The sequence below is a fragment of the Streptomyces sp. NRRL S-495 genome (genome assembly GCF_000966955.1).
Classification (GTDB): Bacteria; Actinomycetota; Actinomycetes; order Streptomycetales; family Streptomycetaceae; genus Kitasatospora; species Kitasatospora purpeofusca.
Genome location: NZ_JZWY01000063.1, coordinates 1 through 54405 on the forward strand (window position 1 = coordinate 1; position 54405 = coordinate 54405).

Sequence of the window (54405 nt, forward strand, 5' to 3'; positions counted from 1 at the left end):
CTGCTGGACACCCGTGAGGGCATCGGCACCGGCGGCGTGCGGGCCCAGGTGGGGGAGGACGCGAGCATCGGGCTGAAGGTCTCGGGTGTCGCGGGTGTTCCGGCCCGGAACGTCACCGCCGTGGTCCTCAACGTCACGGTCACCGGGCCTACCGGCGAGAGCTTCCTGACGGTCTACCCGAGCGGCAACGCCGTCCCCTCGGCTTCCAACCTGAACTTCTCGCCCGGTCAGACGGTGCCGAACCTGGTCACGGTGCCGGTCGGTGCGGACGGCAAGGTGGCGTTCTACAACCACGTCGGCTCCACCGACGTCGTCGCCGACCTCGCCGGCTACTACGTCTCCGGCGAGCCCCGGACCGGCGGCGTGTTCCGGACGCTGGGGACGCCGAAGCGACTGCTGGACACCCGTGACGGCACCGGCACCGGCGGGGTGAAGGCCCAGGTGGGTGACAACGCCAGCATCGGACTGCAGGTCGCCGGGGTCTCGGAGATCCCGTCCCGGAGCGTCACCGCCGTCGTTCTCAACGTCACGGTCACCGAGCCGACCGCCGAGAGCTTCGTCTCCGTCTACCCGAGCGGCAGGAACGTTCCTTCCGCGTCGAACCTGAACTTCTCGGCGGGTCAGACGGTGCCGAACCTGGTCACGGTGCCGGTCGGTGCGGACGGCAAGGTGGCGTTCTACAACCACGTCGGCTCCACCGACGTCGTCGCGGACGTCTTCGGCTACTTCAGCGCCGGCGACCGGCTGGGTCTGTCCGCCCTGAGCTTCTCCCAGCCGACCGTCGACGCCTCCACCGGGACGGCCGCGGTCACCCTCACCTGGACCGTGACCGCCTCCGACCCGGACGCCCGCCAGAACGGCGGCACGATCATCATCCGCCAGCAGGGCGACGCGCCCGACACCTACGTCGGCCAGAGCCGCGTGGTCTCCTTCCTCCAGGGAAGCAGCGGCTACGGGGCCGACTTCGTCTCCGGCGACGCGGCGAGCGCCACCTACTCGTACCGCTTCGCCGTACCGCGGTACGCGGGCGCCGCCACCGCGAAGTGGGCGGTCTCGCTGGTGACGATCCACGACCAGACCCAGCAGCGCCAGGTGCTGGCCGGATCCGCCCTCGGCGGCTTCGGTAACGTCCTCACCGCTGCCTCGCAGGTCTCGACGACGACGGCGCTCCAGCCGACCGTGTCGACCGTCTACACCGGGCGCCCCGCCTACGTGTTCACGGGAAACAACGCCTACGTGCGCTACGACATCGGCATCCAGGAGCAGCAGTCTGGCTTCTGGAAGGGCACGCTGCAGCTGGTCGGACCCGGCGGGGCCACGCTCACCGGGTCGTTCGAGAACTCCACCTACAACGGGCAGCTCTACTCGACCTGCCAGCACGACGCCAACTACCCGACGTGCTCGGTCTCGGTGCTGATCCCCTCCACGGCACCGGCCGGGACGTGGAGCGTCTCCGCGGTGACGCTCACCAACAACGCGGGCCAGTCCAAGTCCTTCCACGGGCTCAACGCCCCGCTGATCACCGTCACGTCCAACGGGACCGTCCAGGCCGGCGGGTTCACCGCGACGCCGAACGAGCTCAACACCTGGAAGGGACCCGCCTCGTTCAAGGTGTCGATGAACGTCTGGGGCGCACATGGGGGCGTCCGCTCGATCCAGTTGTTCTGGACCGGCCCGTGCGGCGCCTCGTCGACGATCCCGACCGTGGAGCCGGACGGCAGTTACTCCGTCCCGGCCGCGCTCGGCCAGTCCAACAACGGTTCGCCGTCCGGCTGTGCCCTCACCGGGGCGGCCATCACGGACGGCGCCGGGAACGTGGCCCTCTACGGTTCGGACTTCTCCGCGCCGGGCATCGGCGTGCAGGTCCGGGCCGTCGCGAACACCACGCCGCCGACGGTGACTTCGGCGGCGCTGAACGTCACCAGCATCCCGCAGAGCCAGGCGTTCAACCGTTCCGTCGTGGTGTACGCGCAGGTGGTCGCTCCCGTCGCCCCGGTCAACGGGTACTGGTGCTACCTGTACGACAGCACGGGCAAGGTCGTGGGTCAGAATTTCAGTGGCACGACCGTCGGCCCGGACGGGAAGGCCATGCTTTTCGTCCCCGTCCCGTACGGGATCGCGGTGGGCACCTATACCGTCGGTTTCGAGGTCAGCGACGCCAGCTGGCTGAGCACCGGCTACGGCACCCCGGGCGGGCAGCCCGTCCCGGGCGGACCGCTCACGCTGGAGATCACCGAGGGGTGATTCCCGCCGAAAGATAAGTCCCGCTGCCCGCTACGACGCGTCGTAGCGGGCAGCGAGCTTTTGGACGGTGGCGGCGATGCGTTCCCGCAGCTCCGTCGGCGCCAGCACCTCGACATCCGCGCCCAGGCGGAGGAACTCCCCGTGCGCGTGCTCGACCGACTCGATCGGCACCCGGGCCTCCGTCCATTCATCACCACCCGAAAGTGTGAGGCCGAGGCGTCGCGCGCCCTCCGCCGTCACCCGGACGAGTGCCTCCCCGGTGTGCAGCCGGGCGCGGAAGTCGGCCACGTACGCGCGCCAGTGGGCGGCGAGGTCGAACCCGGCGGGCGGCGTGGTGACTGGTTCCTCCTCCAGCAGGCGCAGGCCGAGGATCTGGTCGACGCGGTACGTCCGCAGCCCCGACGCCCCGCCCGCGACCAGGTACCAGCGCCCGGCCTTCAGCACCAGCCCGTACGGTTCGACCCGCCGCTCGATCTCCTCCGGCGCCCGCCAGCGCCGGTAGCGCAGCAGCACCGCCCGCCGCTCCCACACGGCGGTGGCGACGGCCCCGAGGTGCGGGTGCGGCGCGCGGTCGGCGTCGCCGTACCAGCCGGGCGCGTCGAGCAGGAAGCGCTGCCGGATCCGCCCGGCGTGTTCGCGGAGGGCTGCGGGGAGCGCCGCGTCCAGCTTCAGCCGAGCGGTCGCGAGGGCCTCCCCGAGCCCGAGTTGGGCGGCGGCCTCGGGCAGCGCGGTGAGGAAGGCCGCCTGCGCCTCGTCCCCGGTGAGCCCGGTGAGGCGGGTCCGGTAGCCGTCGAGCAGCCGGTAGCCGCCCGCGTGCCCGGCGTCCCCGTACAGCGGGATCCCGGCGGCGGCGAGGGCGTCGACGTCCCGGTAGACGGTCCGGACGGAGACCTCCAGCTCCTCGGCGAGCTGCCGGGCGGTCATCCGGCCCCGGTTCTGGAGCAGGAGCAGCAGGGTGACGAGTCGGCTCGCGCGCATGGCGTCGAGTATCCGCGACTCGGCACGTTTCCACTGACAGAGGATGTCAGTGGAATGTCCATAACCTGCGGCGCATGAACGATTTCGACTTCTTCCACGGCAGCTGGGACGTGGCCAACCGCCGTCTCACCACCCCGCTCGACCCCGCCTCGGGGGAGTGGGCCGAGTTCCCGGGGCGCACGGTGGTCCGTTCGCTGTTCGGGGGAGCGGGGAACATCGAGGAGCTCACCTTCCCCACGCTGGGCCGCAGCGGCGCGACCCTGCGGCTGTTCGACCGCGAGCGCGAGCAGTGGTCGATCTACTGGTCCGACAGCCGCACGGGTCGGCTCGACCCGCCCGTGGTCGGCGGCTTCGCCGGGGACCGGGGCGACTTCTACGGCGAGGACACGTACGAGGGCCGGCCGATCCGGGTGCACTTCACCTGGCACCGGCTCGGCCCGGACGCGGCGCGGTGGGAGCAGGAGTTCTCGCTGGACGGAGGGACGACGTGGGAGCTCAACTGGGTCATGGACTTCACCCGCACCGGCCCGGCGGTGGGCGGCCTGTGAGCGCGCCGCTCGTTTTGTCGCAGATCGTTGAACTCCGCCGCTACACCCTGCACCCGGGCGCGCGGGACACCCTGATCGAGCTGTTCGAGCGGGAGTTCGTGACCGGGCAGGAGGCGGCCGGGATCGCGGTGGGCGGCCGGTTCCGCGACCTGGACGACCCGGACCGCTTCGTCTGGCTGCGCTCGTTCCCCGACATGGCGAGCCGCCGGCGCTCCCTGGAGGCGTTCTACGGCGGCCCGGTGTGGCGGCGGCACCGCGAGGCGGCGAACGCGACCATGCTCGACAGCGACGACGTGTTCCTGCTGCGCGGCCCGGGCTTTGTTCCTACGGATGTGGAAGTGCTCGCCACCGTTTGCCACCCCCCGGACGCGGCCGCTTTCGATGCGTACGCCGCCCGGCATCTGGGGCCGTCCCACGCCGTCCACCGCACCGAGCACGCGCCGAACGACTTCCCGGCCCTCCCCGTCCGCGAGGGCGAGGACGTCCGGGTGTGGTTCAACGGGCCTGCGGAGCCGCCTCCGTGGCGGTCGGAGCAGTTGCGCCTGGCGCGGGTATGAGACGACGGAGTGAGAAGTCGGTGGATCCGACTTCTCACTCCGTCGTGTGTCGCTTCGTCAGACCGTGAAGTTGGGGGCCTGCGCCTCGATCGCCTTGACGAAGGCGGCCCACTCGGCACGGTCGAACGCGAGGTGCGGGCGATCGGGGTTCTTGTCGTCGCCGACCCAGACGTCCCCGTTGGGGAAGCGAGCGACGATCACGCAGTCGCCGTTGCCGTCGCCGGAGAACGGGGACTTCACCCAGCGTGCATCAGCGGGATCGTGGTCGTAGGGGTTGTGCTTCTCGCTCACGTCAGCTCTTCCAACTTACGTTCAAGGGCGGCGATGGTGTCCTCCGGGGACAACGAGTTCTGCTTGACACGGCTGATGGCGCGCTCGGCCCGGCGTACGTCGCGTCCCGTCCTACGCGGGAGCATACCGCCGACGGCCTCGATGAATACGAAGCCATTTTCGGTATCGTCGGGGAACCGCAGGAGCGTGAGACCGGAGGACAGGATGCCAGGTCGTCCGGCACTCAAAGGCACCATGCGCAGAGTCACATTGGGGAATTGGGCGACCTTGATGGCGTGCCGGAGCTGTTCGACCATGATGCTCTCGTCCCCGGCGATCAGCAGTGCGACCTCACCGAAGTAGGCCTCAAGGGTGAGTGTGGGCCTCTCGGTGAGACGACGCTGGCGAAGGATCCGGACCTCGGCCCCGGCCTCGACGCGCTCCTCGTTGGGGGAGTCGAGCCCGGCGGCGATCATCTCCTTGGCGTACCCCTCGGTCTGTACCAGGCCCGGGAATCCCGCAGGGAAGTAGTTCAGCATGTGCGACGCCTCGGCTTCGAGGGCCAAGTACTCCGCGAAGGCCGGCGTGATCGCCTCGGCGTAGTCGAGGTTCCGCCACCACTGCCGCGTCGGGCCACTGCCCAGCAGGTTTTCGAAGTACTCCCGGTCCGCGCCGGTCACTCCGTAGTAGTCGAGGAGCGTCGCGAGGTCCTTGGGGCCGACGGGTTGCTCGGCACGCTCCATCTTGCTCAGGCGGGCGGCGCTCCAACCCTCCAGACCGCTCGTGACCTCCAGGAGTTTCTTGTTCTGCTCCAGCCGCAGGGCTCGCAGTTCGTCGCCGAGTCTGATCTGCCGGATCGTGGAGAGGTCGGTGGTCAAGTGGGTCCCTCCCATCGGATGTTGAGGCCCAGTCTTGCCCCAGGCGCGGTCGGTGCTCAAGCTGCTTTCAAGATCCACCGATTTTCTACGGCGTTCTGTTGCGCTTTCGATTCGCGAGGATCCACACTCAAAGTGACCGACTGGACACGCTCCTGAAGGCGGCCTCGCCATGTCCACTTTGAGTAGACCCGTCCTCCGTACTTGGGAGGCCCAACTTGTCGATCACAGCACCTCGGTGCGAACCGCCCGGCGCCAGATCCGTGACCAACTGACCGCCTGGGGGTGGTCCGGCGAACGGGTCGACGACCTCGTCCTCATCGCCTCCGAACTGGTCACCAACGCCGTCGTCCACGCCTGTTCCGGCCAGGGCGAAGTCCGGCTCCACCTCCAGGAGTTCGACGGCGACTGCCGGCTCGAAGTATGGGACCCCCGGCACGACCTCCCGCTCCACCCCCGCGCACCGCGCCGCTTCAGCGAATGCGGGCGGGGCATCGACCTCGTCCGCCAACTCGCCTTCGACTTCGGGGTCGTCACCCGCAAGGGGGCCGGAAAACGGGTCTGGGTCCGGATGTTGCTCGACCCCGCCGCCACCCCACCACCACCGCTCGCCGGTTGAACTCCCAAGGATCCGACCCCATGCACCCCGCCGCCATCGCCTTCCAGGACCCCGCCCGCCTGCACGCGCGCTGCGAGATCGCGGGCGTCCGCCGCCGCACCCTCCAGCCGGGGTACGAGACCACCGTCGCCGTCCCGGACGAGGTCTGGGAACCGCTCCCGGACGGGCATCCGGAGCGGTTCGCGCCGAGCATCTTCACCCGGGACAGCGGGCTCGTCGAACTCTTCCGCGTACCGGACACCGTCTTCGACGTCCCCACCGCCACCGCCCTGGTCGAGATGCTCGGCGACGCCTTCCCGGTCACCCTCGGTGAGACCACCGACCGACCCGGCCTCGCCTCGACCCACACCGACCCAGCCACCGGACTCCACCTGGGGCTGCATGTCGACAACCACCAGGCGCTCCCGTACCCGTACCGCGAAACCGCGCGCCGCAGGCTCTGCGTGAACCTCGGGCCGGGCAGCCGGTACCTCCTCCTCGCCGACACCGACATCAAGTCCATCTGCCGAACCGTCCACCACAACTACGAGACCCACACCCCGACCACGGCCGACCTGCGCATGTTCGTCACTCTCCGCCGTCCCGTCCACGTCCTCCGGATCCGCATCGACCCGGGCGAGGGGTGGCTCGCACCGACCGCCGTCCTCCCGTACGACGAGTCGACCGCCGACCTGCCGCTCCCCTCCGTGACCGCCTCCTGGCTCGGTCACTGGGACCGCGGCCTCTTCCCACCCCTGATCTGATCCCCCTCCCTCCCCTTCTGTGTCAGGCTGGAGGGTGCACGACCGAGGTCGGGAGGCTCTCGATGGCCGAGATCAGGGTGAACGGCGTGTCGCTGTACTACGAGACCCGGGGCGCCGGACCGGGGGTGGTGCTGGTGCACGGCTCCTGGACGGATGCCGACAGCTGGGTGCGGGTACTGCCGGGGCTCGCGGAGGAGACCACCGTCGTCTCCTACGACCGGCGCGGGCACAGCCGCAGCGAGGACCTGCTCACCCAGGGTTCCGTCTACGAGGACGCCGCCGACCTCGCCGGCCTGATCATCGGACTCGGCCTGGCACCCGCCTACGTCTGCGGCGACTCCTACGGCGGCCTGATCGCCCTCCGCCTCGCCGCAGCCCGCCCGGACCTGCTGCGCGGCGTGACCGTCCACGAACCACCCGCGACCGGCACCCTCCTCGCCGACCCGGAACTCCGCCCCCTCGGCGTCGCCTTCGCCGAACGCATCTCGGCGGTCCGCGAACTCCTCGAACAGGCCGAATCAGCGGCCGCGGCCGAGCTCTACGCCAACACCATCGCCTTCGGCCCGGGCGCCTGGGAACAACTCCCCGCCCCCGTCCGCCACACCTACATCCGCAACGCCCCGACCTACCTCGACGAACTCCGCGACCCGGACGCCCTCGACCTCGACCTCACCGCCCTCAACCGCTTCACCGAACGCGTCCTCCTCACCCAGAGCGACGACAGCGCCCCCATGTACGGCGAAATCCTCGACCTGATCGACCTCTCCCTCCCCAAACCCGAACGCCACGTCTACCCTCACGCCGGCCACACCCCCCACCTCTCCGAACCCGAACGCTGGGTCCGCACCACCCTGCCGCATGCCCTGAACTGAAACACCCCACCCGGATAGGCTTCACAGGCCGACCGGAGGGGGGAAGCATGGCGGTGCGGTCTGTCCTGTCCATACGTTCTTCCTGCGCACTCGCGATCTCGGCACTGCTGGCGAGCGGCTGCTCGGCCGGAGGCCCGTCCTTCGAAGCCTCCCAGAACGACATCGTCGGGACATGGAGCAACCCGAAGGGCGCGCGACTCGTGATCGAGCCGGGAGACACCTTTCGCGCGGAGAAACTCCCAGAGGTCGTCGCGGTCCAGGATGGATGCGACCAAGCCCTCTCCGGCGGCAAGTGGCTCCTGTTGGGCGACCACACCAGCGTGGCGCGGACGAGCGACCCACAGGGCTCGGCCATCGACCTGCGCCCCAGCAGCAGAGCCGAAGCGCTCGCCTGCTCCGTCCTGGCGAAGATCGCGAAGGACACCGCCGGCATCAATCTCTGCCTGGTCGAGGACGAGGACCAATCCTGCGCCGGGGGAGACCTGCTACGGAAGGTTCCACCTGCCCGAGGTTGACCCTCCCGAACTCCTCTCCCGATGGATCCGACATGAAATTGACTGCGCCGAAATCCCGCCGAGGTCGGATCGCCGCCATCGGGTCGCTCCTGATCGTCCTGCTGGGACTGTCGATCTGGAACCTTCCCCTCGCCGCACAATGGCGAGCGATCGACGTCGGCGAGAGCCTGCTGCTCCAATCCCCGCCGATGGCGGCGACCTGGGAGCGGAAGGCGGACGAGGACCCCGGCGCGCCCTACATGCGCGGGCTGGACAGGCGCGTGGAGCGCCTGTTCGTGCAGGACAGTGCGGACCCCCTGGCCGGCACCTTCATCCAGACGGTCATGGAGTTCGACTCTCCCACCTGGGCCTGGCTCGTCTTCCGGGACGGCTCCCCGGACAAGCGCTACGCCCGGTACGGGGAGGTCGAACGCATCGATGCTGACGGCGGCTCGGGAGCGGAGGAGCAGCGTGTCGCCGCTTCGTGAAAATTGACCCCTTGCGGCAGCCGAGGCCGCCCGTCCAATCTGACCCGGGGTGTCAAGAACAGGTATCCCGGAGGGGACGGCGCCAAAAGGATCGATGTCCCTTCCCCGGACCGAGACCCGGGGAAGGGACACCTGTAGGGCGCGTCGCCGGGCACCGGTCACGAGAGGTGACGGATGGTCGAGGCGTTGCCGGGCAGGAGTCAGTCGGCGGCGCGTTGGGCGGCGAAGCGCTCGGCGGCGTCCGCGAGCCCGCGCACGCCCTCCGGGCGGCGTCGAGGTCGCGGCCGAGCAGCTCGCAGACGAGCACCAGGGAGTCGACGGTCCCCATGTGCTGCGCGGAGGTGTGCCGCAGGACGGCGTCCACGCCCTCCTCCGCCAGTACCGGCCGCAGTTCACCGATCAGCGGTGCCAGCCAGTGGGCGCGCAGCGCGTACTCGGTGCGTCCGGCGAAGGTGGTGCCGAGGGCGGCGAGCAGCTGCGCCGGGTACTCCTCGACCGGCTCGGCGAACTGCGGGTGGTCCTTTGCGAACTCGTCCCAGTCGACCTCGAGTTCGCCGATGTGGTGCGGCAGCACCGGTGACCGGGACCACCAGGAGCCCTCGTCGGCCTGGGCGAAGACGGCGCGCAGCAGGTCGTAGGGCACCTCGGCGGTGCGGGAGAGCAGGACGGCGTCGTAGAGGTCCTTGCCCTGGGGGTGGTTGTCGGAGACCAGCCAGAGGATCTTCCAGGCCAGCGAGAGCTGGGGCGTCGCGGTGAGCAGCGGGCCGGTGACGCCGGGGAGTCGGTAGGACTGCGGTTCGACGGGCAGGTGCTCGGTGAAGACGAAGTCGAGCTGGACAGTGCCGCCCGGCACGCCGGGCGCCGTCCAGGGCAGGACGAGCCGGCGGCCGGGGATGCGGCTGTAGGTCCAGATCTCGTCGCTGAGCGCCTGGTCGGCGTGCAGGCGCACCCCTGTACGCTGCTCGTCGCCGCCTGTTGTGGAGAGGTGGTCGGCGGCGGTGGCGAGTTCGTTCAGCATGCGGTCGGTGCGGGGGTCCTCCAGCTGCCAGTCGACGGGGCGGACCACGAAGTCCAGGTCCCCGGGCTCGCGGGCCAGCTCGCCGTACCAGGCGCGCAGCAGGACGCTTCCGCGCAGCACCAGATGCTCGGCCCACGGGGAGGCGGCGACGGCGGACAGCACCGTGTCGAGGGCGGTCCTGCGGGCGGCGAGCCAGCGCCGGGCGAGCTCCGGGTGGGTGAAGGCGGGTTCGCTCGGGCGCAGGGCCCGGCTGTACCCGGCGAGGGCGGGGTCGAAGACGGGTTGCTGGGTGACCGCCTTGTCGTCGATGGGGTGGATGCTGCGGGGCAGGTCGAGGTCTTCGCGGACCTCCTCGCTCGGGGGCTTGCGGGGCAGCCGCACGCCCTGCCAGGGCCCGTACTCCAACTCTGCCCACTGGGCGGACGGCGCGGACTGGTCGTCGGTCATCGCGGACCTCCTTCTCGTGCTGCTTCTGCTGCTTCTGCTGGTTCGGTCGCTGCTTCGCGGGGCCCGGCCGGGTGGTCGTGCTCGGTGATCCAGCCCGCGTCCAGGGCCTCGTCGCTGTCGACGGCGACGAACTCGCGTTCCGCCGACAGCACCCGGTGCCCGGCGGTGGCGAGGTCCGCGAGCAGCGCGTCCAGGCGCCGGCCGGCGGTGGCCAGGCCGACGTGGCGGCACCGCTGGGTGACGAACCATTCGCGGTGGCCGTCCTCGCGCGTGCGGCGCGGGTTGTGCGAGAGGTGGGCGCCGTGCCGCACGGCGAGGGCGGCCAGGGCGGTGTGAGCGGGGCTGTCGGCAGAGGCCGGGCCGACGGGTGTCGCGGGCGGCAGGCACAGCTTGAGGTGGTGTTCGAAGTACCGGTGCGTCCCGTGCGCCGCGGCGTCGCCGTCCGTAGCGGGGACGCCCTCGGCCCACGGCGTGGCCTCGATCTTGGTGCGCAGGACGGCGAACCCGGCCCGTGCCAGCCGCTCGGCGGTGCGGGCGGTCGCCGCAGCCGTCTCCTCCAGCGTGCCGCGGGCGCGCAGGGTGAGCATCGGCTGGGAGGGCATCGTGCCCCGGGCCAGCAGGATGTGGGTGAACTTCAGGCCGTGGTCGGCGGCCCACGCGGCCAGCGCCTCGGCGGCGCCCGGCCCCACGGTCAGGTGCACCTCGAACTCACCCCGCAGGCCGGGCAGGTCCGACGGGTCGTTACGGCGCTGGTCAGGACAGGTGGCGAGCATGGGCAGAATGCTGGCAGTCCCCTGTGACAACACCCCCGCCGGGGCCTGGCGAGAGCCAGACCCGCCGGACCCGGGCCGGCCCGCTCGACCCCGTCGCGCCGCGTGCACACCCCCGCGCACGGACGGACGGAAAGGCCCGCAAAGGCCCCGGAAGGTGCTCCCGAGTGAGGAGGGTCACCTGTGAGGCGGCGGGGCGGGGCGAGGCGGTCCCGGGCCCGGCAGGACTGGACGGGGGCCGCGGCGGCACGGGCGGAGGGCCCGTCCGCTTCGGACCTTGGTCACGAATTCGCCTGACCTTCGGCCCGGTGGCGCCCCCTCCCTGCCCGGGCAACCGTGGACGGTCGCCTGCTCACACCGGGCGACGGCACCACCCGCCGGGCGGTGCCGATCCCTGCCGTCTACCCGGCGCACACCGTGCGGGAGCACACCGTGCGCTCCGGAGGACCCGAAGACCCATGTCCAGCACCATCGACAACGCCCCGTATACCGCCTTCCACCGCAGACTGGCCCTGGCCTGCTCCGGTGGGCCGCTGCTCGACGGCTACATCCTGAGCATCGTCGGCGTCGCCCTCATCGGGATGCGCCCCGAACTCGGCCTCTCCACCGCCGAGGTCAGCCTGATCGGCGCCGCCGCGCTGGTCGGCATGTTCGTCGGAGGCGCGCTCTTCGGCGTGCTGACCGACCGCATCGGCCGGGAGGTGATGTACACCGCCGACCTGCTCGTCATGGTCGCCTGCTCGGTGCTCTCCTTCTGGGTGGACACGGTGTGGGCGATCGCCCTGCTGCGCTTCGTGCTCGGCATGGCCGTGGCCGCCGACTACCCCATCGCGACCTCGCTGCTCGCCGAGTGGCTGCCGGCCAAGCACCGCGGGCGGCTGCTCGGTCAGCAGATCGTCGCCTGGTACGCCGGTTCCGTCCTCGCCTACGTGACGGGCTACGCCTTCCTGCGCCTCGCCGGTCCCGGCAGCTGGCGCTGGATGCTGGCCAGCTCCACCGTGCTGTGCGTCGTCTTCCTGGTGATCCGCCGCGGCTCGCCGGAGTCCCCGCGCTGGCTGGCCGCCAACGGGCGGGTCGGTGACGCCGTGCGCGTGGTCGAGAAGCACCTCGGCGTGCGGGTCGACGGTCGGGAGCTGATGCCCGACCCCGAGCAGGCCGCCGGGCCCGGCGGCCTGCGCCTGCTGATGACCCCGCCCTACCGGCGCCGCACCCTGTTCTGCGGCCTGTTCTTCCTCTGCCAGGTCGGCCCGCTCTTCGCGATGCTCACCTTCGGCCCGCAGATCCTCTCGTCCTTCGGCATGCCGGGCGGCACAGTGATGGACACCCTGGGCACCGGCCTGATCAGCCTTGTCTTCCTGCTCGGCTGCTACCCGGCGCTGCGCCTGATCGACACCCGGGGCCGAAGGCCGGTGATCATCTGGTCGTTCGCCCTGATGACCGTCCCGCTCGCCCTGCTCGGGGTGTGGCCCACCGCCCCCGCCGCCGTCGCGCTCACCGCGCTGTGCGCCTACGCCTTCCTGTGCGGCGGACCGAACGTGCTCGACTGGACCTATCCCAACGAGCTGTTCCCCACCGAGATCCGGGCCACCGCCGTCGGCGTCGCCACCTCGGTGAGCCGGATCGGCGCGGCCGTCGGCACCTACCTGCTGCCGCTGTCCCTGACCGGGCTCGGCACCGGGCCGACGATGCTGATCGCGGCCGGGACGACGGCCCTCGGTCTGCTGGTGTGCGTGCTGTGGGCCGAGGAGACCCGCGGCACCGCCCTGGGCGCGGCCCCGGCCGCGGCCGAGCCGACGGCCGCCGCCGGCGCGACGGGTGCACGGAAGGGCGTCCCGGCGCAGCGCGTGGCGCAGTCCGTGCGCTGACGTCCGGGCCCTCGGGCGGGGCCCTCGCGTGAGGTGAGGGCCCTCGTCCGCCGACGTGCGGTTCCCAGGGACGCTGTCCGGGCTGCCGTCACTCATGTCCGAGTGACGGCAGCCCGGAGGGAATCAGGCGCATGAACTCACCCTGGCCGGCTGACACGACAACATCCGCCGGCACGTCAGTCAGGCATGCGCAACCGAATGGGCCGACCGTCCTCCGAGGGGCGTCCGGAACCGAAGTCGGTCGCCGACAGCTGGAGGGACGGAGTGGGCTGGAACAAGGGAACCACCACGACGCGCTCGACGTACGAACAGACCCACTCGTCCTGGTTCCCCGGGTTGGTTCCCTCGCCGGTGACAGTCGCGCTCAGCAGCCAGCCCGGGCCGTCACACCTGAGTTCGACACCGGCGCGACCGGCCCACTCCCGGACCTCACCCCCCAGGTCGCGAACCCGCCGCGCGAGGATCTCGTGTGCCCTGGCCCACGCACCGTCCTGGGGCGCGTGGAAGGCTTGGAGCTGTATCCCCGTCGCTCTCCGAAGGACGACAGCTTCCAGCAGGTCCGAGGACCCTTTGCCCTCGTTCAGCTGGATCTTGCGGCCCGGCTCTCGGGGGATCCTGAGACCACCGCCGGCAAGACGCTCGCAGACCACCGCGCCGAACGCCGGGCCTGGGTCCTCGACGTCCTCGGCGACACCGCCGCCCGCACCGAACCCCACCGCTACCTCTGGGAACCGGTCCGGCCCGGCGACCCCGACATGGCGCCCCTCGCCACCCGCCTCCTGCGCGCCGTCGCCGAACGCGTCCGCTGGCGCGCCGCCCTCGACCAGGCCCTCGAACGAGCGGGAGGCGAGCCGTGTCCGACGACGACCTGATGACCGTCCCCGAGGTCATGGCCCGGCTGCGGCTCGGCCGCTCGGCGGTCTACGACCTGATCCGTACCAACCGGCTGCGTTCAATCACCATCGGCCGGGCCCGCCGCATCCCGTACGGCTCGTACCGCTCGTTCGTGGCCTCCCGACTGGAGGAGGCAGCCTGATGACAGCCCAGAAGAAGAACCGCGCCAATGGCGAAGGAACCGTGTTCCAACGCAAGGACGGCCGATGGGAAGCCGCCGCCTACGTCCTGGCCGCCAACGGCAACCGACAGCGCCTCCACGTCTACGGCAGGACCCGCCAGCAGGCCATGGACAAGCTCACCGACGCCAAGGCCGCGAGCAACCGCGGCGTTCCGGTCGTCCATGCGCAAGGCACCGTCGGCAACTGGATGACGTACTGGCTTGAGACCGTCGCGGTGCACCGCGTGCGCGAGACCACGCATACCCGCTACGCCGCCGTCGCCCGCCTGTACATCATCCCCGGCCTCGGTGCGAAGAAGCTCTCCAAGCTCACCGCCAGGGACATCCGCACCTGGCTCGACGGCCTACGCACCCGCTGCCAGTGCTGCGCCCGCCGCACCGACCACCAGCGGCCCGCGGCGAAACAACGATGCTGCGCTGTGGGTGACTGCTGCCGACGGGTGCTGAGCGCGCTCACGCTCACCTACATCCACACCGTACTCAAGACCGCCCTGGAGCACGCCGTCCAGGAAGAGGAGATCCCACGCAACGTCGCCCGCAACGTTCGCCTCGGCACACCCCGACCGCGACGGTTCGAGCCACTGACCGCAGAAGAGGCCCGCCAACTGCTTGATGCCGCCCCAGACCACCCGCTCCACTCCGTGGTGCACCTCGCCCTCCACACCGGCCTCCGGCGGGGCGAACTCCTCGGCCTCACCTGGGAGGACATCGACCTCAACGCCGGCACAGCCGTGATCCGACGCTCACTCCAACGCACCAGCGACAACGGCCTCGTGCTGTTCCCCACCAAAACCCAAGCCTCCGAACGACGCATCGCCCTACCCGTCGCCTGCATCCAAGCCCTTCAAGAGCACCGCGTCGACCAGCAGGCCGAGCACGAGACCGCGGGACTGCGCTGGAACCCCCACGGCTACATCTTCACCGCGCCCAACACCACGCTCCCGGTCGAACCCAGCACCCTCAACCGACGCTTCGCCACTCTGCTCCACCAAGCCGGCCTTCGCCGGATCCGCTTCCACGACCTCCGACACACCACCGCCACCCTGCTCCTGGACCAGGGCATCGAACTCGTCGTCATCAAGGAGCTGTTGGGTCACGCCCACATCGGCGTCACCGCCACCGTCTACACCCACGTCCGACTCCGCATCCAACGCAACGCCATCGACCTCCTCGGCAACGCCCTGGGCAACGCCAAGACCGGTCCCGCCGTTCGCAACGACGGTGACGATCCGCCGGGAGGTGGGATCTTGGTCTCCACTCGGTGACGTCAACAGGTGACGTCAAACGATCAAGTGGCCCCACCAGAATTGATCCGGTGGGGCCACTTAGATTCTTAGGAAACGACGATCCCAAATATCGTGAAGCCAACGATTGTGTGCGTCATTGATCGGTAGCGACGACGCGCGCTTCGTTAATCCTCTCGCCAATCTCGATGTTTCTCTAAAGGAATACGTGCCGTTGAAGATTACGGCAGAGAATCGCCGATAGCTGCTCGCTCTCGTTGAATCCATGCTTCATCGTCGGCCTGGAGCACTCTCTCGCTGTCAAGAAAGAATACCCCGTCCCGGTAGCATTGGACGAAGCCTTCGACCATCTGGGTGATGCTCCGGTAGGCAATTCTTGATTCTTCACCAACTACTACGCTCACAACATAGGAAAGTCCGGCATCTTGGTCGCATGAGGCTGCATAGAAGTCACCTCCACCAGACGCCAGGAGTGGGTAGAAATCGGAAAGCAGAATGCTCTCGTGCGGGTGCTCGGCCATGATTGAGGCTGAATCTTCAATTGAAAGCGGCTCGTATCCGGGAATTAGAGCGGCATCGTTTTGAGTCTGTCCGGGTCGGTGAATAATGCCGTTGCATGCACCAAACCACCCGGCAACCTCTGGTGGCACTGACTTACTGAAGTAGTTTTCCAGGATTCTGGCCGCAACCCCAGGCGCTCTATCAGTAGCGACAGGAAGGTCGAGTAGTTCGACTTCGCGCCAAAGTGCCGTGAGCAGATTTTCTAGCACTCTATTTCCTCCTTAGCGAACCCTGACCGCAAACTGATCTCCGGGGCTAATATTGGCGTCTCGGTAGAAGTTTTTCAGTGAGTTTCCATGGCTGGAGTTGATCGATCCTGGGGAAAGGGTCAGCGTCGCACCCTGTCCTCCCTCAACTGTTGAAGCGAAAGGATACTCCTCCCAGGTTGCGTTCCCTGCAAACCGCCGAGGGCGAGGTGCGTGCGCCTGCGCCTGGCGGCGTGCTGCCCTGGCCGCTGCTTCTCCTCCACTTCTCTTCGTCACAATTGCCGGCGCCCCGTCCGCTACTGCCCGCAGGAAGTTCTCTGCCTGCGGTGCGTGCGCTGATGAGTCAATCTCGTGCACTGGCAGGGCTGTCGCCTCGCCGGCGGAATTTACTGCGAATACGATCGGGCAGGATTCGCTATTCGAATTATGAACGAGGACCGGAGTCGCCCCTGCGAGCACATAGTACGTGTGGAGGTCGTCGACGGTGAGGTCGTCCGCGCGTTGGGGGGTGGTGGTGTAGGTGTGACTGGAGAGGACGGTCAGGGGAGTGTGGTCGGGGGTGGTGAGGTGGTGGCCCGGCTGGAGTTCCGCTGCCGGGATCCAGCGTTGGGCGGTCTCGTCCCAGTAGGGGTGGTGGGAGGTGGAGGTGATGGTCGTCGACGCGCTGGCGTCGGTGACGGTGAGTTCGGTGAACTCGGCGTCGTCGGGGGTGACGATCTTTGCGGTGACCGGCTTGGAAGCCGTCTCACCGGTTTGGGGGTCGGTCGACGTGACGGCATCGCCGGGCTTCACGTCCTCGATGGGGAGAGTGGTGCCGTCCGCCATCAGGACGAGCGTGCCAGGGGGGAAGCTGTGCCGCTCGCATGCGATGGCGGCACTGGCCAGCTCGTCGGCCTTGTTCTTGAGGTGGGCTGCCTTGGCCCAGTCACCAGCAGCGGGGATGGCTCCGACGACGTCCCAGCCGAATTCCCCCCACTGCTGCCTGCCGAGGTGGGAACCGGCCGCGAGGACGTCGGCGACGACGCCGCCACCGACAAGGCTGAGACCGTCGCTAAGATCTCCGAGCTTCTCGAATGTGGACTTCTTCTTGACGCCGTTGCCCCAGCCGTACATCGAGGCGTTGTTCTTGCTGGTCTGTTCGCGGATCCAGTTGCGCTGTGCAACGGGGCCCAGAGTCGCTGAAAGGGTCGCCTCGTAGTTCCGAATCTGGGCATTCTCGGCCACGTAGGTTGATGTGGTCTCGGCGGTGTTCTTCATGGTGATCGTGCCCGCCGACCCACAGTCGTACAGCGTCCCGCATTCCTCGGACTTGTAACCGCTGGGGTCGCTCAGGTTGATCGGGTCGTTCTCGCTGTACGCGTAGCCGTTCCACTGCTGTGGGTTGGTCGGGTCGAGGATCGGGTCCGGGCTGATGAAGCGGCCGGTGCTCGGGTCGTACTGGCGGGCTCCCAGGTTGGTGAAGCCGGTTGTGTCGTCCTTGCTTCCGCCGACGAAGCCCTTGGTTCCGGCCCAGGCGAAAGCATTGGGCTGGACTCCTCGCGGGTTGCCGAAGGGGTCGGTCGGGCGTCGGGTGACCGACTGGGGGCCGTCCATGGCGATCTGCACGCCGTTGGTGCCATGCGGGTCGGCGGCCTGGATGACTGCCGTGCCACCGCCGATGGAGGCTGTAACACGGGTGTAGGTGAGGCCGCCGCCTCCACCGACGGTGCGGACGTTGCTCATTGCACCGGTGGCGGTGTCGAGGGTGACCTCGTCCGTGGGCAGGTTGAGCGTGATCTTGCCGGGGTTGCGACGGATCAGTTGGTTGCCGTCGGCGTCGTAGAGGTAACTGGTGGCGCCGGCCTGGCCGGTCCTGGTGACGGAGCTGAGCTTGTCTTCTCCGTTCCAGGTCAGGTTGGTGGTGCCGCCGGTGTCGGTGATGGCGGTGGTGTTGCCCCTGGCGTCGTATTGGTAGCTGACGGCCTTGGTCCCGCTGGGCGTGACCGTGGTGGAGTTGAGCAAGGCGTGCGGCCCGCCAGTTCCGCCGCCGGTGTTGGGCGCGTGGGTGGGGGTGTTGGTGCTCCTGGCGGCTCCGAAGGTCTGGGTGGTGTTGCCGTTGACCGTCACGAAGGCCGGGACGGCAGACCAGAACGACCAGTACTTGGTTGCACCGTTGCGAACAGTCAGGTTGACCTTGCCCGAGCCGGCGGCGATGACCTTGAGGTCGGCGCCCAGCCCGGCTGCGCTGACGCTGCTGACCGGATCGAGCTGGCCGGCGGCGCCGGTGACGTCCCCCCAACTGGACCATTCACCCGTGCTGTTGCGAATGACGTGGCGGGGCCTGCCCTGGGCGAGAGCGACGACCTGGAGACCGTCGTCGGTGTTGGCGAGTGCCAGCTGGCCCTGGCCGGTCTGGGCCTCGGACAGCTCCCCGGTGGCGCCGTAGACGTCGCCCCAGCCCTGTACCTGCCAGTTCCCGTCCGGCCGGCGGACGGTGTGCCACAGCCTGCCGCCCGCGCCCACAGCGATTTCCAAGCCGGAGGTGGTGGCCGCCGCCGCCAGCTGGGTGGGCGAACTCAGGGTGCCGACGGCGCCGTAGACGTCACCCCAGCCCTGGGCCTGCCAGTCTCCGTCCGGTCGGCGGACGGTGTGCCACAGCCTGCCGGCCGCGAAGGTCAGGACCTCGAGCCCCGAGGCGGTCGCGGAAAGGGCGATCTGGCTGGGCTGGGAGAGGGATCCGACGGCGCCGTAGACATCGCCCCATTTCTGCCAACCCGTGTCACCCCGGACGGTGTGCCAGATCTTGCCGCCGGCGACCGCCATGACCTGCAGCCGGCCGTCGCTCACCGCGACGGAGACCGCGGTGACGGCCGGCAGGGAGCCGGCTTCGGCCATCAGGTCGGTGAACTGCGACCAGGACCCGTCGGCCGCCTGCGCACCGAGCCAGAGACTGCCGTTCGAAAGGGCGACCGACCATGTCCGGTCGCCGTCCGCCGCGCTCGCGACCTGGGTGATCCGGGCCGGGTCCAGCGGGGCGGGTGACGTGGAGCCGTGCTGGACGAGGGCGGTCCGGTTGCCGCTGGCATCGTAGCTGTAGTCCTGCCAGTACGGTGCCGGACCGCCAACAGTGTTGGAGCCGTTCGCCGTAGTGGCCGGGCCGTTGGCGTTGTCGCAGCCGCCGGTGCCCGCGACGATCGACGAGCTGCCGCTGCCGTGCTTCTCACCCGAGGAATCGGTCCAGTCGGCGGTGGTGTGGACGCCTGCGGTGTCCGTCCATGCCCGGGTCAGACGTCCGAGGTGGTCGTAGGTGAAGCACTGGTTGTCGCGGGCCCTCGCGTTCTGTACATCCGCGATCGAGGTGATCCGACCGGACGGTGTGTAGGTGTAGCTGGTCTTGTCGATCTCGACGGTACTGGCGTTGGAGCCGATGTAGTTGTTGATCAGCCGGCCGGTCGACCAGTCGTACTGCTGACGGGAGATGACCTGCTTGCCAGTCTCACCGACCGTCGTCTCGTACGGCCTGGCAAGGGCGTCGTAGCGGACCTTCGCCACAACGTCCTTGCCGAGACTCTTGGAGAAGCCGAGCAGACCTGTCATGGTCCGGCTGTAGCTGACGGTCTCGGCAGGCAGCCCGCCTGCGGCGGAGATCCCGAAGTCGTCCAGTACGCCGAGAACGGGACTGTACGAGCTGGTGGTGGTGTACGTCCCGGCCAATGCGGCTTCGACGCCGTCCACCTTCGGGATGGTGACCGCGGTGCCGACGGCGCGGTAGGCGATGTCGTAGCCGGTGACGCTCTTGGTGTAGGCAGCCCCGTCGGCGCCACCCACATACCGGGTGGAGGAGGTCTGCTGCGTCTGACCGCCCTCGGCACGAGCTGCCTGTTCGGTCTCGGCCTGCTGACGGCGCCAGTCTCCTTCGCCGCCGATGCGCCTCGGCCGGCCTCCCACGGACCGGCGGGCGGCGTGCCGCCGCTCGTTCCCCCGGCCACCTCGCCACAGCGGACGCCCGTCCAGCAGGCGATGCTCGACGCCGTCGCGAAGGCCCGCTCCACCGCTAAGCCGGTTGTCGTCGAAGCGATGACCGACCAAGCCTCGCGAACGGTCGCGAACCCGGCCGGAACGCTGACGACCACGGACAACGCGCAGCCCGTCCGCACCAAGCACGACGGCGCGTGGGTCGACCTGGACGCCGCGTTGCGACCGAACGCGGACGGCACCGTCGGGCCGGCCGTGGCGAGCCTCCCGGTGGCGTTCTCCGGTGGTGGCGGCGGACCGATGGCGACCGTTTCGACCGCTGACGGCAAGAAGCTCGCCGTCGACGCCCCGTTCCCGTTGCCCCGGCCCACGCTGGACGGCGCGACCGCCACCTACCCGAACGTCCTTCCCGACGTCGACCTCCAGCTCACGGCGCTGCCGGTCGGTGGCTGGCGCGACGTGATCGTGGTCCACACGGCCCAGGCGGCCGAGAACCCCGCGCTGAAGACCCTGCGGTTCCCGCTCACCGCGCAGGGGCTGACGGTCACCTCCGACGAGCGTGGGGGCATCGACGTCAAGGACGACAAGGGCGCGCTGCGATTCCGCTCGCCGGCACCGCTCCAGTGGGACTCCTCCCGCCCCGCTGCCGGCTCCGGCACCACGGCGCCGGTCAAGGCGGCATTCGCCTCCTCCGCGGTGGCAGCCGCGAACGAGCCACAGCCCGCCGACGGGATCCGGTCCACGGCCGAAGCGCCCGGGGACGGGGCCAAGGTCGCCGCGATCGGCAGCCGGGTCTCCGGCGGTGCCATCGAGCTGACTCCGGATCAGGACGCACTGGGCTCCGGAGCCGGTCCCTGGTACCTGGACCCGACCCTCACCGCGGTCACCAGTTCCGTCGAGGGTTCGGTCCAGGTCCAGGAGAACTACAAGGACGTCGCCAACTACAACAAGAAGTCCAACCTCTCCACCGGCTTCTGCGGCTACCGCAGCAGTGACCCCGCGCTGGACTGCAAGGTCCAGGGCCGCGAGCGGGCCTACTTCCAGTTCAAGGTCAACCCGGCGATCCACACCAAGGTCCCCGGTGCCGAGTACCCGCCCACCCTCTTCACCTCGACCCTCAACGGGCAGGTCAGCGGCGCCTCCAGCCCCGGCACCCCGACCGACCTCGGTGTCTACTGGGCACCTAGGGGAATCGGCGAGCCCACCACCTGGAACAACCAGCCCTGCGGCACCAACGGCAACGTGGTGATGGAGGGCTGCTCCTACGTCGGCGGTCAGAAGATCACCGGCACCGGCCCCCTGGCTGTCGACGTCACCGACGTCATGAAGCAGGCCGCGGCCGGCACCTGGAGCACCTGGACCATCGGCATCGCCCCGACGGCCACCGAGTGGGAGAAGCTCTACCGCCACGCCATCGCCAGCAACCCGAGCATCACCACTACCTACGACATCACTCCCGCCGTCTGGTACCCGCGCACCAGTCCGGCGCCCGGCTTCGCGAGCAGCAACAGCACGGCCGAGTGCACCAGCGGTGGTGCCAACCCCTGGGACAACCCCGGTTGGGTCGGGAACAACCTGAACCTCTATCTGACGGTGAACAGTTGGTCCCCTGCCGGCCAGAACGTCTACACCGGCTACACCATGTGGGACGACAATGACCCCAATTTCCGTATTGAGCAGGGGAGCTGGGGTGGGTCGCAGAACAATCCCGGGCCGTCGCTGAGTGTCGGCTCGCTGTCCGACGGTCACCAGTACGGCTGGTTGGCCCGGGCGACGGACACCATCCTCACGTCGCCGAACAGTGCCTGGTGCTACTTCCGCGTCGACCGGACCAATCCCCGGCTGAGTATTGGTTCCACAGACTTCCCGCCCTCCGGCACTCCCAACGACCACCCCGCCCGATACGCCGGTGACAGCGGCTTCTTCTCCGTCAATGCGGAAGACCCGGCTCCCGGCAACGGCTTGCAGGCATCCGGGATCGCCTGCGTCCGCTTCAGCGCTGACCCCACTCCGGTCGTCGGTTGGACGTGCGGTCAGCCTGGAACGTACGCCCCAGATGCCCAGGTCCCGTTCACTCCGCGCAACTGGGGGACCAACATCGTCTACGCGTGGGCGATGGACAATGCCGGCAACTACAGTCAACCCGCTTGGTACAGCTTCTATGCGCCCTGGAAGCCCGGAACCCAACCTCTGTTCGGAGACATCGACAACGACCAGAAGCCCGACATCGTCGCAACGGATGCCAAGGGTGACCTGCGAATCATCGGTGGCACTGCCGATCCGGTCAACTCTGTTTCAGCCCCCGCAGCTGCGGCGCCGGGCAGCGCGGAATTCGGCACGTCCTGGTCGGACTTCCAGATCAGCCACCACGGGACACTCGCCTCCGGCCAGTCTGTCGACCAGATCGTCGCGCACTACACCAAAGACACTCCAAGTGAACTCAAGGACGCGCTCTATCTGGTCAAGAACGACGGGACGGGACGCTACGACCAGTTGAAGGCTGGCGCCTTGGCCCGTCCCGCCACCTGCAGCACAGTCGGCACCGGCGCAGCCTGCGCGGACTACAATGCGAGTGGCTGGAGCAGTGTCTCCCAGGTCGCTGCTATCGGTACCCCCGAGGGTGAGGCCGTCGGAGGAAGTCCGGCGGATCCCGCGCGCATCATCATCATGAGCCAGACCTCCGTGCTCAGTGTGGAGCACGACCGTCTCTACCTCTTCCAGGCCAATGGCCTTGCTGGCAAGTTCGCGTCCGCAACCCATATCCCCACGACGAGCGGTAGTTGGGCGGACTACGAACTTCTCAGCCCAGGAGCCGCCAACGGCGCCAGCACCCAGCCCGGCACAACTACCCCGGTCAACCAGACCACCGTCTGGGCCCGTCACCGCACCAACGGCAACATCTACTCCTACGCGCTCGGCTGGAACGCCGACGGATCGGTCGACTACTCCTCCCTGACCCGTCCGGACGCCGGCTTCCTCATCCTCTCCGGGGCCGACTGGACCACCGCGGCGCAGCCGCAGGTGGGTGCGGGAGACCTCAACAACGACGGCTTCCCCGATGTCTGGGCCATCGACAACAACAAGGTCATCACGGTCTACCCGGGCCGCAGCAGTGACGGCACCAGGAACAAGGTCGACGGCTTCAACCCCCTTCAGTATCTCGGGCACGCGAACGCCGCGGTCTCCATTCGTTCCAACCGGGTGAGCTCGCGCTGCGTCGACGCCGAGGGCGGCCCGCACGACGGGGCCACCGTCGCGCTGTGGGGCTGCTGGGAGACCGCGAGTCAGCGGTTCAACCTTGCCACCGACGGCACCGTGCGGGCGGGCGGCTACTGCCTCTCGACCAAGGACGGTGGCCTCGGTGACGGGACGCCGGTTGTCCTCGCCCGGTGCGAGGACGGCAAGGGCCAGAAGTGGGCGATGCGCCCCGACGGCCGGCTGTTCCTGCCCGCCACCGTCGACGGCGACCACCCGGCGGGGCGCTGCCTGGAACTCCCCGGCTGGGTGACCGAGCCCGGTACCCGGCTCGACATCTACGAGTGCCCCGGGCTGCAGGACAACCAGCAGTGGACGCTCGTCCCCGAGCGGACGCCCTGACACTGGCTCGCGGTGACGGGGGGCAGTAGCCGACCGCCACCTTCCACAACTCTGCCCGCCCGTTCGCGCCACCGACCGGTGGGGCGAACGGGCGGGCTTCGTGTTGCCCGTCGGTCAGGTGGCCGGCAGGGCCGCCGCGAGGTTGTTGGCGCGGGGGTCGGCGTGGCCGATCATGCGGTTGGTGGTGTAGGCGAAGGTGTGGGTGGTGGTGGGGTCGGCGAAGGTGAATTGGCCGCCGGCGCCGTCGTTGCCGAAGCTGGTGGGGGTGAGCATGGGGCGGAAGGTGGGGGAGGGGAGGAGGAAGCCGGAGCCCCAGCGGGCGCCCATGTCGAAGCCGAGGTGGCCGGGGCCGGAGGTGAGTTCGCGGGTGGCGTCGGCGATGGTGGCGGGGGTGAGGAGGGGTGGGGTGCCGTCGAGGCCGGTGACGGCGGCGGCGAGGGTGGCGGAGAGGCCGGTGGCGGTGGCGACGGCGCCCGCGCCGGGGAGTTCGACGGTGTGCAGGGCGGGGTCGTTCCAGCCGTGCGGTTCGTCGAGGCCGGGGAAGACCAGGGCGCCGTTCATGGTGACGATGCGGGTGAGCAGGTGCTCGGGGCCGGGCATCGGGCGGCGGCCGTCGGCCTCGGCGAGGCGGGCCAGGCGGGGGAGTTCGGTGGCGGGGAGGCCCAGGTGGGCGTCCAGGCCGAGGGGTTCGGCGAGGGTGGTGCGGAACCAGGCGCCCGGGGTGAGGCCGGTGATGCGGCGGATCACCTCGCCGATCGCGAAGCCGAAGACGTGGCCGTGGTACTCGTGGGTGGTGTCCGGTTCCCAGAGGGGGCGCTGTTCCTCGATGGCGCGGACGACCGGGGTCCAGGCGGCGATCTCCTCGAAGGTCGGGGAGGCGTCGAGGACGGGGATGCCGGCCCGGTGGGAGAGCACCATGCGGGTGGTGATCGCCTCCTTGCCGTGGCGCGCGAACTCCGGCCAGTAGGTGGCGATCGGCGCGTCCAGGTCGAGCCGGCCCTGCTGGGCGAGCAGGTGGGCGGAGAGGGAGACCAGGGCCTTGGCGCAGGAGAAGACCGGGACCAGGGTGTCGGACTGCCAGGGCCCGCCGGTGCGTTCGTCGGCGATTCCGCCCCACAGTTCGACCACCTTCCGGCCGCCCACGTGGACGGTGACGGCCGAGCCCAGCTCGGGGAAGTCGGCGTAGTTGCGGGCGAAGGCGTCGGCGACCGCGCCGTAGCCCTCGTCGGCCCAGCCGTGGTGGTCGTGGCGCTGGTGCATGGGTGGTTCCGTCTCCCGGGTACACGATTGTTGGCGCGCCAACGGTAGGCGCAGGTCGGGCGGTGGGGGAAACGATTTGATGATCCGGCAGTAGTGGTGGGTGGTCCGGCCGCTAGGGTTTGGCGCGTGGCAGCGGTGAACGGGGCAGTGGTCGGGGGCCGGTACCAGCTCGTGGAGCTGATCGGCCAGGGTGGCATGGGGCGGGTCTGGCGGGGGTGGGACACCACCTTGGGCCGGGATGTCGCGGTGAAGGAGGTGCTGCTGCCGCAGGGCGTCACGGAGGCGGAACGCGAGCAGCTCGTGCAGCGGGTGCTGCGGGAGGCGCGGGCCGCCGCGCGGTTGAACCATCCCGGGATCATCACCGTGCACGATGTGGCGGAGTACGAGGGTGCTCCGGTGATCGTGATGGAGTTCGTCGACGGGGAGTCGCTCGCGGCGGCCGTCGCCCGGGGCGGCGCGCTGCCGGTGGCGCGGGTCGCGGAGCTCGGGGTGGCGATGCTGAAGGCGCTCCGGCAGGCGCACGGTGCGGGCATCGTGCACCGGGATCTCAAGCCGGACAATGTGCTGCTGATGGGTGAGCGGGTGATCCTCACCGACTTCGGGATCGCGCACATGGCGGACGCCACCACGGCGCTCACCCGGACCGGGGCGGTCATCGGGACGCCCGCGTACATGGCACCGGAGCAGTTGGAGGGCCGGCCCGCGGCTCCCGCCAATGACCTGTGGGCGCTGGGCGCGACGCTGTACTCGGCGGTGGAGGGCGAGACGCCGTTCAGTGGGGACACCTTCGGCGCGCTGTGTGTGGCGGTGGTGACCAAGGAGCCGCGTCCGGCGGTGCGGGCGGGGGCGTTGGCGCCCTTGCTGGGCGCGCTGTTGGCGAAGGATCCGGCGGCGCGGCCGTCGGCGGAGCAGGCGTTGGCGGCGCTGGAGGCGGTGGCCCGGGCGGGGGCCGGTGCGGGTGCGGCCCCGGGGTTCGGGGCGTTCGGGCCGCCGCCGGTGATGTCCGGGGGTGTGCCGCTGGGGCCGGTGCGGATCCCGCCGCAGGTCGGCCCCGGGCCGCTGGCGTCGGCCCGACCGTCGGGCGAGTTCCCGCACGGGGGTTGGCAGGATCCGGTGGCGGCGGGGTGGGGGAGCCCCACGGCGGCGCCGATAGCAGCACCGATAGCAGTACCGGCACCGGCACCGGACCAGTCCGGGGCGAATCCGGCGGTGGCGGTGCTGGTGCGCTTCATCGGGTGTCTGACGCTGATCTGGGTGGTCGGCACGCTCCTGCCGTGGAACTACCTCGACCACGTCCTAACGGGCTTCACGCCGCTGGCGTTGGCCATCACCGGCGCGTTGGCACTGGCCAACGCGGTGCCCCGGCCGCGTTGGCACCCGGTGGTGGTGTGGGTCGTGGCCGTCGTCGGGGACTTCGGTCTCTGGTACCTCACTGCCACCCTGCTGGAGGTCAAGTTCGGCGGCTGGTTCACCGGCTTCGGTGAACTGCCCTGGCAGATCGCCGTGAACATGCTCCTGCTCGGCACGGGTGCCTGGCTGCTCTGGATGTTCGTCCCGGGCAGCCGCCGCAGGCCGTAGGCGGAACGGGCGGTGGTCGGGGTCAGACGCGCCCGACCGGAGCCAGGGCGGCCGTGATCACGCGGTCCAGTGAGCGGTCGAACACGGCGTCCGGGTTGTCGGCCGGCGGTCCGGTGGTGGCGAACGCGGCTGCCAGGTGCGGGAATTCACCGCTCGCGGCGGCGCGGCCGAGGTAACCGGCCAGGTCCGCCTGCCACTTGGCGCCGGCTGCCGCCGTGCGCTCGTACTGCGCGTACTGGCACACGAACCCGGTGAGCAGGGCGAGCGCCTCCAGGCGGGCGGTGCCGTCCAGGCCGCTCGGCTCGGTGACGGCGAGGAAGTGCTCGGTGTAGCGCAGGGCGTTGGGGCCGATCCCGGGGCGGGCGATCACCAGGGCCGGCACCCAGGGATGGCGGCGCAGGGCGGCGATCTGCTCGTGCGCGAGGCGGCGGAGGTCGGCCCGGCAGTCACCGGTCGGGGCGAGGCCGGAGTAGTCGTACTCACCGGCGACGGCGTCGAGCATGAGGTCGAGCAGGTGCTCCTTCTTCGGCACGTAGTTGTAGAGCGACATGGTGCCCGCGCCGAGCGCGGCCGCGACCCGGCGCATGGAGACCGCGTCCAGGCCCTCGGCGTCGGCGATGGCGATCGCGGCGGCGGCGATGGAGGCCCGGCTGTGGGCGGGCCGGGGGCCCCGGCCGGTGCGCTCGGGGCGCAGCCAGATCAGTTCGGGCGATTCGCCGGGGGTCGGCGCGCCGGTGGGGCTGCTGCTGTTCGGGGGCTTGCTGGACGGCACTGGTAGATCACCTCGGTTCCCCATCTTAGATACGTACGGCGTACGTAGTACGATGCGCTCGCGTTCGCTTCTACGTACGCCGTACCTAGTGAGGGAGTGGCAGAGCCATGTCCGACACCGCCTGGGCCAGCGCCCCGAAGAGTTCCGGGGCCGCCCGGAACGCCGCCTTCGCCGTCGAGATGTCCGGTGTGGAGAAACGCTTCGGCGCCACCCGGGCGCTGCGCGGACTCGACCTCGCCGTGCCGGCCGGCACCGTCTGCGGCTTGCTCGGCCCCAACGGCGCGGGCAAGACCACCGCCGTCCGGGTGCTCGCCACGCTGGTCGCCCCCGACCGGGGGACGGCGCGGGTCGCCGGGTGCGACGTGGCCCGCGAACCGGACGCGGTCCGGCGCAGCATCGGCCTGGCCGGGCAGCACGCCGCCGTGGACGAGGGCCTCACCGGTCGCGACAACCTGCGCCTCCTCGGTCGGCTGCACCGCCTCGGCGGCCGGGGCGCCCGGGACCGCGCCGAGGAGCTGCTCGACCGCTTCGGGCTCACCGGGGCCGCCGACCGTCTGGTGCGCACCTACTCCGGCGGCATGCGGCGGCGGCTCGACCTCGTCGCCAGCCTGGTCACCGCCCCGCCGGTGCTCTTCCTCGACGAGCCGACCACCGGGCTCGACCCGCGCAGCAGGCGGCAGATCTGGGACGCGGTGGGGGAGTTGGCCGCGGCCGGCACCACGGTGCTGCTCACCACCCAGTATCTGGAGGAGGCCGACCGGCTCGCCGACACCGTCGTGGTGGTCGACCACGGCGCCGCCATCGCGACCGGCCCGCCCGAGCGGCTCAAGGAGTCGATCGGCACCCGGGTGTCGGTCACCCTCGCCGACGCGGGCCAACTCGGCCGGGCCGCCGTGGTCCTGTCCGCGCTCGCGGGGAACGGTGACGTGGCGGTGGACCAGGACGAGCGGACGGTGGAGGTGGTGTCCCGGCCGGGGGTGACGGTGCTGCTGCCCACACTGGTGCGGGAGTTGGACGCGGTGGGGGTGGTCGCGCTCGATGCGGCGGTGCGGCCGCCCTCGTTGGACGACGTCTTCCTCGCGCTCACCGGGACGGCGCGGGGTGGCGGCGTCGACACCGCCGACGCTGCCGATGCTGCTGACGCCGCCGAGAGGAAGGTCGCCTGATGTCCGTGCTCGCGAGCCTGGCCGTCGACGCGTGGTCGTCGATGCTCCGTGTCCTGCTCCACTACCGCCGCTCGCCCGGGCTGCTGGCCGTCTCGCTCGCCGTACCCGTGCTGATGGTGGTGGTGTTCGGCTATGTGTTCGGCAGTGCCATCACCGTGCCGGGTGGCGGGGCCGGGGCGGCCGGTGTGCCCGGTGCGTCCGGCGCCGGGTCCGTCGACGGCTACCGGGAGTTCCTGATGCCCGGGCTGTTCGCCATGGTGGCCGTCAACGGCATCATGCCGACCATGGTCGGCGCCGCCCGGGACGTCGGGCGCGGCGTCACCGACCGGCTGCGCTCGATGGCGGTCTCCCGGACCGGCCTGCTGCTCGGACAGACCCTCGCCGACCTGCTGGTGAGCGTGGTGGTGCTGGCCCTGCTGGCGGCGGTCGGTCTGGTCGTCGGCTGGCGGATCCGCGGCGGGCCCGCCGACGCGGCGGGGCGTTCGGGCTGCTGCTGCTCTTCCGGTTCGCCATGACCTGGGTCGGACTGCTGCTCGGCCTGGCCGTCGGCAAGGAAGAGGCCGCCGGTCAACTGGCGGTCACGGTGTTCCCGTTGGCCATGGTCACCAACGCTTTCGTGCCCACCGGCGGCATGCCCGGCTGGCTGGCGGCGGTCGCCGAGTGGAACCCGATGAGCGCCGTCGTCCAGGCCGGGCGCGACCTCTTCGGCAATCCGTCCGCCGCCACGGCGGCCTGGCCGATGCAGCACGCCGTCGCGGCCACCCTGCTGTGGTGCGCGGTGCTGCTGCTGGTCTGCGGTCCGTTCGCGGTGCGGAAGTTCGCCACCCACGGCACGTAGCCGCACAGTCCGCCGTGCGGGGGACCGACCCGCGCCGACCCCTGCTCCGGCACAGTCGGACGCACCCCGGCAACCCGTTTCCCACGGGGCGGAATGTGCTGGACAGCGCGGCCGGTGCGGCGGAGGGTGGGGCGCATGGAGTTCACCCACCTCGGCCGCACCGGCCTCACCGTTTCCCGACTCTGCCTGGGCACCATGAACTTCGGTCCGCACACCGAGGAGTCCGACGCCCATCTGATCATGGACAGTGCCCACGAACGGGGCATCAACTTCTTCGACACCTCGAACAGTTACGGACGTGACTCCGAGGGCAACCACAAGGGGCGTACCGAGGAGATCATCGGCCGCTGGTTCGCCAAGGGCGACGGCCGCCGCGAGCGGACCGTGCTCGCCACCAAGGCCTATGCCCCGATGGGCGATTGGCCGAACGAGGGACGGCTCTCCGCCCTCGCGATCCGCCGTGCCGTCGAGGACAGCCTGCGCCGGCTGGGCACCGACCACATCGACCTGTACCAGATGCACCACATCGACCGGGACGCGCCCTGGGAGGAGATCTGGCAGGCGATGGAAGTCCTGGTCGCCCAGGGCAAGATCATCTACGTCGGCTCCAGCAACTTCGCCGGCTGGCACATCGCCCAGGCCCAGGAGGCCGCCAAGGCACGGCACTTCCTCGGCCTGGTCAGTGAGCAGTCCCTCTACAACCTGCTGGACCGGACCGTCGAACTGGAGGTGATCCCCGCCGTCGAGCACTACGGGCTCGGCCTGCTGCCGTGGTCCCCGCTGCGCAGCGGCGTGCTCGGCGGTGCCCTGCGCAAGGAGCGCGAGGGCGGCCTGGTCCGCGGCGGGCTCCAGCATGCCGGCGAGATCCTGGCGGCCAACCGGGACCGCATCCAGGCCTACGAGGACCTCGCCGACGAACTCGGCGAGCACCCCGCCGACCTCGCCCTCGCCTGGCTGCTCTCGCGCCCCGCCGTCACCGCCCCGATCGTCGGCCCGCGTACCCTCGGCCACCTCGACGCGGCCGTGCACGCGCTGGACATCAAGCTCGACGACGACCTGCTCGCCCGCCTGGACACCCTCTTCCCGGGCCGCCGACCCGCGCCGGAGGACTACGCCTGGTAGGAAGCCCGGTAGTTGTCCGTCGTCCCCGTGCCCGCCGACCGGTGGTGGGCACGGGGAGGGGGACCGTCGACGCCCGAAGCGGGGGCAAGAACAAAGGCAACGAGGAAAAGCCACTCGTTGCCACTCTCAACTTATAGCGGGTGGGGGGCCTTGCCGCAAGGGGGTGGGGGTGGCGCAGAATGACCGACCTGAACCGGGCGAGGATGAATGCGGCTGATTCATGGGATTTGGTCTTCTTTGTCTCCCTTGGTGGATGGCAGAACACGGCGGGACGGGGCAAGCGGTGATGGACGTGCGTTCGACGGTGGATGTGATCGTGGTCGGCGGCGGGCCGACCGGGCTGATGCTCGCGTGCGAGTTGCGGCTGCACGGGGTCGGCGTGGTGGTGCTGGAGCGGCTGGCGGAGCGGACGGGCGAGTCGCGCGGGCGCGGTCTGCACGCGCGCAGCGTGGAGATCATGGACCAGCGGGGGCTGCTGGAGCGGTTCCTCGCGGTGAGCGAGAAGTTCCAGGTGGGCGGACTGTTCGGCGGCGTCATGGCGGCCTGGCCGGACGGCATGGACACCGCCCACCCGTACGGACTGGCGACGCCGCAGGCGGTCACCGAGCGGCTGCTGGAGGAACGGGCGCGCGAGCTGGGCGCCGAGATCCGGCGCGGCCACGAGGTGGTCGGGCTGGACCAGGACGCGGACGGGGTGGACGTCGAACTGGCGGACGGTACCCGGCTGCGCTCGCGGTACCTCGTCGGGTGCGACGGCGGGCGCAGTACGGTGCGCAAGGCGCTCGGGGTGGGCTTCCCCGGTGAGCCGGCCGCGGTCGAGACGCTGATCGGGGACCTCGAGTTCACCGAGGACCGGGCGAAGGTCGCCGAGGTGGTCGAGCGGGTGCGCCGGACCGAGCAGCGGTTCGGCGTGGTGCCGGACGTCGACGGCCGCCAGGGGGTCGCGCGGATGATCGTGCCCGCGGACGGCGTGGCCGAGGACCGGTCGACGCCGCCGACGCTGGAGGAGTTCAAGGCGCGGCTGCGGGCCGTCGCGGGCACCGACTTCGGCGCGCACTCGCCGCACTGGCTCTCCCGCTTCGGCGACGCCACCCGGCAGGCCGAGCGCTACCGGGTCGGCCGGGTGCTGCTGGCCGGCGACGCCGCGCACATCCACCCGCCGACCGGCGGGCAGGGGCTCAACCTCGGGGTCCAGGACGCGTTCAACCTGGGCTGGAAGCTCGCCGCCGAGGTCGACGGCTGGGCGCCGGAGGGCCTGTTGGACAGCTACCACGCGGAGCGCCACCCGGTCGGCGCCCGCGTGCTGACGAACACCCGCGCGCAGATGACGCTGCTCGGCGCCGAGTCGGGGCCGACCGCGCTGCGCGAACTGCTCACGCGGCTGATGGAGTTCGAGGAGGTCAACCGCTACATCACCGGCATGATCACCGCGGTCGACGTCCGCTACGACTTCGGCGCCGGCCTCCCAGACGACCAGGACGGCGACCACGAACTGCTCGGCCGGCGGCTGCGGGACGTCCCGCTGTCGGGCGGCCGCCGCCTCTACGAGCTGATGCACGAGGGCCGGGGGCTGCTGCTCGACCGCACCGGCGGCGGGCTGTCGGTCGACGGTTGGGCGGACCGTGTCGACCACGTCGTCGATGACAAGGACGGGGCCGTGGACGTGCCCGCGCTGCTGCTGCGGCCCGACGGCCATGTGGTCTGGGTCGGCGAGGACCGGCGGGAGCTGGAGGCCGCGCTGACCCGTTGGTGGGGCGCTCCGACCGGCCGGGCACAGTAACGGCGGCGGCTGCTGCTGCTGCGTCCGCCGGTGGTGTGATAGCACTGCCCGCATGACGGAGAGGCCCGCGGGGCGCGGGAGTTACCACCACGGGGCGCTGCCCGAGGCGCTGGTCGGGGTGGCGTTCGAGCTGCTGGACGAGGTGGGGCAGGAGCAGGTCACCATGCGGGAGGTGGCCCGGCGGGCGGGGGTGTCGGCGGGGGCGCCGTTCCGGCACTTCGCGGACCGGCGGGCACTGCTGACGGCGGTGGCGGACCGGGTGCTGGCGGACTTCGAGGGCTGGCAGCGGGCCGAGGTCGCGGCGGCCACGGGGGCGGAGCAGGCGGCAGGGGGGTCGGAGCAGGCGGCCGCCGGCGGTGCGGGGGACCGGCGGGCGGTGCTGCGGGCGCTCGGGCTGGGCTTCGTCCGGTACGCCGTCCGGCACCCGCACCGGTTCGCGCTGGTGCGCTCGCGGGTGTTCGCGCCGGCCCCGCAGCCGGAGCTGCGGGAGCGGTTGTCCGGGATCGACCGCGCGTACACCGAGGTGATCGTCGCCGACCAGGCGGCGGGCCTGCTGCGGCCCGGTGATCCGGAGCTGGTGGGGTTCGCGGGGCAGGCGCTGGTGTACGGGCTGGCGCAGATGATCCTGGACGGCTACCTGCCGGCCGAGAAGGCGGAGGAGGTGGCCGCGCAGGTGCTCGACACCTTCGGCCGGGGGATCGCCAACCCCCGTTGACGGGGCGGAACTTCGCTTGCGCGCAGGGTTGACCGGGTCGGTGCGCGCTGATGTAATCACCGCTTACATCGACCTCTACCCGCGAGTAGCCCAAGGGGCGGGAGGGTCGGAAGAGCCGACAGGGCTGGGGGTAGACGTGTTCGCGAAACCGACTCCGGGCTTCACCACCGCGGCCGCCACCGGGGAGACCGTCGTCCTGCTCATCGGGATGCGGATCAACCGGTTCTGGGCCGTGCACCAGTGGCTGCCGATGCTGCTGGCGATGTTCCGGATGCTGCACGAGCTGGGCCGGCAACCGGAACGCGGCCTGCGCGGGAAGGTCCTGCTGACCGCCTCGCCGCGCACCTACTACGCCGTCCAGTACTGGGAGTCCGAGGAGAAGCTCTACGCGTACGCCACCGCGCCGGACGCCTTCCACCACCGGGTCTGGAAGATCGCCAACAACAAGCTCAAGAAGGGCAGCATGCGCGGGCACGTCGGCCTCTGGCACGAGGCGTACATCGTGCCGGAGGGCGGCTACGAGTCCGTGTACTTCGACATGCCGCCGTTCGGACTCGCGGGCGCGAGCGGGGTGCTGCCGGTGGAGGGCCGGGGGCGCAGCGCCAGGCAGCGGCTGGCCTTCCGCTCGGACCCGGAAGAGGCGGGGCCCGGCACGACCCCGGCGGACACCTCGGAGTGAACGACGGCGGCCCCCGCGGACTCCCTCCGCGGGGGCCGCCACCGGTCGGGCGGTGGTGCGTGCGGCTCAGGCGGTGGTGGTCGCCGGGAGGCCGATCGGGTTGATCGGCGGCAGTGCGCCGCGACAGAGTGCCGAGATCGGCTTGAGCGCCGCGGCGAGCCGGTCGAGCTCGGCCCGCGGGTGGTGCTCCCAGACCCGGGCGGCGGCGAGGTCGGTGGCGGCCTCCAGGGCCTGGTGCCGGATCCGGCCGCACTCGGTGATGGTGCCGCGCTCGGTGATCCAGCCGCGTTCGACCAGCCGGGCCGCCGCCGCGTCCCACTCCGCGTCGGTCCAGCCGCGCACCGGCTGCAGCGCCTCGCGGCGCACGTCCAGGGCGCAGCGCACCACCAGCGCCTCGCAGCCGTCCAGGCCGGCGGCGACCAGGGCGGCGACGTGGCCGTCGCCCCGGTGCTCGCGCATCACCGTGGCGGCCTGCCAGAGCCGTCCGTGCGGGTCGGACGGGCTGGGGAGGGCGGCGTTGGCGGCGGCCAGCACCCGGCCGGCGCAGTCCAGCCGGGTGACCGCGTCCGCCAGCAGGTCCGCCGCCAGCTCGATCTGCGCCGGGTCGACATGCTCCAGCAGCCGCCTCAGGGCCGCCGAGGCGCCGCCGATCCGGGCGGCGAGCGCGGCCTCCGGGGCGGCCAGCTTCCAGATCGCCGGGAGGGCGCGCTCGATCGGGGCGGGTGCGAAGTTGAAGAACGCGGCGATCACCGGCGGGGCGTCCACCGCGCCGAGCGGGGCGGCCCGGCCGCCGAAGTAGCTGCGGGCGACGCCGCGCAGGCCGACCTCCTCGAAGGCGGCGAGGCCCTCGGGGGTGAAGTAGGTGACGGCGTGCACGGGTTCGAAGAGCCACCACAGGGCGCGGGCGGGGTGGACCAGATCGGCCAACGGAGGACCTTCCTCGAAGGGGCGCGGGGAGCGCGAGGGGGAGGGGTGCGGTGTCGTACAGGCCTGATGACCACGGTGGCGGTCACGATAACCCTGCCCCCGGTGTGATGACGGTCACGGGGAGGTCTCACTGGTGACACGCCCCCGACGGCGCGAGGGATGATGGGTCCGGGTGCGCCCCGTGCGCGCCCCGGCCCCCGGGAGCCGGGCCCGAACCGCCGGGCCCCGGATCCCCGGGACTCCGAACACCCTCGGCACGCAGGCAAGAAGAGGTAACAGGCCCCATGGCGCAGATCAACCCCAGCATCCTGTCCGCGGACTTCGCCCGCCTCGCCCAGGAGGCCGAGGCCGTGCGGGGCTCGGACTGGCTGCACGTCGATGTGATGGACAACCACTTCGTGCCGAACCTGACCCTCGGCGTCCCGATCGTCGAATCGCTCGCCCGGGCCACCGACATCCCGCTCGACTGCCACCTCATGATCGAGGACCCGGACCGCTGGGCGCCCCAGTACGTCGAGGCGGGCGCCGGCTCGGTCACCTTCCACGCCGAGGCCGCCGCCGCCCCCGTCCGGCTCGCCCGCGAGATCCGGGCCAAGGGCGCCCGGGCGTCGATGGCGCTCAAGCCGGCCACGCCGATCGAGCCCTACGAGGACCTGCTGCCGGAACTCGACATGCTGCTGATCATGACCGTCGAGCCCGGCTTCGGCGGCCAGGCGTTCCTGGACATCATGCTGCCGAAGATCCGCCGGACCAGGGAGCTCATCGCCAAGCACGGCCTCGAGCTGTGGCTCCAGGTCGACGGCGGGGTGTCGGCGAGCACTATCGAGCGCTGCGCCGAGGCGGGCGCGGACGTCTTCGTCGCCGGTTCCGCGGTGTACGGGGCGCAGGACCCGGCCGAGGCGGTCGCCAAGCTGCGCACCCTCGCCGAGGGCGCCACCGCCGGCGCCGGGTGGGCCTGCGCGCACTGAGGCCGCTGCCGGACCGGACGGGAGCGGTCCGGGGGCGTGCCCGCTGCGGCAGGCCCCCGGACTTCCGGACTCCGGGGAGTCAGGACCCCGGGAGGTGCGGCGTCGACCAGGAGTCGTTCGGGACCTTCCACTTGAGGTCGCGTCCGTCGACCCCGGGGATCCACTTCGTCCACCCCTGGGTGGCCGCGACGCCGAGGCCGGAGGCCTTGTCGGTCCCGATCTGCCGCGGTGGCCGACTGGCTCGGTACTGGATGGCCTCCACGTGCGGGTAGTCGTCACCCTTGACCTTCACGGAGATGCCTTCGTCGAAGCCGCAGTTGTTCCTCGGCACGCCCAGTTCGACGTTGTAGTTGACGGAGAGCTGGTTGGCGCCCCGCTTGTTCGGGATGAAGCCGTCCAGGCCCTTGATGGTGGCCTTGAAGCCGTCGTCGGTCAGCTTCAGGTTCTTCAGGTCGGTGCCGTCGCCTTCCGGGTGTGCTCCGATCTCCGGCTGGTAGGTCCTGGGTGGACCGGCGGGAACCCCGAACGGGACCGTGTGGCTCGGGGACACATCCATGACCACCTCGCCGGTGTCGGTGTCCCAGGCCAGGATGAACCGGTAGGGCGCGTCACCGTCGGTGGTGAACCCCCGGTCGTCCCCGGCGAAGGCGCCGCCGGCGGTCTTTCCCGCGATGAAGAAGCGCACGACGACGATGCCGTTCCCCGGACGGACCGGGCCGCTCCTCCTGATCTTCGTGTGGCCGGGCTGCTGGGGCTGCGTGAAGAGCTTCTTGACCTCCTGGTAGTCCTGGTCGATCACCAGGAGGCCGATGGCCAACGCGATCCCCCCGATCGCCCCGATCCCGGGGATCAGCCCGCCCGCCAGCTGGCCCGTCGGGTCGGACGCGCTCGCCGGTGCGTTGTTGGCGTAGGCGTAGCCGTTCATCTGCTGGGGGTCGCTCAGGTCCATGACGGGGTCGACGCTGACGAAGCGGCCGAGCGCCGGATCGTACTCGCGGGCCCCGATGTGGGTGAGCCCGGTGCCGTCCTGCGGTTTGCCGAGGAAGCCCTTGTCGTCCGGCCAGTTGCCGGCCGCGGCGCCCTGGGGGGGCTGAGCGCCCCGGGGTGCCCCGAACGGTGTCTGCTTGCGCCGGGTGACCTGCTGGCCGGCGCCGTCGATGCTGGTCGTGGCCGTCCCGTGCTGGTCCGCGCTCTGGAAGGTGACGACGGTGCCGCCGGTCGTGGTGGCGGTGCGGACGGCGACCACGACGCCGTCGTGGGTGTAGCTGCGCGTCCCGAGGACCTGGACCGAGACCTTGTCCCAGGTCAGCTCCGTCTCGCCCAGGTAGAGGGTGACGAGGCCGGCGTCCTTGCGGAGCAGGCGGTTGCCGTCGGCGTCGTACACGTAGGTCGAGCCGCCGCTGCCGCCCGTGGGGCCGTTCGCGGCGAGGCGCCCCTGGTCGTTCCAGGCGAGGGTCTGGTCGAACACGTTGCCCGATCCCGTGGCCGCCCGGCGCCGGAGGTTGCCCGTGGCGTCGTAGGCGTAGGTCTCGGTCCTGGTCCCGCCGGGGCCGGTCTCGCTCACCCCGGTGGTGCGGTGGCCGGTGTTGCTGTAGCCGCGCACGGTGCTGCCGGCGCCGGCCAGTCCGTGCCGGGTCTCGGTGCTGCGGTTGCCGGAGGCGTCGTAGGCGTAGCTGGTCCAGTAGGCGTCGGGGCCGCCGACGTTCGCCGCCGGGCCCGTGGTGGTCGGCGGTGCGGCGCACTGGTCGGTCGCCGTCCAGGACTCGGTCGTCCGGCGCAGGGCGTCGTAGGCGAAGCACTGTGTGTCGGTCTGCGCGGCGCCGGCGCCTGCCCTCTGCTGCTCGCCGATCGCGGTGACGTTGCCCGCGGGGTCGTAGGTGTAGTGGGTGTCGGTGAGGTCGACCGGCGAGGTGTCGCGCTTGACGCTGACGTCGGTCAGTCGGCCGGTGTGCAGGTCGTGGCCGAGGCGCTGGTAGACGCGCTTGCCGGGGATCGAGGAGTCGACGCCGCTGATCCGGCCGTAGTTGTCGTAGGTCGTGTTCTGGACGTACGGCACGAGGCCGGCGGTCGTCAGCGGCAGGCCGAGGAGGTTGTCGTAGGTGTGGCCGACGGTCTCCGCGCCGAAGCCGCCGGCCGCGGGGAGGTCGGTGCCTTCGAGCTTGCCGGTCTGCTGGTTGTAGGAGTACTTCCAGGTGTAGGTGCCGGCCAGTTTCTGTTCGGCGGCGGGGACGGTGACGGTCCGGCCGGTCGGCTGGCCGCGGTCGTCGTAGCCGGTGACCGCGGTGGTGTAGGCCTGGCCGTTCTCGAAGCTGGTGGACGAGGTCAGCTGTCCCTTGGCGACCGTGTCGAACACCCAACTGGACCGCAGGGTGCCGCCGTTGCGGACGGCAGTGGTCCGCCCGAGGGCGTCGTACTCGGTGGTCAGGGTGTCGCCCCGGGCGTCGGTCGCGGTGACCGGGCGGTCGAGGGCGTCGTAGGTGAGGGCCAGCGCGCCCTTGTCGGGGTCGACGGTCGTGGTCTTCCGTCCCCGGACGTCGTAGGCGTACGTCCACACGCTGCCGCCGGGGGCGGTGACCTTGGTGAGCAGGCCGCGGTCGCCGTACTCGTAGCCGGTCGTCGCCCAGGCCGTCCGGGCCGCGTCGGTGTACTCGCGCAGTTCCGTGGTGTTGCCGCGGACGTCCGTCAGCTTCGTGGTGGCGGTGCCGCCGTTCGGGGGGAGGACGGTGGTGCGGTCGCCGCCGTACAGGGTGGTGGTGCGGGTCTTCTCCTGGTTGAGGTACTTGGAGACGACCGCGGTCGGGCGGCCCACCCCGTCGTACTCGGTGACCTGCTGGTTCACCACGCCGTACGGGTCGCCGGAGACGAGTCCCGGTTCCGGCGCGCCGGTCGTGTAATACGGCTTGAACTCGATCGGCGTCCAGCCGTGCGTGTCGTAGAACTTCTCCGTGATCAGCCGGCCCCCGGGGGTGGGCTCCTGGGTCTGGCGCTCGCGGAGCAGCGAGTCGTAGACCGTGTGGCTCGTCCGGTAGGCCCCGTTGGGCAGGAGGTTCTTCGAGGTGATGACCGAGGGGCCGGTCCGGGTGATGTCGTAGGTGAACTGGACGCTGGGGTACGACTGGTGCTCGGCCTTGCTCCAGCCCGCGGCCCAGCCCCGGACGAGGCGGCCGAGGGCGTCGTACACCGAATCGGTCCGCTTGCCGTTGGCGTCGACGGTCGCGGTGGTGAGTGCGCGGCGCGGGTCGAACTCGCTGGTGACGGTGTGGCCGAGGGGGTTGGTGACCACGCTCCTCGCCGCGGGTTCGCCCTGCGCGGGTGTGTAGGCGGTGGTCGTGGTGGCGCCGACGGCGTTGGCCATGGACGTCGCGCGACCGTAGAGGTCGTATCCGACGGTCGTGACCGGGGCGTAGCCGGATCCGTCGCCCTTGATCTGCTCGGTCGTGGTGAGGAGCCCGCGGGTCGGTGCCGTGCCCGGCGCGCCGCCGTCGTAGCCGCTCCGGGTTGTCGGCGACCACCTCGCGCGGCCTGGCCGGGGTGTTCGCGCACCCGGTGGCGACGGTTTCCACCCGGGACGGGAGGTCGAGCAGGTTCGCCGCGGTGTTGCGGGCGTACTCGGTGCGGGTGCAGCGGTCGTCGGTGGGGACGGCGAGGTCGCCGGAGTCGTCGACCGCGGTGACCATGCCGTAGGCGTCGTAGGTCGTCGCGGTCGAGTTCCGGCGCCAGGTGCCGCCGTCGAGGAGGACGCGGGTGGTGGTGCGGGCGGTGCCGGAGTAGCGGGCGGTGAGGTCGGGGAGGCCGGGGCGGGTGCGGGTGGCGGTGGGGTCGGACTGCCAGGGGGTGTGGGTGGTGGCGCTGACGAGGGGGCCGCCGTCGCCGAGGTAGCTGCGGGTTTCGCGGGCCGTGCCCTGGAAGGCGGTGTCGTCGTCGACGGTGTTGCCTTCGGAGTCGGGGACCTTGGCGCCGGGGATGCCGCGCAGGTAGACGGTCTCGGCGAGGGTGCGTCGGTCGTTGCCGGCGCCGGTGCGGGTCTGGACGGTGCCGTAGCCGCGGTACTCGGACCAGGTGCGGTGTTCGGGCTTGCTGAGTTCGTCGGTGGACTTCGCCCAGGCGGGTCCGTCGAGGTAGGTGTAGTCGGTGACCTTGGCCGGGGCGCCGCCGGTGTTGTCCTCCTCGCGGACCTGGGTGACCACGTACTTGTGGAACCAGTCGAGGGTGGGTTTGCTGTCGGAGGGTTTCTGCCAGAAGACCGGGTAGCAGCGGCGATTGTTGGTCGCGGGGGCGGGGAGGTCGGTGGTGGTGCAGTCCTGCCCTGAGTAGACGGCGGCGACGGTGGCGCCGGTCTCGGTGGTGATGCTGTTGACGCGGCGGCGCAGGAAGGGGGGTGCGCCGTCGCCGGTGCCGTCGACGCGGTTGGCGAGCTGGATGCCGTTGAAGGCGACCGGGGGGAGGGTGATCGGGTTTCCGGTGCCGGCGGTGCCGGTGCGGGTAATGGCCTCCAGCCAGAGGGGGAACTCCTTGGCGGTGTCCCCGGTGGGCGGGAAGGTCTGGGTGAGGGTCCAGGTGTCGACGTCCTTGTAGCCGCCGCTCACCAGGACCTTGGTGGTGATGCCGGTGAGGCGTTTGCGGGTCCAGAAGGAGGGCGAGAACTGTCCCTTGCACTCCTTGCCGTCGGCGCAGTCGAGGTCGAAGGGGACGTCCGGCCACCAGCGGGTGGTGTCCTTGGCGGGGTCGGGGTCGGTCTTCAACTCCGCGGGGGCGCAGGTGATCCTGGCCGTCGCGTCGGGTACGCAGCGTTCGGAGACGGTGAAGTCGACCCGGGCGGCGGGGGTGGCGTACACCGCGTCGGCGCGCAGGCCGTACTCCATCCGCAGCGGGTGGCCGCCGCGGATGTAGGGGGTGGCGGTGGAGGCGCCGGTGGTGAGGTTGCCGTTGCGGCCGTAGTTGTTGGTCTCCTTGGCGTAGTAGACCGCCATGGCGTTGCCGCGCGGGTCGACGACGTGGTCGAGGTTCCAGCGCCAGCCCTGCTGGCACCAGGAGGCGGCGTGGTTGCCGGGTTTGTTGCAGTCCTCGCCGGGGTTGTTGCCGTAGACGGGGACGGTCCAGGCCGAGTTGGTCTCGTCCTTGCCGGTGGTCCAGCCGGGGAGTCGGTTGAGGCCGAAGTAGTACTGGATGCCCTTGGCGTCGGTGACCTTCCAGTACTCGCCGTCGTTGTCGCCGTTCACGGCGCCGGTGAGCCTCTCCACCTTGGCGGCGGTGTCGTTGACGGGGTGCCAGGTGCCGTCGGCGCCGCGGACGAGTTCGGCGGTGGTGCCGTTGAGGGAGAGGGTGGCGTTGTCGGTGTACCAGCAGAGGTCGCCGCTCTTGGTGGTGTTGGTGGCGTTGCCGCCCATGTCGTCGGAGCAGGTGCGGTAGCGGCGTTCGATGAAGTTCTCGGCGAAGGACCAGCCGTCGCCGACCCAGTTGGACTGGTTGTTGCTGACGGAGGTGCGGCCGTCGACGGCCTGCGAGGAGTAGGTCAGCGCGAGGTCGGGCCGCGGGCCGCCGAACACGTCGGGGGTGGGGACGGGGTACGTCCAGGCGAACCCGCCCGCCGAACTGCCGCCGGTCCACGAGCCCGAGGGCGCGAGGCCGGTGGCCTTGAAGTCGCCGCTCGCGCCCGCGGCCTGCGGTTCCGCCGCCAGCACCGCCGGTGCGGCGGCTCCTGGGGACGGTGACGCGGATACGGATGCGGATGCGGATTCGGCTTCGGATGCGTCCGCGTCGGCCCGGGTGCCGGGCAGGTGCGCGGTCACGGTCTCGGCCCCGGCGTCGTTCACCGAGGCGAGGTCGGTGCGGACCTGGCAGGCCGGGACCTCGGGGGTGGTCAGTACGCAGGCGGGGAGCTGCACCAGCCGCAGCCGGGAACCCCAGCCCGCGCCGGTCTTCCCGGCGACCGACCGGTAGTCGACCCGCACCGAGAGCGGACTGTCGCCGAGCGCGCCGGTGTCCACCGTGAGGAGCAGCCCGTTGACCCCGGCGGCGCGCGCCTTCCCGGCGTCCAGCACCTTCACCCTCGCTGTGACCCGCACCGAGGGGTTCGTCCGCCCGTCGGCCGCGTCGTCGGCCGCGTCGTCGGGTGCGCCGGGCCCGGCGTCGAGCGAGAGCTGCACGGGCAGTCGGCCGGCCGCCGTGAAGCTGCCCGGTCCGGTGGGAACGGCCGCGAAGTCGACCGTGGCCTCCGCCTCCTGGGGCCAGGCCACGGCGGGCGGTGGCGTCACGGCCTCGGTGTCCGCCGGCAGGGGCTTCGGCGCGACCGGCCGCACCCGGACCGGAGCCGCGGCCGGACCGACCGGGCCGGGCGGTGACGACTTCGCGGCGAACGCCGCCGTCGGGCCGAGCAGCCCCGCGAGCAGCAGCCCGGCCAGCCCTGAGGCGGTCACCAGCCGCAGGGGTCCTCTTCCCCTGCGCGGTAACGGCGTTGGAGTGCGGTTTTCCCTGAACGCGAATGCCACGGCGGTTCCCCCGTCCCGGTCATGCCCCGCCCCCGCATGACACATCGATGTGGGACCGTACGAACGGAGCACTCGAAGATCAGCAATGCACCGACAATTCTCGCCTGGTCTGGCGCTGCGTCAATTGGGCGTAAAGAACCGGGTGTTGGGTTGCTCGGGCGACAGTATGGCCTGCGTCACACTGAAGGGTGCCGCTTTGTCGGCGTCTGCGGCACTGCATCCGGAGCGATACGAACGGTGCGTTATGCAGCACTTGTGTGCGGGCCAATGGGGGGCGAAGGGTGCATCCGGCCCGCCCGTCGGCCGGCGCCGGATCCGGAAGGTCTCCGACCGCTCTTCCGGTGTGACCCTCGTCACATCACGGCTTGGGGCCCGTGCGCGCTAGTCTCCGAACTCCCGCAGCGCCCAAGGCTCTTCACGCAGTCGCGCGCGGGGACCGGGGCGCGCATGGCCCGCACCCTGGAGGTCGCCTTGACCGCCCGTACCCCGCGCAAGGAGCGAATGCGCCACCGGTGGAGGCCGGTTGCCGTTGCCGCCGCAGCAGCCGTGGTGATGGCCGTTCCGGTCCACCTGCCGGCGGCCGCCGCCGCGCCGGCGCCGGACCGGACGGCCTCGCCCGCGCCGGCGGCCGCCGGAGCCCCGAACGACCCGGAGGTGAGGGCCACCCGCGCCGAGGCGTCGGCGGAGGCCCGGCGCACCGGCCGCAGGATCGAGGTCGGTTCGGCCCGGACCGAGTACACCCAGGTGTTCGCGAACCCCTCGGGCACCTTCACCGTCGAACAGGCCTTCCAGCCACAGCGGGTGAAGGTCGACGGCAAGTGGACCGCGATCGACCCGACGCTCGGGTTCGCCCCGGACGGAAGCGTCCGGCCCGCCGCCACTCCGCTCGGCATGCGCTTCTCCGGCGGCAGACCCGGGCAGGCGCTCGCCGAGTTGAACCGTGCGGGGCACGGGCTGGCGTTCTCCTGGGACGTCCCGCTGCCCGTCCCGACCCTCGCGGGTCCGGTGGCGACCTACACGAACGTGCTCCCGGACGTGGACCTGGTCGTCACCGCGCACGCCGAGGAGTTCTCCGAGGTCCTGGTCGTCAGGACCCCGGAGGCGGCCCGGAACCCGAAACTCGCTCAACTGACGTTCACCACCAAGGGAACCGGCGTCACGGTGCGCACGGAGGCCGACGGCACGCTCCGGGCCGCGGACTCCACCGGCAAGGAGTTCTTCACCGGGTCCCAGCCGCTCATGTGGGACTCCAGGGCGGACGGCGGGGCGAAGCACTCCGCGGCGTCCGAGGCCGCGCCGGACGCCGCGCCCGAAGCCGCGCCGGACGCAGGGGCGGAGGGCGTGCCGGGAACCCGGCCCTCGGACGCGCCCCGGGAGGCCCGCCCGATGGCGGCCGCGGTCTCCGGCGCGGGCGACGGGGCCAAGCTCACGATCACCCCCGAGCAGTCGCTGCTCACCTCGCCGGACACGGTGTTCCCGGTCGTGATCGACCCGACCTTCCCCGGCCGGCTGCAGAACTGGACGACCGCGTACAAGCCCACGCCCAACACCGGGTACTGGAACGGCGCGGGCTTCAACGAGGGCGACGGCAACAGCTGGACGAGCGTCGCCCGGGTCGGCCACGAGACCGACACCAACGGCACCGCCCGCTCCTTCTTCGAGCTGGACACCACGAACCTGTGGGACGCCGGCATCATCAGATCGACGTTCCGGCTGAGGGCCACCCACAGCTGGTCCTGCACCGCGAAGCCGATCACGCTCTACGACACCCCCAAGATCAGCCCTTCCACCAACTGGAACAACTCGGCCGGGTGGTGGGGCTATCCGGTGTCCACCGCGAAGACCGGCGCGGGCGGCGGCGCCAACTGCCCGGGCGGTGACGTCGAGTGGGACACCACGGGACCGGCCCGGCTCGCCGCCGGCAACCACTGGTACAACTGGTCGCTCGGCCTGCGCGCGAACGACGAGAGCACCGCCTACTCGTGGACGAAGTTCCAGGCCTCCAGCGCCATCCTGTCCACGGAGGCGAACTACCCGCCGGAGACGCCGGACTGGCTGTCCACGGACCCCGGGACCAGCTGCGACGGCTCCGTCGTCCTCGGCGACGCCCCGGCGGTCCGGCTGCGCGCCCGCGGCCAGGACCGCGACGGCGGCACCGTCAAGCTGTACTTCCGGCTCTACCCGACCGGCGGCCCGGCCCGGGACGCCGGAATGGTGGCGGTCTCGGCCGGGAACGTCGGGACGCTCGACGTACGGACCCAGGACCTGCCCACCGGTGAGTACACCTGGGACGTGGTGGCGTTCGACGACTCGGCCTGGTCCGGGTGGTCCCCGGCGTGCCGCTTCACCATCGACCGCTCCAGGCCCTCCAAGCCGCCGGTGGTGACCTCCACCGCCTACGTCCCCGACCCGGAGCGGACGGGGCCCGCCCGCGGCACCGGACCGTTCGACTTCGCCGCCAACGGGGTGAACGATGTGGCCCGGTACGAGTACTGGACGGAGTGGGACCCAGACCACCGGGCGGTCGACGCCCCGTGCGCGGGCTGCAACCGCGGCATCAGCCTCCGGATCCCGAACCCGGGACCGCACACCCTGTCCGTCCGCAGCAAGGACCGGGCGGGCAACTACTCGGACGTCGCGACCTACGACTTCTGGGCCAAGGGCAGCGGCGCGGTCGACGCGCCGGGCGACCTCGACGGCGACGGAAAGGTGGACGTCCTCACCACGGACCCGGACGGCCGGCTGCTGTTCTACCCGGGCACCGGCACCGGCCTCGGCACACCCGCCCGCGCCTCCCGGTACACCGACACCCTCCCCAACAACGCCACCGCCTGGAAGGGCAACCTCGTCACCAGCCGGGGCGACTGGAACAGCGACGGCTACGCCGACGCCCTCGTGCGCCGGACCGACCCGACCACGGGCACGGTGGAGATGTACCTGCACCCCGGTCTCGGTGACGGGCGGATCTGCGTGGACAAGGAGTGCTCCGGCTACCAGCGGATGCCCGTCCGCGACGACGCGAACCGCGCCCGGATCACGGCCGCCACCGACCTGCTGGCCGTCGACAACGCCACCGGCGACGACACCGGCCTCGGCTCCGGCTACCCGGACCTGCTCGTGCTCTCCGGCGGGGAGCTGTGGCTCTACCAGGGCGACGGCTCGGGCGCCTTGGACGCCGCAGGTCGGAGCCCGGTGCTGCTCGGTTCGGGCTGGACCGACACCACCCTCAGCACACCGGGCGACCTGACCGGCGACGGCCGGCCGGAGGTGTGGGCGCGGAACGGGACCACCGGAGCGCTCACCCAGTACTCGCTCACCACCGCGGGCAGCACCCTGGTGCTCGGCCCCGGCAGCGCCGTCGGCGGCACCTTCCGGACGGCCGCCCAGCCGCTGTTGGGCAGCGGCGGCGACCTCACCGGCGACGGCAAGCCGGACCTGTGGGCCCGCGGCGCCGACAAGCACATGTCCCTGTACGCCGGTACCGGCACAGGCCCCGGCGGCGGATTCGGCGCCGCCGTGCCGCTCGCCGACAGCGTCAGCCTGTGGACCGACTGCCAGACCTTCTCCGGCCTGAGCGTCTGCGGACCGATCCTCGACAAGTACCTCGCCCTCGGCGGACCGACCGGGCCGCTGCGCAACCCGGTGACCGGCACCACCGTCACCCCCGACGGGATCGGCCGCTACGTGCACTTCCGGTCCGGCGCGGCCGAGGGCGGCGGCTCGGCCGGCTCCGTCTACTGGTCGCCCGACACCGGCGCCCACTTCGTGAACGGCAACATCCGCAACAAGTGGGCCGAACTCGGCTGGGAGCAGGGCTACCTGGGATACCCCACCACCGACGAGCTCAACATCGGCGGCCTGGACACCTCGTGGATCTCCACCTTCGCCGGCGCCCCCGGGGCGACGCCCGGCGCGATCACCTTCACCGGCTCGGCGGGCACCCACGAGATGCACGGCGCCATCTACCAGCGCTACCTCGCCCTCGGCGGGCACAACGTCGTCGGATTCCCCACGACGGACGAGACACCCACCCCGGTCAAGCCCGGGCGCTACAACCACTTCGTACTGCCCTCCGGCGGCACCGAGCCGTACCTGTCGATCTACTGGAGCCAGGACACCGGCGCGCACGAGGTGCACGGCGACATCCGCACCAAGTGGTCCCAACTCGGCTGGGAGAACAGCTACCTGGGCTTCCCGACCAGTGACGAGTTCACCGTCGCCGCCGGGCGCCGCTCCAGCTTCAGCGGCGGCTACATCCGCTGGAACGGCATCGCCGGCGGCTCGACCGACTACCACGGCGGGGACGAACGCCCGATGGCCCGCACCAACGTGGCGGGCGACTTCAACGGCGACGGGCGCGAGGACGTCGCGACCTTCGTCGACTACGGCACCTGCGCCATGGGCATCTGGACGTTCACCACCGGCCCCGACGGCAAACCCGCGAACCCGGTCGAGCGCAAGAGCTGGCCCAAGGACTGGTGGTGCTACGGCAGCGCCAAGTACCTGGCGGGCGACTTCAACGGCGACGGACGCGACGACCTGGCCGGCGTCTACGGCTACTGGGACGGCCGGGTGAAGATCTTCACCTGGCTCAGCCGGCCGGACGGGTCCTTCGACGAGCAGCTGGGCCGCGACGTGCCGCCCGGCAGCTGGGGCTGGAACGCGATCAAGCCGGTCACCGGCGACTTCAACGGCGACCACCGCGACGACATCGCCTTCCTGTACGACTACGGCAACTGCGACTCCGGCCTGTTCACCCTCTACGGCCAGACCAGCGGCAGCTTCGCCACCGAACTCGCGAGCTACCGCTCCGGCGCGGGCAACTGGTGCGCGTCGGCCTCGACCCTGCTGGCCGGCGACTTCGACAAGGACGGCCGCACCGACATCACCGTCATTCATGTACAACTTCGGCAACGGCAACGCCCGGCTGCTGACCTTCCGCGCCCGCCCGGACGGCGGGTTCAACGCCGCGTCCATCGCCTGGACCGGAGGCCCGAACGACTGGTGGCCCGAACGCGCGAAGTACGCCGCCGGCGACTTCAACGGCGACGGCTACGCCGACATCGGCGCGGTCTACAGCTACCCCGACGGCCGCGTCCGGTTCTTCACCTTCACCGGCCGGCCCGACGGCACCGTCAACGGCTTCACCGGCGGCTGGGACATCCCGTCCGGCAACTGGGACTGGAACGCCCTCACCCTCACCGGAGGCAAGTACGACGGCGACAACCGCGCCGACCTGACGTTCATGTACGACTTCGGCGACACCCGCTTCAGCCTCGCCGTCGTCCCCGGCCGCCCCGACGGCACGTTCACCGGCAACCTGCCCGGCTGGGAGACCCCGCCGGGCCTCTGGTAACCGCCGCCCCGCACCACCACGTGCCGCCCGGGCGCGCGCCGCACAGCAGCGCGCGCCCGGGCGGCGGCGGTCGGCCCCGGCCGGGTGTCTACTCGACGCCCGCCGGGGCCGGCGTGCTCAGGCCAGCAGGGCGGACTGGAAGGCGACCACCTGCTGGAACGCCGCCGCGGAGACTCCCTCGGGATTGGTCATGGTGATCACGGCCACGATGTCGCCCGCGGAGAGGTAGGCCAGCCGGGCGGCCGGCTGGGTGCCGGGGGCGCCGGGCGGGGTCTCGCGGACCACGAAGTTGACGCCGTAGAGCATGTCCCAGTCCGGCGGTGTGACACTCCCGAGGCCGTCGATGTCCTTCGGGTGGCCGTGGTCGCGCAACTCGACGAACACGGGCCAGGCTTCCTTGGAGGAGCCGAAGGCCATGAGCCGGATCCGGGTCCGGGTGCCGTCGGAGGCGGTCCACTCCCGGGCGGTGGCGGCCCGGCAGGCGTACTGGACCAGGAGGGTGCGCAGCTTGGCCGGGTCCTTCTCGTCGGCGAGGAGTGTCGTGCAGTCGAGCCGGTCCGCGAGGGCGGGCGCGGTTCCGGAGGCGCCCGGGCTCGCACTTCCGGTCGGGCTCACAGTCGGGGCCGGCGTCGGAAGCGCGGTCGGGGCGAGCGAGCCGCCGGCCTCCCGGGGAGCCGGCAGCAGGAGGCGCCGCAGATCGGCGGCGTGCCGGCTCTTGTTCTCCCTGGGCACGGCCGAACCGGACGGCAGCGGCGGCAGGGTCAGGGCGGGGAAGACGTAGCGCCCGTCGCTCCTGGTGGCCAGACCCGGTATGTCGGTGCGTTCGGGCGCGGTGACGGCGAGCGCGCTCCCCGTGCCGGCCAGCGCGCACACCAGCGCGGCGGCACTCCACCGAAGTGCGGCCTTCCGGCGCCTGGTTCGTCGGGCCGCCGGGTCCTCCTCGGCCCGGGGCGCGTCGGCGGCCGCCGGAGCGGTCCCGGTGGCCTGCGCGGGGGCGTCCTCGGGAGCGGGCGGCACGGGCGGGCCGGGCAGTGGTTCCTCCGGCGCGGCAGGGGTGTCGCGGTCGGTCATACGGAGGCTCCTGGGCGGGCGAGTCGGTCGAGTTGTCGGGTGAGCAGGGTGACGATCGCGTCCTTGGGCAGCGGTGCCACGCCCTCGGCGTTCAGCACCACCAGGAGGTCGCCCTCGGCGGCCGAACACTCCATCCGGTCGATCGGTGCGGACGGTGCGGCGGGCATCAGGTAGCAGTGCGCCTCCGGATGCCCCGGAACGGCCGGGCCGGTTCGGAAGAGCCCGGTGTCCCCGGTGAACACGGCGGTGTACTCGTTCGTCTTCTGCACCTCCTGCTGGTTGAACTGGTGCAGCTTGATGCCGACGACGAGGCTGTTCAGGCGGTTCTTGTAGGTGCGCACGCCGATGCCCCTGACGTGCAGGCTCTCCCAGTACTGGCGGAGCTTGTCCTGCTGCGCCTTGGGGACCGGTGCGAGGTCGTCGTCGAGTCCGGCCTTGAGCTTCTCGCCCGTCAGCTCGGTGTCGTTGCCGTAGCTGCCGTCGTCCGGACCGAGTCCGTAGTCGCCGGTGGCGGGCAGCAGGAGGTCCCGCAGGGAGCCGAAGTGGCTGCCGTTCGACTTCGCGCCGAACGGGGTCGCGGTGGGCGTCGGGGCTGTCGGGGACGTCGTCTGGGCGGGTGGGGCAGCCGTGACGGGGGCGGGATCGTCGTACCGGACCTGGATGAAGCCGACGCCGATGACCACGCCGACCAGCGCGGCCGCGACGGTCGCCCCGGCGGCCCGCAGGGCGAGGCGTCCGGGCCGCGGCCCGGACTGCGGGTGTTCGGTCGGATCGATGTCGGTCATACCAGTCGCTCCCACTGCTGCTTGGCGAGGCTCTTGACGACCTCGGCGTCGACCGGTTGCGTCCCGAACACCTCGACCTGCATCTGCACGGTGCCGCGCTGGGCGACGGCGGTCCCCAGGTAGTACTTCTCGGTGGTCTCGTTCCAGTACAGGGGCGCGGCCGCGATCCGGTAGCCGCCGTTGGCGTCCGCGGTGAAGGGCTGCAGATCGGTGTCGCGCGTGCCGGCTTCGGCCGGGAAGTCGGCTGTGCGCTGGAGCAGCGTGATCCGGACCTTCAGGCCGTTCTGCTTCCAGTCGACCTCGGCCGCGCGCCGGAAGCCGTGCTCGTTGAGGGAAATGAAGTTGTGGGCGGCGCCCGAGGTGCGTTCGGCGCGTTCACCGACCGTGATCCAGCTCGGGGTCGTCGGGTAGTCGTTCCACCCGGTGCTGCCCGCCGGCGCGGTGGGCAGCAGCTTGCGCAGGTCCCCGTCGATGGCCAGCGGTGCCGGAGCGGCCTCGGCGGCCGCGGCGGGGTCCAGCACCTCGGCCGGGTAGGTCGGCACGACCGCCTGGATCCGCGGCAGCGGGGTCGGGGGCCGGTTCGCCTGGACGGCGTAGCCGACGCCACCGCCGGCCGCCGTTCCCACCACCAGCGCGCAGGCCAGCAGCAGGACCGGCCTCGGGCGGCGCGGCTTGCGCACCGGAGCCGGGGCGGCCGGATCGGTGGGTGGCGAGGAGGAGGGCGGTTCTTCCGGCTGTCCCGGGAACGGGCCGGCCGGCGGCGCGTCGGCGTGCGACGGCGCCGCGGATTCGATGGTCACGCGGTGGCTCCAGTCGGAGAGGAGAGGGCAGGGCGGCGGGAATTCAGCGCCCGGAGGTCAGCCAGTCCCGCTGCCGCTTCATCACTTCGTTCAGCAGCGCCTTGTCCGGGGTGCCCTTCACATCGACGTCGACCGTGTACTCCACGTCGCCCTGGAGGGAGATGCCGCTCATCGAGCCGGTGAAGGCCTGCTCCTTGGGCTTGCGGACGTAGCCGTGGGCGGCCGGGTCCCCGGTGATCTCCACCGGGTCGCCGTTCGTGGTGTGGCTCTTGGCGTAGTCGCGCGCGTCCGCGGCCGAACCGAAACGCAGGAGCGTGACGGTGACCTCGGCCTTTCCGTCCGCGGTCCGGTACGTGCGGGTCGCGGCGTCCTTGAATTTGTACGACTTGAGGATGTCCATGATGTCCAGCCCGTCCTCGTAGAGTGCGGACAGGTCCTCCTCGGTCATCGGCATGCCGTCGACCGGCCCGTAGGACTCGCCGCCCGCAGGGATCGGGAGCAGGAAGTAGCGCAGGTCGCCCTCGTGCCGCCCACCGCTGACGGTGCTCGCCGGAGCGGGCACGGACGGTGCGGAGGGCGGGACGGCGGACGGGGTCGACGGAGCCGGACCCGGGGGCGAGGCGGACGCGGTGCTCGTGGACGGGGTCACGGCTGTCGGCGATGCTTGGACCGCTCCGGCGGTGGTGACCGCCGGTCGGCCGTCCGGCCTGCCGACGGCGATCGTGACGACGGCGCTGGTCGTGGTCACCGCGAGCAGCCCGGCGGTCGCCAGCGCCACGACGATGGACCGCGGCACCTTCCGTCGGCCCTCCGTGCCCGGGCCGGCCGGTGTTGCCGCTGGTGCGGCGGTCTCGTCGAGGGTCGCCTCCGGTGTCGGATCGACGACGGAGGGTACATGGTCGGGCGTGGACAAGGGACTCCCCGGGACAGCTCACGAATTCGCGCGCGGACTGCCCGCGGTGTTGCCTCGGGGGCTCCGGGGGCGCTCGAAACGCGTCAGACCGGAATTATGTGAGCGACCGGCCTCGGGTGCCAACAAGATCAATCACCACAGTCCGGGCCATTGGCCGACCAAAGGGACACGCCGTGACCGAACCGAAATCGGCCGACGGCTCCGATCCTGTGGCGGCTGCCCGGTCCCTCGGATGCTGGGCCCCGGTCCGGCGGGAGAGGGCTGAGCCAGCGTCAGAAGTGTTGGCTGGGGCGGGTGTTGCCGGTGTGTTCGGGCGGTGCGAAGGCCGGTAGCCCGGGCTGGTGCGGTCCGCCCCGGGCCGGTTGGGCCTCGGTGAGGACGGGTCGCGGGGGCGGCGGTGCGATTGTGGGCCAGGGGGCCGGTGGGGCGCCAGGTCCGTGGCTCGGGGGAGTGGCGGCACGGGTGCGGGGGTGACCGTTGCGGGGCGGTCGCACCGGGGCTGGTCTGCGGTTTCTGACGCGGCCATGTCTCGCCGGCGGGACGGCGGGCAGGGGTGGGCGAGGGAGGGGGCGGGGGAGGACTTGGGGAGATCTCCAGGCTGGTCTAGACCTTGAAGCGGTGCGGTTCGTTCCTCAAAATGATCGACTGTTGCTGAACAACGGGGAGGACAGCATGCGAAGGGCGGATCGGTCGGAGGACGTGAGGATTCTGGGAAGACGGACCGGGAGGAGTTCGGAACTCTCCCGGGACCAAACCTCACTCGCCCTCCCGGCAAGGCTCCCGATCGACGCGTGGATGCGCATCGGGCAGGATCTCGGGGCCGCGGCGGATTCCGCCACCTGGTGGCTCGGTGACTGGCTGGTCTACGGCCAGGACCGATATCCGGAACGTTACCGGAGGGCCATCGACGAAACCGCGCTGGATTACCAGACGCTGCGGAACTACGCCTGGGTCGCCCGGAAGTTTCCGCCGGGCCGCCGCAGACCGGCCCTGAGTATGCAGCACCACGCCGAGGTCGCCTCGCTGGATCCCGAGGTCCAGGACAACTGGCTCGACCGGGCGCAGCGGGGCGGCTGGTCCCGCAACGAACTCCGCCGCCGGATCCGCACCGCCGCCAATCCGGGCACGGGTGCGCGATCCATCGCCGTCGAACTCAGGCTCGCTGTGACGCAGGCCCGCCGGGGCCTCTGGGAGGACGCCGCCGACGCCGCCAATCGCGACCTGTCCGCCTGGGTGCTGGAGGTTCTGGACGCGGCCGCCCGTCGCGGCACGGAGGAGCGCGAGGAGCGCGACCGGATCCGGATTGCCGAGGCGGGCTGACTCCGCCCTCATTCCGACGGATGTTGACGCGGCGAATTTCCCGGCTATTTGATGACCGAGGTCGGGAAAGCGGCGGAACGGCGAACACCCGGTCCGTCATCGGGTCGCGAATCAGAGATCGAGGATCAGAGACCAAGGATCAGGGGTCAAGGTCCGGGAATCAGGAATCGCGACGGCAGGCGGAATGAAGCCGCTGTGATCGGCCGTTTCCGCACCGCGCGAGCCTGGTGAATTCCAGCGGCCCCCGATCCGGGCGTGAAAGTCGGCGCGAAGCCCTGTCCGGTCGGCGTATTCCGGGGGACGGATTCGTCCTCGACGGGACCTTGCGCCGAGCCGGAACTGGTCCGGAACTGTCCGGAACCGGTCCGACCCCACCGAACCCCAATCCCCCACAGCGAGGTACTTCGATGGATGCCAGTAACGAACCGTCCCAGGTGCGGCTGAGCGGCGCGGTGATGAGCCACCCCAAGCGCGCGGAGGAGGCCCGGCGGATCGCCGACGCCGACCCCCTGGGGCGCATCCGCGTGATCACGGACCCCGAGCCCTCCGGCCGTCCGACCGCCCTCCGGGTGGCGCCGCTCTCCTGGTCCTGCGTGGCGCCCGACGCCACCCACCACCTGGTGCTGCAGGACGACGTGGTGCTCGCCGAGGGCTTCTACGAGCATGCCGAGCGCGCCGCCGCGGCGGCCCCCGGTGAGGCGATCGCCCTCTACGCGGGCTGGGACTCCCGCAACGGTGCCGTCGCCCGGCTCGCCGCGCTCGTCGGCGCGCCCTGGGCGTACACCCTCCAGGAGCATGTGCCCTGCCAGGCGCTGATACTGCCCGCCGGGACCGCGCGCGGCTACGAGGCCTTCCAGCAGGAGCACGGCGGCGGCTGGCCCTACGACGTGGTGGTGCAGCGCTACTTGAACGCGATCGGCATGCCGGTGCGCTTCTGCACCCCCAGCACGGTGCAGCACGACGACCTGCCCAGCCTGGCCGGCAACACCTACCACGGCTTCCGCCAGGCGACCCTGTTCACCGGCGAGGCCGGTCCGGTGGACGCCGGGGAACCGTGCCCGCGCTTCCCGGTGGTGCCGTTCTACCAGTACGGCGAGGCCCGCTGCGCCGTGCTCCGGGGCACCGAGTGGGAGTACCTGGAGACCGAGCGGCAGCTCGCCCGCACCGGCCTGCTGGACGCCTGCCTGGCGGCGCTCGCCGCCGCCGGGCCGGACGCCGCGGCCGGCCTCCTGGACGGTTCCGGCCGGGCCGTGTGGCTGACCGCGTTCGCCATCGGCGTCGTCACCGCCGACCGGCCGGAGCCGGACCCGCGGATTGCCGCCGCCGTCCTGGAGAGCCTCGGGACGGGCGGGCTGTGCCAGGAGTACACCGTCGCCGAACTGCTGGCGGTGGTCCCGGCGGTGCGCGACTTCGCGCTGACCGCCCTCGCCGCCGGCCGCCGCGCCGGGGCCGACCCGGCCGTCCGCACGCCCCGCCCGGCCCCGCTCGCCCGGGTGGCCGTCACCGGCGGCGACCCCGACTTCGCCCGGCAGCTGGCCCGGCTGCTCGCCGACGCCGGGCACGACGCGGGGCACGACGGCGGCCACGACGCCGGTCGGCCGTCCGCCGGGGACCTCGACGGCGTCCGGTACGTGGTGCACCTGGGCCGCCCCGAGGACGAAGGACTGCTGGCCGACGTGCTCGCCGCCGCCGCCAAGGCCGGGGTGGAGCGCGTGGTCTACGCCGGCTCCTCGGCCGTCTACCGGGGCAGCCGCGAACGGACCGTCACCGAGGAGCTCCCGGCCGCCGCCCCGGCGGACCCGGTGGCGCTGGCCTGGTGGCGCGAGGAGCAGGCCGTCCTGGCCTGGGGCGCGGACCACGGCGTCCCCGTGCAGGTCCTGCGCCTCGCCGACCCGGTCGGCCGGTACGCGCCGGAGGACAGCCCGCTGGTGCGGTGGGTGAACCTGGCCTGGACCCGGCGGCCGCTCGCCCTGAACCCGCTGGGCCGCCACCAGGTGCTGGATCACCGCGACCTCGCGGACGCGCTGCGCGCCGTCCTGGCGGCCCCGCCCGCGCAGCCGGTGCTCAACGTCGCCTCCGCGGCCTTCGACGAGCAGGAACTCGCCGGCTTCCTGGCCGATGTGTCGCGCCGTACGCCCTGGGAGTGGGTCCAGGACCCGACGGTCGACCGCTGGACCATGGCGACCGGGCTGATCGGGGCCGAACTCCACTGGCAGCCCTCGGCCGAACTCCGCGAGAGCATGCGCGCCCTCGCCCAGTGGTGGGCCTGCGACATCCACGGCGACTACACCGTCGCGGCCGACCGGACCGTCCCCGCCGTCACGGCCGGGCCCGAAGCGCGGGCGTGACCGTACCGGCCGGCGGCGCCCCGTCCGGCGCCGTCGGCCACCCCGCCCCCGCTGCCCGCCAGCGCAACCCACCCGCCACCGCCCACCCCTGGAG

40 protein-coding genes and 1 pseudogene are annotated in these 54405 nt (G+C 71.4%); 25 read left to right on the forward strand and 16 right to left on the reverse strand.

What is annotated here, in order from left to right:
- Positions 1–2244, forward strand: a pseudogene (locus VR45_RS43265) (hypothetical protein); the annotation flags it as partial.
- Between the two features lie 30 nt (positions 2245–2274).
- Here the strand turns inward: VR45_RS43265 and VR45_RS04590 are convergent.
- On the reverse strand, positions 2275–3222 hold the full coding sequence (locus VR45_RS04590; protein ID WP_045938372.1) for a YafY family protein: 948 nt from the start codon (positions 3220–3222) through the stop codon (positions 2275–2277).
- A 74-nt stretch (positions 3223–3296) separates the two neighbouring features.
- Between VR45_RS04590 and VR45_RS04595 the strand changes: the two genes are divergently transcribed.
- Together VR45_RS04595 and VR45_RS04600 are read left to right on the forward strand one after the other, a co-directional pair.
- The gene (locus VR45_RS04595; RefSeq protein WP_045938373.1) at positions 3297–3770 is read left to right on the forward strand and encodes a hypothetical protein; all 474 of its coding nucleotides are present in this window, start codon (positions 3297–3299) and stop codon (positions 3768–3770) included.
- Between the two features lie 14 nt (positions 3771–3784).
- Positions 3785–4327 carry an NIPSNAP family protein gene (locus VR45_RS04600; protein WP_052708843.1) on the forward strand — a complete coding sequence of 181 codons (543 nt, stop codon included), beginning with the start codon at positions 3785–3787 and terminating at the stop codon, positions 4325–4327.
- 57 nt (positions 4328–4384) lie between these two features.
- On the opposite strand, the gene VR45_RS04605 is transcribed toward VR45_RS04600, so the two are convergent.
- Together VR45_RS04605 and VR45_RS04610 are read right to left on the reverse strand one after the other, a co-directional pair.
- Positions 4385–4618 (reverse strand): DUF397 domain-containing protein, encoded by a 234-nt coding sequence (locus VR45_RS04605; protein WP_045938375.1) that lies wholly within the window; start codon positions 4616–4618, stop codon positions 4385–4387.
- Positions 4615–5475: a helix-turn-helix transcriptional regulator gene (locus VR45_RS04610; protein WP_159394108.1), complete on the reverse strand. Its 861-nt coding sequence runs from the start codon at positions 5473–5475 to the stop codon at positions 4615–4617. Before VR45_RS04610 ends, VR45_RS04605 begins: the two co-directional genes overlap by 4 nt.
- A 169-nt stretch (positions 5476–5644) precedes the next feature.
- On the opposite strand from VR45_RS04610, the gene VR45_RS04615 reads away from it, so the two are divergent.
- From VR45_RS04615 to VR45_RS04635, 5 genes are all read left to right on the forward strand, one after another.
- A complete protein-coding gene (locus tag VR45_RS04615; protein ID WP_078896228.1) occupies positions 5645–6091 on the forward strand; it encodes an ATP-binding protein in 447 nt (148 codons plus the stop codon).
- Between the two features lie 20 nt (positions 6092–6111).
- Positions 6112–6834 (forward strand): hypothetical protein, encoded by a 723-nt coding sequence (locus VR45_RS04620; protein ID WP_045938378.1) that lies wholly within the window; start codon positions 6112–6114, stop codon positions 6832–6834.
- Positions 6835–6896: 62 nt separating this feature from the next.
- Positions 6897–7706, forward strand: coding sequence for an alpha/beta hydrolase (locus tag VR45_RS04625; protein WP_045938379.1), 810 nt, complete (start codon positions 6897–6899; stop codon positions 7704–7706).
- 47 nt (positions 7707–7753) lie between these two features.
- On the forward strand, positions 7754–8221 hold the full coding sequence (locus VR45_RS04630; protein WP_045938380.1) for a hypothetical protein: 468 nt from the start codon (positions 7754–7756) through the stop codon (positions 8219–8221).
- Positions 8222–8253: 32 nt separating this feature from the next.
- Positions 8254–8688 carry a hypothetical protein gene (locus VR45_RS04635; protein ID WP_045938381.1) on the forward strand — a complete coding sequence of 145 codons (435 nt, stop codon included), beginning with the start codon at positions 8254–8256 and terminating at the stop codon, positions 8686–8688.
- 52 nt (positions 8689–8740) lie between these two features.
- On the opposite strand, the gene VR45_RS04640 is transcribed toward VR45_RS04635, so the two are convergent.
- Together VR45_RS04640 and VR45_RS04645 are read right to left on the reverse strand one after the other, a co-directional pair.
- Positions 8741–10153 (reverse strand): nucleotidyl transferase AbiEii/AbiGii toxin family protein, encoded by a 1413-nt coding sequence (locus VR45_RS04640; protein WP_052708832.1) that lies wholly within the window; start codon positions 10151–10153, stop codon positions 8741–8743.
- Positions 10150–10926 (reverse strand): hypothetical protein, encoded by a 777-nt coding sequence (locus VR45_RS04645; RefSeq protein ID WP_052708833.1) that lies wholly within the window; start codon positions 10924–10926, stop codon positions 10150–10152. Before VR45_RS04645 ends, VR45_RS04640 begins: the two co-directional genes overlap by 4 nt.
- Before the next feature lie 455 nt (positions 10927–11381).
- On the opposite strand from VR45_RS04645, the gene VR45_RS04650 reads away from it, so the two are divergent.
- Positions 11382–12788, forward strand: coding sequence for an MFS transporter (locus tag VR45_RS04650; protein ID WP_045938382.1), 1407 nt, complete (start codon positions 11382–11384; stop codon positions 12786–12788).
- A 176-nt stretch (positions 12789–12964) separates the two neighbouring features.
- Here the strand turns inward: VR45_RS04650 and VR45_RS50445 are convergent, their stop codons facing one another.
- Positions 12965–13402: a DUF3710 domain-containing protein gene (locus tag VR45_RS50445; protein WP_353612663.1), complete on the reverse strand. Its 438-nt coding sequence runs from the start codon at positions 13400–13402 to the stop codon at positions 12965–12967.
- Here VR45_RS50445 and VR45_RS48345 point away from each other — a divergent pair.
- The 3 genes from VR45_RS48345 to VR45_RS04665 are packed head-to-tail and all read left to right on the forward strand — an operon-like array spanning position 13298 to position 15128.
- Positions 13298–13660: a hypothetical protein gene (locus VR45_RS48345; RefSeq protein WP_234325830.1), complete on the forward strand. Its 363-nt coding sequence runs from the start codon at positions 13298–13300 to the stop codon at positions 13658–13660. The two genes, VR45_RS50445 and VR45_RS48345, sit on opposite strands and share 105 nt — an antisense overlap.
- Positions 13660–13824: a helix-turn-helix domain-containing protein gene (locus VR45_RS04660; protein WP_078896235.1), complete on the forward strand. Its 165-nt coding sequence runs from the start codon at positions 13660–13662 to the stop codon at positions 13822–13824. The genes VR45_RS48345 and VR45_RS04660 overlap by 1 nt, the downstream gene beginning before the upstream one ends.
- Complete coding sequence (locus VR45_RS04665; protein WP_045938385.1) at positions 13824–15128, forward strand: site-specific integrase; 1305 nt, start codon at positions 13824–13826, stop codon at positions 15126–15128. Before VR45_RS04660 ends, VR45_RS04665 begins: the two co-directional genes overlap by 1 nt.
- 200 nt (positions 15129–15328) lie before the next feature.
- Here VR45_RS04665 and VR45_RS46670 read toward each other — a convergent pair whose 3' ends face one another.
- The gene (locus tag VR45_RS46670) at positions 15329–15877 is read right to left on the reverse strand and encodes a hypothetical protein (protein ID WP_159394109.1); all 549 of its coding nucleotides are present in this window, start codon (positions 15875–15877) and stop codon (positions 15329–15331) included.
- Between the two features lie 12 nt (positions 15878–15889).
- Positions 15890–19942 carry a polymorphic toxin-type HINT domain-containing protein gene (locus tag VR45_RS49945; protein WP_159394110.1) on the reverse strand — a complete coding sequence of 1351 codons (4053 nt, stop codon included), beginning with the start codon at positions 19940–19942 and terminating at the stop codon, positions 15890–15892.
- On the opposite strand from VR45_RS49945, the gene VR45_RS04675 reads away from it, so the two are divergent.
- Positions 19931–23425, forward strand: coding sequence for an RICIN domain-containing protein (locus VR45_RS04675; RefSeq protein WP_159394111.1), 3495 nt, complete (start codon positions 19931–19933; stop codon positions 23423–23425). The genes VR45_RS49945 and VR45_RS04675 overlap by 12 nt on opposite strands.
- A gap of 114 nt (positions 23426–23539) precedes the next feature.
- On the opposite strand, the gene VR45_RS04680 is transcribed toward VR45_RS04675, so the two are convergent.
- On the reverse strand, positions 23540–24685 hold the full coding sequence (locus VR45_RS04680; protein WP_045938387.1) for a serine hydrolase domain-containing protein: 1146 nt from the start codon (positions 24683–24685) through the stop codon (positions 23540–23542).
- Positions 24686–24811: 126 nt separating this feature from the next.
- Here VR45_RS04680 and VR45_RS49950 point away from each other — a divergent pair, with 126 nt between their 5' ends.
- The gene (locus VR45_RS49950; protein ID WP_159394112.1) at positions 24812–26263 is read left to right on the forward strand and encodes a serine/threonine-protein kinase; all 1452 of its coding nucleotides are present in this window, start codon (positions 24812–24814) and stop codon (positions 26261–26263) included.
- A 22-nt stretch (positions 26264–26285) separates the two neighbouring features.
- Here VR45_RS49950 and VR45_RS04690 read toward each other — a convergent pair whose 3' ends face one another.
- Complete coding sequence (locus tag VR45_RS04690) at positions 26286–27035, reverse strand: TetR/AcrR family transcriptional regulator C-terminal domain-containing protein (RefSeq protein ID WP_234325831.1); 750 nt, start codon at positions 27033–27035, stop codon at positions 26286–26288.
- A gap of 179 nt (positions 27036–27214) precedes the next feature.
- Between VR45_RS04690 and VR45_RS04695 the strand changes: the two genes are divergently transcribed.
- The 7 genes from VR45_RS04695 (at position 27215) to VR45_RS04720 (ending at position 33335) form a co-directional block, all read left to right on the forward strand.
- On the forward strand, positions 27215–28201 hold the full coding sequence (locus VR45_RS04695) for a daunorubicin resistance protein DrrA family ABC transporter ATP-binding protein (RefSeq protein WP_045938405.1): 987 nt from the start codon (positions 27215–27217) through the stop codon (positions 28199–28201).
- Positions 28201–28716 (forward strand): ABC transporter permease, encoded by a 516-nt coding sequence (locus VR45_RS50450; RefSeq protein WP_353612661.1) that lies wholly within the window; start codon positions 28201–28203, stop codon positions 28714–28716. Before VR45_RS04695 ends, VR45_RS50450 begins: the two co-directional genes overlap by 1 nt.
- Positions 28713–29039, forward strand: a complete 327-nt coding sequence (locus tag VR45_RS50455; RefSeq protein WP_353612662.1) for an ABC transporter permease — start codon at positions 28713–28715, stop codon at positions 29037–29039. Before VR45_RS50450 ends, VR45_RS50455 begins: the two co-directional genes overlap by 4 nt.
- Before the next feature lie 135 nt (positions 29040–29174).
- Positions 29175–30161, forward strand: a complete 987-nt coding sequence (locus VR45_RS04705; protein WP_045938388.1) for an aldo/keto reductase — start codon at positions 29175–29177, stop codon at positions 30159–30161.
- Between the two features lie 253 nt (positions 30162–30414).
- Positions 30415–31941, forward strand: a complete 1527-nt coding sequence (locus VR45_RS04710) for an FAD-dependent monooxygenase (protein ID WP_234325832.1) — start codon at positions 30415–30417, stop codon at positions 31939–31941.
- Between the two features lie 52 nt (positions 31942–31993).
- On the forward strand, positions 31994–32656 hold the full coding sequence (locus VR45_RS04715) for a TetR/AcrR family transcriptional regulator (RefSeq protein ID WP_045938390.1): 663 nt from the start codon (positions 31994–31996) through the stop codon (positions 32654–32656).
- A 136-nt stretch (positions 32657–32792) separates the two neighbouring features.
- Complete coding sequence (locus VR45_RS04720) at positions 32793–33335, forward strand: DUF4188 domain-containing protein (RefSeq protein WP_045938391.1); 543 nt, start codon at positions 32793–32795, stop codon at positions 33333–33335.
- Between the two features lie 66 nt (positions 33336–33401).
- Here the strand turns inward: VR45_RS04720 and VR45_RS04725 are convergent, their stop codons facing one another.
- Positions 33402–34262 carry a hypothetical protein gene (locus tag VR45_RS04725; RefSeq protein ID WP_045938392.1) on the reverse strand — a complete coding sequence of 287 codons (861 nt, stop codon included), beginning with the start codon at positions 34260–34262 and terminating at the stop codon, positions 33402–33404.
- A 284-nt stretch (positions 34263–34546) separates the two neighbouring features.
- On the opposite strand from VR45_RS04725, the gene rpe reads away from it, so the two are divergent.
- Complete coding sequence (gene rpe / locus VR45_RS04730; RefSeq protein WP_045938393.1) at positions 34547–35230, forward strand: ribulose-phosphate 3-epimerase; 684 nt, start codon at positions 34547–34549, stop codon at positions 35228–35230.
- 79 nt (positions 35231–35309) lie between these two features.
- Here rpe and VR45_RS42020 read toward each other — a convergent pair whose 3' ends face one another.
- Positions 35310–38585, reverse strand: coding sequence for an RHS repeat-associated core domain-containing protein (locus VR45_RS42020; RefSeq protein ID WP_052708836.1), 3276 nt, complete (start codon positions 38583–38585; stop codon positions 35310–35312).
- 3580 nt (positions 38586–42165) lie between these two features.
- Between VR45_RS42020 and VR45_RS04740 the strand changes: the two genes are divergently transcribed.
- Positions 42166–47271: an FG-GAP-like repeat-containing protein gene (locus tag VR45_RS04740; RefSeq protein WP_159394113.1), complete on the forward strand. Its 5106-nt coding sequence runs from the start codon at positions 42166–42168 to the stop codon at positions 47269–47271.
- Here VR45_RS04740 and VR45_RS04745 read toward each other — a convergent pair.
- The 4 genes from VR45_RS04745 to VR45_RS45355 are packed head-to-tail and all read right to left on the reverse strand — an operon-like array spanning position 47192 to position 50526.
- A complete protein-coding gene (locus VR45_RS04745) occupies positions 47192–48145 on the reverse strand; it encodes a hypothetical protein (RefSeq protein WP_045938395.1) in 954 nt (317 codons plus the stop codon). The two genes, VR45_RS04740 and VR45_RS04745, sit on opposite strands and share 80 nt — an antisense overlap.
- A complete protein-coding gene (locus VR45_RS04750; RefSeq protein ID WP_045938396.1) occupies positions 48142–48930 on the reverse strand; it encodes a hypothetical protein in 789 nt (262 codons plus the stop codon). Before VR45_RS04750 ends, VR45_RS04745 begins: the two co-directional genes overlap by 4 nt.
- Complete coding sequence (locus tag VR45_RS42050; protein ID WP_052708842.1) at positions 48927–49730, reverse strand: hypothetical protein; 804 nt, start codon at positions 49728–49730, stop codon at positions 48927–48929. The genes VR45_RS04750 and VR45_RS42050 overlap by 4 nt, the downstream gene beginning before the upstream one ends.
- Positions 49731–49773: 43 nt before the next feature.
- Positions 49774–50526: a hypothetical protein gene (locus VR45_RS45355; protein ID WP_045938397.1), complete on the reverse strand. Its 753-nt coding sequence runs from the start codon at positions 50524–50526 to the stop codon at positions 49774–49776.
- 789 nt (positions 50527–51315) lie between these two features.
- Here VR45_RS45355 and VR45_RS04765 point away from each other — a divergent pair.
- Both VR45_RS04765 and VR45_RS04770 read left to right on the forward strand, forming a co-directional pair.
- A complete protein-coding gene (locus tag VR45_RS04765; protein ID WP_199925901.1) occupies positions 51316–51963 on the forward strand; it encodes an LmbU family transcriptional regulator in 648 nt (215 codons plus the stop codon).
- 407 nt (positions 51964–52370) lie between these two features.
- Positions 52371–54311 (forward strand): NAD(P)-dependent oxidoreductase, encoded by a 1941-nt coding sequence (locus tag VR45_RS04770; RefSeq protein WP_234325833.1) that lies wholly within the window; start codon positions 52371–52373, stop codon positions 54309–54311.
- The last annotated feature ends 94 nt before the right edge of the window (positions 54312–54405 follow it).

Bases quoted from the DNA above. Each gene is read 5' to 3' on its own strand.
- VR45_RS04665 (WP_045938385.1), top strand. From the start codon at position 13,824: ATGACAGCCCAGAAGAAGAACCGCGCCAATGGCGAAGGAACCGTGTTC.
- VR45_RS04770 (WP_234325833.1), top strand. From the start codon at position 52,371: ATGGATGCCAGTAACGAACCGTCCCAGGTGCGGCTGAGCGGCGCGGTG.
- VR45_RS50450 (WP_353612661.1), top strand. From the start codon at position 28,201: ATGTCCGTGCTCGCGAGCCTGGCCGTCGACGCGTGGTCGTCGATGCTC.
- VR45_RS04590 (WP_045938372.1), bottom strand. From the start codon at position 3,222: ATGCGCGCGAGCCGACTCGTCACCCTGCTGCTCCTGCTCCAGAACCGG.
- VR45_RS04595 (WP_045938373.1), top strand. From the start codon at position 3,297: ATGAACGATTTCGACTTCTTCCACGGCAGCTGGGACGTGGCCAACCGC.
- VR45_RS04705 (WP_045938388.1), top strand. From the start codon at position 29,175: ATGGAGTTCACCCACCTCGGCCGCACCGGCCTCACCGTTTCCCGACTC.
- VR45_RS04635 (WP_045938381.1), top strand. From the start codon at position 8,254: ATGAAATTGACTGCGCCGAAATCCCGCCGAGGTCGGATCGCCGCCATC.
- VR45_RS04715 (WP_045938390.1), top strand. From the start codon at position 31,994: ATGACGGAGAGGCCCGCGGGGCGCGGGAGTTACCACCACGGGGCGCTG.
- VR45_RS42020 (WP_052708836.1), bottom strand. From the start codon at position 38,585: ATGGCCAACGCCGTCGGCGCCACCACGACCACCGCCTACACACCCGCG.
- VR45_RS04620 (WP_045938378.1), top strand. From the start codon at position 6,112: ATGCACCCCGCCGCCATCGCCTTCCAGGACCCCGCCCGCCTGCACGCG.
- VR45_RS04740 (WP_159394113.1), top strand. From the start codon at position 42,166: ATGGCCCGCACCCTGGAGGTCGCCTTGACCGCCCGTACCCCGCGCAAG.
- VR45_RS04650 (WP_045938382.1), top strand. From the start codon at position 11,382: ATGTCCAGCACCATCGACAACGCCCCGTATACCGCCTTCCACCGCAGA.
- VR45_RS04640 (WP_052708832.1), bottom strand. From the start codon at position 10,153: ATGACCGACGACCAGTCCGCGCCGTCCGCCCAGTGGGCAGAGTTGGAG.
- VR45_RS04645 (WP_052708833.1), bottom strand. From the start codon at position 10,926: ATGCTCGCCACCTGTCCTGACCAGCGCCGTAACGACCCGTCGGACCTG.
- VR45_RS04630 (WP_045938380.1), top strand. From the start codon at position 7,754: ATGGCGGTGCGGTCTGTCCTGTCCATACGTTCTTCCTGCGCACTCGCG.
- VR45_RS04675 (WP_159394111.1), top strand. From the start codon at position 19,931: ATGACCGACCAAGCCTCGCGAACGGTCGCGAACCCGGCCGGAACGCTG.
- rpe (WP_045938393.1), top strand. From the start codon at position 34,547: ATGGCGCAGATCAACCCCAGCATCCTGTCCGCGGACTTCGCCCGCCTC.
- VR45_RS04745 (WP_045938395.1), bottom strand. From the start codon at position 48,145: ATGACCGACCGCGACACCCCTGCCGCGCCGGAGGAACCACTGCCCGGC.
- VR45_RS04680 (WP_045938387.1), bottom strand. From the start codon at position 24,685: ATGCACCAGCGCCACGACCACCACGGCTGGGCCGACGAGGGCTACGGC.
- VR45_RS04765 (WP_199925901.1), top strand. From the start codon at position 51,316: ATGCGAAGGGCGGATCGGTCGGAGGACGTGAGGATTCTGGGAAGACGG.
- VR45_RS04710 (WP_234325832.1), top strand. From the start codon at position 30,415: ATGGCAGAACACGGCGGGACGGGGCAAGCGGTGATGGACGTGCGTTCG.
- VR45_RS04625 (WP_045938379.1), top strand. From the start codon at position 6,897: ATGGCCGAGATCAGGGTGAACGGCGTGTCGCTGTACTACGAGACCCGG.
- VR45_RS04695 (WP_045938405.1), top strand. From the start codon at position 27,215: ATGTCCGGTGTGGAGAAACGCTTCGGCGCCACCCGGGCGCTGCGCGGA.
- VR45_RS04750 (WP_045938396.1), bottom strand. From the start codon at position 48,930: ATGACCGACATCGATCCGACCGAACACCCGCAGTCCGGGCCGCGGCCC.
- VR45_RS04660 (WP_078896235.1), top strand. From the start codon at position 13,660: ATGACCGTCCCCGAGGTCATGGCCCGGCTGCGGCTCGGCCGCTCGGCG.
- VR45_RS04615 (WP_078896228.1), top strand. From the start codon at position 5,645: ATGTCCACTTTGAGTAGACCCGTCCTCCGTACTTGGGAGGCCCAACTT.
- VR45_RS50455 (WP_353612662.1), top strand. From the start codon at position 28,713: ATGACCTGGGTCGGACTGCTGCTCGGCCTGGCCGTCGGCAAGGAAGAG.